The following is a 57,026-nucleotide window of genomic DNA, read 5'->3' as shown; positions in this document are numbered from 1 at the left end:
AGCAGGGCCGGGGTGGCCGCCTGGGACGGCACCATGGTGGCGATCGGGGTCAGGAACAGCGCCACGGCGAACAGGGCACCGGTGACGACGTTGGCGAAGCCGGTCCTGGCGCCCTCGCCGACGCCCGCCGTCGACTCCACGAAGCAGGTGGTGGCGGAGGAGGAGCTGGCGCCACCGGCGGCGACCGCGATGCCGTCGACGAAGAGGACCTTGTTGATGCCGGGCATCTGCCCCTGGGCGTCGGTCAGCTTCGCCTCGTCGCTGATGCCCATGATCGTGCCCATGGCGTCGAAGAAGGTCGACAGCAGCACGGTGAAGACGAAGAGGACGCCGGTGAGCACGCCGACCTTCTCGAAGCCGCCGAACAGGCTGACCTTGCCGAGCAGGCCGAAGTCGGGGGTGGAGACCGGGCTGCCCGGCCACTTCGGGGTGGTCAGACCCCAGGACGGCACCTTGGCGACGGAGTTGATCACGACCGCCAGGACGGTCATCGCGACGATCGAGATCAGGATCGCGCCGGGCACCTTGCGCAGGATCAGCGCCAGCGTGAGCAGCGCGCCCAGGATGAAGACGAGAACGGGCCAGCCGTTGAGGTGACCGTCGCCGCCGAGCTGGAGCGGGACGGTGGTGTGGGCGGCGTCCGGGATGCGGGAGACGAAACCGGAGTCGACGAGCCCGATCAGCATGATGAACAGGCCGATACCGATGGCGATGCCCTTGCGCAGGCCGAGCGGCACGGCGTTCATCACGCGCTCGCGCAGGCCGGTGGCGACCAGCAGCATCACCACGAAGCCGGCGAGGACGACCATGCCCATGGCGTCCGGCCACGACATGCGCGGCGCCAGCTGGAGCGCGACGACCGTGTTGACGCCGAGGCCGGCGGCGAGCGCGATCGGCACATTGCCGATGACACCCATGAGGAGAGTGGTGAACGCGGCGGTCACGACGGTGGCGGTGACCAGCTGGCCGTTGTTGAGCTGGTGCCCGTACATGTCCTTCGCGCTGCCCAGGATGATCGGGTTCAGCACGATGATGTAGGCCATCGCGAAGAAGGTGGCGAAACCGCCGCGGATCTCCCGGGACAGGGTGCTGCCCCGCTCGGAGATCTTGAAGTAGCGGTCGAGAGCGCCGTACGGGGGTGGCGTTCCCGGCTGCTCGGGGGCGGAAGCCTTGGCGGTGGCCGAGGTGGACATGCGGGTGACCTCAAAGGTGCGGGTGGGTACGGGGTTCCGGGCCGGACCGAGGATCAAACCAAACCGACAACCGACAGGTTCCCCCAGGTCCCTGTCGCGACTCTGTTGGTGATTCCTACGAAGAGAAGTGGCCAGACTCGGACCGTTTCAGTATGAACATATGAAGCCGAAAAGACCATCTCCGCGCGTAGACCACGGCCCTGCCAGGGGCGGGACGCTTCTCACCCGGGCCCCGTAAGCTGATCCCCATGGCGAAGTGGACCCCCAAGCACGAGGCGCCGGAGCCCCTGGAGGGCCCCGTGGTCGCCACCATCACCGGCGGCACGATCGTGTGGTTCGTCCTCTTCCTGGTCCAGCTCCCCTTCTACGGCTGGTTCCACGACCACGGCCACACCTGGTGGCTGTGGACCTGCCTGGCCGGCGGGGGCCTCGGCCTGATCGGCATCTGGTACGTCCGCAAGCGGGACGCCGCCATCAAGCGGGCGGAGCGGGCGGGGCTGCCGCAGCAGTCGACGTCCGCGGAATAGGCGGGCCCGCGCACCCGACATGAGGGGGCGGGCCGGGGCAGGGTGCGCCTGCCCCGGCCGAGGGCCCCCGGACCGGGGCGCCGCCTGCGTCAACGGACGACGTCGGTGTCGAGGGCGGCGTCGTCGATCTCGGCCGCGAACGGAGCGCCCTCCCAGTCACCGGCGACGGTGACGGCACGGGCTCCGCACAGACCGGCGATCCGGAGGCGCTCGGCCGCGTCCTCTCCGGCGAGCAGCGCGCTGAGGTAGCCGGCGGCGAACGCGTCTCCGGCGCCCACCGGGTCGACCACGGCGACCGGCCGGGGCCGCTGCCGGTGGACGACCCCGTCGACGCACGCGACGCTGCCGGCGGAGCCGAGCTTGATCACGACCTGGCCGGGACCGAGTGCGGCGATGGCCCTCGCCTGCGCCTCGGGGTCCTTCTCCTCGGTGAACAGCAGGGCTTCCTCGGTGGTCGCGAAGAAGATGTCGGCCTTGCCGAGCAGATGGCCGAGGATCGGGCGGGCCCGGTCCTGCGGCCACAGCCGGGAGCGGAAGTTGACGTCGAAGGAGACGGTGACACCGTGCTCCTCGGCGAGGGTGACGGCCCTGCGCACCGCGTCGGACGCGGACGCGCTCAAGGCCGGCGTGATGCCGGTGACATGCAGGATCCTCGCGCCGGCGATCACGGCCTCGTCGAGATCGGCGGGCGCGAGCCGGGAACCGGCGCTGTGCGTGCGGTAGTAGCTGACCTGCACCCGGCCCGAGGCCTGGCGGGTCTTCAGCATCAGGCCGGTCGGCGCCGGATCGCGCACGATCGAGGTCGAGACGGCCTCGGCACGCAGTTCCCGGGCGATGAGCTCGCCGACCTCGTCCGTGCCCAGCCGGCCGATCCAGTGCGCGGCGCGGCCGAGCCGGGCCAGTCCGATGGCCACGTTGCTCTCGGCGCCGCCGAAGCCGAGCCGCAGGGTCGGCTGCCGGATCAGCGGCACGTTCGCCGACTGGGTGAGCAGCCCGATGGACTCGCCCAGGGTGACGACTTCGGGACCCATCGCGCTCACACCGCTTCCTCGATCGACTTGAACAGGGTGGCCGCGCGCCGGGCGATCACCGATACGTCGCCGTCGCGCAGCGCGCTGCCGGTGAGCGCGCCGCCCAGGCTGACCGCGACCGCCCCGGCGGCCACATAGGAGCCGGCGGTCTCCACGGTGATCCCTCCCGACGGGACGAACGGGATGCCGGGGAACGGTTCGCGCAGGCTGCGCAGGTGGGCGGGGCCGCCGGTCGCGGCGGGGAAGATCTTCACGGCGTCCGAGCCGAGGGCGTGGGCCCGCATCACCTCCGACGGCGTCCAGGCGCCGACGATGCTCGGCACCCCGTGTGCGGACGCGATCCGGGGCAGCTCGTCCACCAGGCCGGGAGACACGGCGAACCCGGCTCCGGCGTCGATCGCGGCGCGGGTGAGGGCCTCGTCGGTGAGGGTGCCGGCGCCGATCACCGCGTCGGCCGAGAACTGCCGGACGGTCCGTTCCAGGACCGCCGGGAAATCCGGGGTGGTGGCGGTCAGTTCGATCGTTCGCACTCCGGCGCGTATGAGCGCGGCCGCGGTGGTGGCGAGGTGCTCGGTCGTCGCGGGACGCAGGACGGCCACGACACGGGTCTCGGTCAGGGCCACGGGCAGGGGCAGGGGCAGGGGGGCCGCCGATTGGGCCACGGAACAGCTCCTTCTCACGACAGGGTGCTGGGGCGGACTGCCTGATCGCCTTCGACGAGGCAGGACACGCCGTTGGTCGGGTGCGGTCAGCGGGACCTGGTCGAGCTTCGGCCGTGCCGCGCGAGCGCGCTCCGGCCGGGTCCGTCATCGGGGCGCCGTGGTCATCCGCGGCCTCCCCACCGCTGCGAGATGTCGCGGGCCGCCGCTCTCACCAGGGGCACCACCTGCGAGACCCGCTCCGGTGGCATGCGTTCCTCGGGCGCCGACACGCTGATCGCATGGGTCGCGGCTCCGGTCACGTCGAAGACCGGGGCGGCGACGCAGCGCACCCCCGCCTCGTTCTCGACGTCGTCGATCGCCCAGCCGCGGGCACGGGACCTGGCGAGCTCGGCGCGCAGCGCGTCGCCGTCGGTGATGGTGTTCTCGGTGCGCGGGGCCATGCCCGCCGCGATCACCGCGTCGACCACGGCGTCGTCGGCGTACGCCAGCATGGCCTTGCCGACGCTGGTGCAGTACGCCGACTGGGTGCTGCCGACCCGCGAGGCCATCCGCACGGGAAGCGGGCTGTCGACCTTGTCGACGTAGACCACGTGCGGGAAGTCCGCCGTGACCAGGTGAACGGTCTCGCTCGTCGCCTCCGACAGGCCCTTCAGCACGTCGCGGGTGTCGCGGTGCGGGTCGTTCCCGGCGAGATACACCTGGCCGAGCTGGGCGTTGCGCCAGCCGAGCCGGTACGCGCCGCTCGGCAGGACCTGGACGAAGCGTGCGTCGACGAGCGGTTGGAGCAGACGCAGCGCCGTGGACTTGCTCAGGCCCTGCTGCGCGGCCAGCTCGGTGAGCGTGCAGCCGCGGCCCTCGACGTCGTCGCCGAGCCTGATGAGGATCCCGAGCGCCCGGCGCAGCGAGGCCGAGTTGTTGCGTGCGCCGGGGGTGGGGGCGAGCCGGTCGGTCAAGACGAGCCTCCTCGTCGAATCGCGCCCGTCCCGCCGCAAAGGACCAGGTCGGGGGGTGGTTCTGAGGTCGTGTCAGTCATCGTCACCTCAGAAGGCCGGCCATCGGCTCATGGGTGCCTTCCCCTTTCGCTCGGCCTGCAGGGTCTCGCGCCGATTACGCCAGGCATTGTATTCATGCCTCGTGCACTGCAAGACAATGTTCTGCACTGCACAACATAATCGGCATCATGGTCGCGGCCGCCGCCACGACATCGGACTGGCCCGGCACCTCGGCGAGACCGGCGGCCGTCCGGCCATGTCGCACAGCGGCCCGACCATCGGGTACGCCTCACGGCTCGTGCTCGTACCGTCCACCGGACTGGCGTACGCCGTCCTGACCAATTCGCTGCACGGCGAAGAGTTCATCCGCGACCTGGAGAAGGTGATCCTGGACGCGGCGGGCGTCGACACCACGGCCGCGAGCACCCGGCCGGTGCCCTCCGGCCTCGCCGAGGCGCTCCAGGGCACGTACGACTGCGGCTTCTACGGGACCGTCTCGATCGTCCCGGGCGCCCGCCCCGGAGAGCCGGCGATCACCGCCAACGGCGCGCGGGCCGAGGAGGACCAGTACGTCATCGAGCTGGAAGGCGCCGACCGGGCCGTGTTCGCCGGCCCCGACTCGCTCGTCACGCTGTCCGAGGACGGTGCGCAGGGCTCGCTCGTCGGCTTCGTCCGCGAGGAGGACGGGACCGTCTCCGCCATCCGCTACCAGGGCCGGCTGGACCGCCGCATCGCCTGACCCCACGTCGGGGTGGGACAGCCGTCCTCGGAGCCCGCGCCCCGGGGACGGCCGTCCCGTCGTGCACCGCCCGTACGACCGACGCACGAGGCCCCTCCTCCCCAGGTCGGATCTTCCACCCCCTCGACGAGTAAAGCCGCACAACCGCACGTACCGTCGAATGCATGACGCATATCGACGCGGGCGCGGAGCTCGACCCGGTGCACCCCGTGCCCGTCCCGGTCGTCCGGACGACCGGACTCACCTCCGCCGAGGTCGCGGAGCGCATCGCCCGCGGCGAGATCAACGACGTGCCGGTGCGCAGCAGCCGCTCCCTCCCCGAGATCGTCCGCGCCAACGTCTTCACCCGGTTCAACGCGATCATCGGCGTCCTGTGGGTGATCACCCTCTTCGTCGCCCCGATCCAGGACGGCCTGTTCGGCTTCGTGATCATCGCCAACACGGGCATCGGCATCATCCAGGAGTGGCGGGCGAAGAAGACCCTCGACTCGCTCGCCGTCATAGGCGAGTCCCGCCCCACGGTGCGCCGCGACGGCACCGCCGTCGAGATCATCACCTCCGAGATCGTGCTCGGCGACCTCATCGAGATCGGCCCCGGCGACAAGGTCGTCGTCGACGGAACCTGTGTCGAGACCGACGGGCTGGAGATCGACGAGTCCCTGCTCACCGGCGAGGCCGACCCCGTCGTCAAGCGGCCCGGCGACCGTGTGATGTCCGGCAGCTTCGTCGTCGCCGGAGGCGGCGCCTTCCAGGCGACCAGGGTCGGCCGCGGCGCCTACGCCGCCCAGCTCGCCGAGGAGGCCTCCCGCTTCACGCTCGTCCACTCCGAGCTGCGCACCGGCATCTCCACCATCCTCAAGTACGTGACCTGGATGATGGTCCCGACCGCGATCGGCCTGGTCATCAGCCAGCTCGTGGTGAAGAACAACGACCTCAAGGAGTCCGTCGCCCGCACCATCGGCGGCATCGTCCCCATGGTCCCCGAGGGACTGGTCCTGCTCACCTCCGTCGCCTTCGCCATCGGCGTGATCCGGCTGGGCCGCAAGCAGTGCCTCGTGCAGGAGCTGCCCGCCATCGAGGGCCTCGCCCGTGTCGACACGGTGTGCCTGGACAAGACCGGCACCCTCACCGAGGGCGGCATGGACGTCACCGAGCTGAGGTCGCTGGACGGCTACGACGAGTCGTACGTGCGCAAGGTGCTCGGAGCGCTCGGCGAGTCCGACCCGCGCCCCAACGCCTCCCTCCAGGCGATCATCGCCTCCTACCCGGACAGCGAGGAGTGGCGCTGCGTGGAGTCGCTGCCCTTCTCCTCGGCCCGCAAGTACAGCGGCGCCAGCTTCAGCGAGGGCGACGGCGATTCCAGTACGTGGCTGCTGGGCGCCCCGGACGTGCTGCTGCCCGCCGAGGCCCCCGCGCTCGCCGAGACCGGGCGGCTGAACGAGCAGGGCCTGCGCGTGCTGCTGCTCGCCCGCGCCGCCCGCGACCTGGACGACCCGGAGGTGGCCAGGACCGTCCGGCCGGCCGCGCTCGTCGTGCTGGAGCAGCGGCTGCGGCCCGACGCCGCCGAGACCCTGCGCTACTTCGCCGAGCAGGACGTCCGCGCCAAGGTCATCTCCGGCGACAACGCGGTGTCCGTGGGCGCGGTCGCCGCGAAGGTCGGCCTCGACGGAACCGCCGTCGACGCCCGCCGGCTGCCCGCCGGGCGGGACGAGATGGCCCCGGTGGTGGACGAGGGCACGGTGTTCGGGCGGGTCACCCCGCAGCAGAAGCGGGACATGGTGGGCGCCCTCCAGTCGCGCGGGCACACGGTCGCGATGACCGGCGACGGCGTGAACGACGTGCTGGCGCTGAAAGACGCGGACATCGGCGTGGCGATGGGCTCGGGTTCGGAGGCCACCCGGGCGGTCGCGCAGATCGTGTTGCTGAACAACAGCTTCGCCGTCCTGCCGTCCGTGGTCGCCGAGGGGCGTCGGGTGATCGGGAACATCACCCGGGTCGCGACCCTGTTCCTGGTGAAGACGGTCTACTCGGTGCTGCTGGCGGTGCTGGTGGTCTGCTCGCAGGTGGAGTATCCGTTCCTGCCCCGCCATCTGACCCTGCTGTCCACGCTGACCATCGGCGTCCCGGCCTTCTTCCTGGCCCTCGCCCCGAACACGGAACGGGCCCGGCCCCACTTCGTACGACGGGTCATGCGCCACGCGGTACCGGGCGGGGCGGTGGCCGCCGTGGCGACCTTCGTGACGTATCTGGTCGCCCGCCACCACTACACCGGCCCGGGCGCCCTGGACGCGGAGACCAGCGCGGCCACGCTCACGCTGTTCCTGGTCTCGATGTGGGTCCTGGCGATCGTCGCCCGCCCCTACACCTGGTGGCGGATCGCGCTGGTGGCCTCGATGGGCGCGGCGTTCCTCGTCGTCCTGGCCGTGCCCGCGTTCCAGGACTTCTTCGCCCTGAAACTGGAGGGCACGGCCATGCCGTGGCTCGCGGTGGGCATCGCGGTGGTGGCGGCGGCCGTCCTGGAGTTCCTGTGGAAATGGACCGGCCGCCGCTTTCCCGTCTAGCGGATTACTTCTTCACGCGGACCAGGTCACCCGCGGCGTTGACCGCCGGGGTGGTGGTGGTGCCCACGAAGATGAAGCGGTAGTAGCCGTCGACGGTGGCCTTCGTGGTGGTCTTGAGCGCGCCCGTGGAGTTCGTCTTGACGGTCTTCAGCGTCTTGTAGGTGGTGGTGCCCTTCTTACGGAACTGAAGCTTCACCGCCTGACCGCTGTAGCCCGAGTACTTGCCGCTGTCCCAGTTGGCCCGGGACAGCTTGCCGGTGACGGTGACGGTCTTGCCCTTCTTCACCGGCTTGGGCTTGGCGCTGGTGGTCAGCTTGGAGTTGCGCTGTACCAGCGTGGTGCCGAGGCCGCCCTTCTCGGCAACACCGACCTTGCTCCAGTCGAAGTCGGGGGACTCGGGGTCCTGGCCGTTCCACGCGATGGCCAGGGCGCCCGCGCGCCAGGTACCGGCCTCGGCATTCGCCAGTTCCCCGAAGTCCGGGTAGATGTCGATCTTGCCCTTGCAGTTGGCCGTGGTCTCCGAGGTGACGGAGCACGTGGCCGGGAGGTCACCGAAGAGCACGTTCTGCGGCCTGTCGAAGGAGCCCCTGTAGAGGATCGGGCCGGTGACGAAGTCCTTGGCGGTCACGTCCACGTCCGCGCCGAACTTCATGGTGTAGGTGACTGCGGTGGACACGTGGCTGGTGGTGCCGACCTTGACCGCCTTGGCGACCTTGAGGTTGGAGAAGGTGACGTCCAGGTCGTACGGCATCTCGTCGCCCGCGACGCGCGCGCTGATCCCGGCCGTGGCGGCGGAGGGAGCGTGGGCGGCCTGGAAGACCTTCGCGACGTCCGCGCGGTAGCTGGAGGGACCGGCGGCGTGCGCGGCGGGCACGGCAAGGGCGGAAAGGGCCAGGGCGCCGGAGACGGCGGCAACAGTGGCTCGTATACGCATGCATTCCCCAAGTGGAGAAAGGGGGCCGGCGCCGGCCGTTCCTCGCGGTTCGTCCTCGGCGCCGGGCCCGATGATTGTGGAGTCCGTCTGACTCACACGATCAGATCCCTGATCCGTGAAGAAGGTTGCACGGAAAGCTGGACTTCCTGTGCTGGCCGCCCTCCCGTGCCGGAGCAGGGCCGGTGGCTTACTTCGTCACGCGGACCAGGTCACCCGCGGCGTTGACCGCCGGGGTGGTGGTGTTGCCCACGAAGATGAAGCGGTAGTAGCCCTCGACGGTGGCCTTCGTGGTGGTCTTGAGCGCGCCCGTGGAGTTCGTCTTGACGGTCTTCAGCGTCTTGTAGGTGGTGGTGCCCTTCTTACGGAACTGAAGCTGCACCGCCTGACCGCTGTAGCCCGAGTACTTGCCGCTGTCCCAGTTGGCCCGGGACAGCTTGCCGGTGACGGTGACGAGCTTGCCCTTCTTCACCGGCTTGGGCTTGGCGCTGGTGGTCAGCTTGGACAGCCGCTGGACGCTGAAGCTCTTGGCGTTGTCCTTCTGCACGTAATCGCCGTCCTTGGCGGCGGCCACGGCCCACACCTTCCAGGTGCCGGCGACCTTGTTGATGAGGTTGTACTGCGGCTCGAGAGTGAAGGTGGAAGTGCACTTCGACGTCTGCGCGTCGACCTTGGTGCACTTGGCTCTGCCGTCGCTGCTGTTGGCCACCGCCCCACTGTCGGCCTTGTCGATGTTCGGGCCGTGGAACAGGATCAGCTGCGCCCAGTCGATGCCGGAGTCGTCCGTGGCCGTGAAGGTGACGGTGACGTTCTTGGCAGCCGCAGCACCGACCACGACCGGCTTGCCGCCATTCACCACGACGTTGGAGATCTTGGTGTCTCCGGACACGTCGTCGGCCTGGGCGACCGGGACGGCGAGGGCGGTCAGGGCGAGTGCGCCGGTCACGACGGCGGCAGAAGCACGAATGCGCATGTGGTGTCCCCACGTTCGAGAGGGGAGTGCGGCTGCGACTCGGCACCACACACCCCGATCCACGTCTGAGGAGTCTGCTGACTCCACTGACATGACCGGGGGCGGCGGTGAAAGGTTGTACGACCGATGAGGGATATGCGGGTGATACGTGGAGCCGGTCGAATCAGCGGTCCCGTGCCGCTCAACTCCGCGGGAACACCGGCGGAAAGAGTTCGTCCACCGTGCGCCGGCGGTGGTCGCGCTCCGGGTAAGCCGCGCGCATCGTGTCGAACAACTGCTGGCCGGTTCGCCTCAGTTCGGTGAGATCGACGCCGGGGATCGAGCCGTCGCGCATGACCACCCTGCCCGCGACCATCGTCAGGACCGCGTCGCGGGCGGTGCCGTTGAGCACCAGGGTGCGCAGCGGATCCTCGGTGACGCCCATACGGAAGTCGTCCAGAGCGAACGCCGACAGGTCGGCGGTGGCCCCCGCGGCCAGCCGGCCGAGATCCGGTCGGTGCAGCGCGGTCGCCCCACCGGTCCACAGCGCGTCGAAGTAGCCGGTGAGGTGTCCCTGGCCCAGGTCGCCGGCCTGGAGCCTGGCCACCTGGGTGCCCACGTCGATTCCCCGGATCAGGTCCGGCGGGAAGGAGTCGGTGCCCAGGCACAGGTTCACTCCCCGCGCCCGGTAGTCGCCGAACGTGTGCAGGTTGTGGGCGTATCGGGCGTTCGTCAGCGGGCAGTGCACGATCGAGACGCCGGCGTCGGCCAGCACCGCGACATCTCCGGTGTCCCTGCCGAGCACCTCGGGGTGCACATCCAGCACCACCCCATGCGGAACGATCAGCCGGTCGGACAACAGCCCTGAATCGGCGATCAGTTGCAGCGGGGTGCGGCCATAGGCGCGCTGGATGTAGTCACGCTCCGACACGCCTTGCAGAGCGTGCAGGCGCACCAGTGCGCCGCGCTCGTCCGCGGCCCGGGCGACGTCGCCGAGCAACTCCGGGAGCAGGGTCTCGATCCGGCACGGCAGCAGTACCCCGGTCACCAGGGGATCGGCGAGCCGAGCGGTGTGGTCCAGGAAGCGCAGCGCGTCGGCCAGACCACGCCGGCCGGCCTCCTCGTCGAACATCACGGTGCGCTTGCCGTCGGCGCCGATCACGTTCACCCCGGACCGGAACGACGGCCCGAGGAAGCCGCGCAGTCCCAGCCGCGACGACACCTCGGCCATCGCCACGAAGTCCTCGTAGGTCTCCGCCCAGTCGCTGTGCACCTCCGAGGCGATCGGCATGTAACTGGTGATGCCGTGCAGGGCGAGCTGGACCAGCGCGTACTCGCGTACCGCGCGGCGTTGCGCGGCGTCGAACACCGCCCGGGGCGCGGCGAAGTAGTCGGCCGACCAGGTGAAGCCGGACGCCAGATCCGGGGACGCCCACGAGTCCAGGATCAGGTGGTCGATGTCGGTGAGGGCGTCCAGATCGATGAGGCCGGGGGTGACCACCGCGTCACCGAGGTCGATGCGGACGTCGACCTGCCGCCGGTCGAGTTCGGCGCGATCGCCCACATCGACGATCGTGTCGCCGTCGATCAGCACGGCGCCGTCCGGCACCTCCACGTGCGAGCGTCCGTCGTGGGCGATCACCCAGGAAGCAGTGACCAGGGTCTTCATCGACGCGCCTTCCAGATTTGGTACACCAACTGGCTGAAACGGTCGTTCCGCCCCCGGGAGCAGTCCATGCTTCCCCGGGCCCAGTAACAACCGGCTATGGCCCGCGCAAACTTTTGCACAAGCCGGAAATCGCGCCCCACAAGGGCTGATGCCCCAGCGACAACTATGCGCCGGGTCACCAAAGAACCCTAGTAGAAATCGCGATTGTTGGTATACCGTTTCCGCCACCTCCCCTCCCCTCGAGCACCGAAGGATCGGACGTGCCGGATCCGCATGAGCCGCCGAGTCCGCCGCGCCACGCCGCCGCGCCGGAGCCCACTGATGGGCAGGTGGCCACTCTGTCTCCACCAGAACCCGCAACCGCAACCGCCGAGCGCAGGCCCGCAGCGGAGATCGCCACCGCGCGGTCGCTGCTGGGCACGGCGTGGCTTCGGATACGGCACAGCCGGATCGCCATCGCCGCCCTGATCGTGGTGGTCCTCATGGTGCTGTTCGCGATCCTGGCGCCGGTGTTGGTGGCCATCGAAGGATCGGACCCGTTCACCTCCCGGACGGGGCCGGACTTCCTGGACTCCTTCTACGCGCCGGGCCTGCCGCTGCCGTACTACCGCTTCCCGTCGAGCGAGCACTGGCTCGGCCTCGAACCGGGGCTCGGGCGCGACATCTTCGCCCGGATGGCCTACGGCGCGAGGATCTCCCTGACCATCGCGCTGCTGTCCACGGTGGTCTCGGTGGTCCTGGGCACCGTGCTCGGTGCCGCCGCCGGATACTTCGGCGGCAAGATCGACATGGTGATCAGCCGGGTGATGGACCTGTTCCTGGCCTTCCCCCACCTGCTGCTGGTGCTGTCGCTGACCCCGATCATGCAGTCCCGGCTGCGTGGCACCGCCCTCGACTCGGGGAGCCTGGTGCCGATCGCCTCACTGGTGATCATCCTCGGCTTCTTCGGCTGGGCCTACCTGGCCCGAGTCGTGCGCGGCCAGGTGCTCTCGATCCGGGAGCAGGAATTCGTCGAGGCCGCCCAGGCCTACGGGGCCTCGCACCGGAGCATCATCCTGCGGCAGATCATCCCGAACGTCATGGGCGTCGTGCTGGTCTACGCGACCATGATGATCCCGACCAACATCACCGCAGAGGCGGCTCTGTCCTTCCTCGGGGTCGGGGTCAAGGACCCCACACCCTCCTGGGGCCAGATGCTCAACGCGGCCCAGGCAGGCAACTGGTACCTGTCCGACCCGTGGTTCCTCGCCGTCCCGGCCGGAGCACTGGTGATCACCGTGCTCGCGTTCAACCTGCTCGGCGACGCGGTCCGGGACGCGCTGGACCCCAAGTCCTCCCGAAGCTGACCTCCCTCGAGCGCCGTCCTCCCCCGACGCGCCGTTCCTTTCCTTACCCTCAAGGAGACGCAGTGAAACGAAGCACCATGGCGGCGATCGCCCTGACGGTGAGTGCCGGGCTGACCCTGACCGCCTGCGGCGGGTCCAAGCCCACCCCCGGTTCCGGCTCCGGTCCCAGAGCCGACGCCTACGCGCCGGTGGTGATCGGGAAGGACTACACCACCAAGGGCGGGAACATCAACGTCCTGATGTCCTCGGACTTCCAGACGCTGGACCCCGGCAACAGCAACTACGTGCAGACCGCCAACGTGGGGCAGCTGTACTACCGCACCCTGACGATGGCCAAGGAGACCGCCGGCAAGCCGCCGACCATCGTGCCGGACCTCGCCACCGATCTGGGCAAGCAGTCCGCCGACGGCCTCACCTGGACCTACACCCTGAAGAAGGGGCTGAAGTTCGAGGACGGCACGCCGATCACCAGCAAGGACATCAAGTACGGGGTCGAGCGCACCTACGCCCGCGACGTCTACACCCAGGCACCGCAGGAACTGAACGCCGCCCTGTCCGACGACAGTTACAAGGGCCCGTACACCGGTGGCGACTTCAAGGCCATCGACACCCCGGACGACAGCACCGTCGTCTTCCACCTCAAGCAGCCGTTCGCCGAGTTCCCCGCCCTGGTCTCCCGGTCGAACACGGCGCCGGTGCCGAAGGCCAAGGACACCAAGCTCGACTACACCAACCACCCGGTCTCGTCGGGCCCGTACAAGATCCAGTCGTACGACCGCGGCCGCTCGATGAAGCTCGTCCGCAACGACCAGTGGAACCCGGCCACCGACCCGAACCGGACCGCCCTGCCGGACTCGTTCACCTTCACCCTGTCCACGGCCCAGGCGACCATCAGCCAGCAGCTGCTCGCCGACTCGGACCCGACGGCGGTCACCCTGGACAGCAACGGCGGTCTGCAGGCGTCCGACGCCGCCAAGCTCAACGAGGCCGACGTCAAGAAGCGCACCGCGGGCGGCCTGCTGGGCTGCACGGACGTGCTGGACTTCAACACCGAGACGATCAAGGACCCGCAGGTCCGCAAGGCACTCGCGCTGTCCATCGACCGGAGCGCCATCCAGGTGCAGTACGGCGGCGAACGGTTCGGCAAGCTGACCCAGTCGTACATCAACTCGGCCCAGCGCGGATACGTCGAGCAGCACACAGACCTCGACCCGACGGGCAAGGCCAAGCTGGACGAGGCCAAGAAGCTCCTGGCGGGCAAGACCTTCCCCAAGAAGCTGGTGTACGGCTACGCCGACGCCAACCCCCGGTACAAGAACGTCGGCACCGTGCTGCAGCAGAACTTCAAGCAGCTCGGCATAGACCTTCAGCTGCGCCCGATCCCGACCGCCAACTACTACACGGTGCTGGCCGGTGACCAGATGCCGGACATCGCCCGCAGCGGCTGGTGCGGTGGCGCGGACAGCGGTTCGGTGCGCACCACCGTCGACCCGAACCTGGGCCCGAGCGTGGACGGCAAGACCTACGGCTTCTCCAACATCCCGCGCTACTACGACCCGAAGATCTCCCACGCGATGTACGAGCTGCGCGGCACCAACGGGTCCAGCGAGGAACTCGGCAAGAAGTGGGCGACCCTGTTCGACCAGGCCATGCAGGGCTACCCCCTGGTTCCGCTGATCCGCAGCTACACCAACAGCGTGGTCGGCTCCAAGGTCCGTAACGCCCAGGTGGGTTACTTCTTCGGCGGCATCGACCTGTCCATCCTCGGCGTCCAGCACTGAGACTCCGTCACAAAAGAGGTAGAAACGGTGAGTCCATCCCGAGCCGACGGGTCGCGCCCATGACCAGATTTCTGACGCGGCGATTCGTCGCGATGATCCTCCTGTTGTTCGTCATCAGCTTCGTGACGTTCAGCCTGTTCCAACTGGGCCCGGCGGACCCGGCCGCGGCGGCCTGCGGTCAGGAGTGCACTCCTCAGCGAATCGCCGAGGCCCGGGTCGCGCTCGGGATGGACAAGCCCTTCCTCACCCAGTACTTCGACTACATGTCGGGCCTGATCGGCAGCCGCCACGTCGGCGCGCCGGGCAGCCAGACGCTGTGCTCCTGGCCGTGTCTCGGCAAGTCGTTCCAGACCAACGAGGACGTCACCGCGATCATCGGGCGGGCCCTGCCCTACACCCTGTCGGTGGCCAGCGGCGCGATCGTGCTGTGGAGCGTCGTCGGCGTCGGTCTCGGCCTGCTGGCGGCACTGCGCAAGGGCCGGTTCACCGACAAGCTCATCGTCGGCGCCGCCTCGGTCGGGGTGTCCCTGCCCATTCCGGTGACCGGTCTGCTGCTGCTGCTGTTCTTCGTCAGCACGATGCACCTGCTGCCGTTCACCACCAACGCGATCACCTCACCGTTCGGCGACGCCGGTCCGGGCGGCTGGTTCCTGAACTACCTGCTGCCCTGGGTGGCGCTCGCGGTGCTGTTCAGCGCGCAGTACATCAGGGTCACCCGCGGCAACATGCTGGAGACCTTCGGAGAGGACTTCATGCGCACCGCGCGCTCGAAGGGCCTGTCCCGGCGGAGCATCGTGTTCAAGCACGGTGCGCGGGCCGGCATCACCCCGGTGGTCACCATGCTCGGTCTCGACATCGGCACCCTGCTGGGCGGCGCGGTGCTCACCGAGCAGATCTTCTCGGTGCCGGGCGTCGGATTCACCGCGGTGCACGCCGCCCAGTCCGGCGACCTTCCGGTCACCATGGCCATCACCATGATGGCCGCGTTCTTCATCATCGTCGCCAACGTCGTGGTCGACGCCACCTACGCCGTGATCGACCCGCGAGTGAGGGTTGCCTGATGACCACGCCCAAAGCCGCGCCCATGCTGGACATCCGCGATCTGCGGGTGAGCTTTCCGACCGACGACGGCGTGGTGCACGCGGTCAACGGAATGGACCTGACCCTGGCGCGCGGGGAAACCGTCGGCATCGTCGGCGAATCCGGCTCCGGCAAGACCGTCACGAGCCAGGCGCTGATGGGCCTGCTCAAGGACACCTCCGCCACCGTCACCGGGCAGATCCTCCTGGACGGGAAGGACCTCAACCCGCTGAGCGAGGCGCAGATGCGCGCCTACCGCGGCAAGAAGATCGCGATGATCTTCCAGGACCCGCTGTCGGCGATGCACCCGTTCTATCCCGTCGGGGTGCAGATCGCCGAGGCCTACCGGGTGCACAACGCCGTGTCCAAGAAGGGCGCGGCGGCGGTCGCCGTCGACATGCTCGGCCGGGTCGGGATTCCCGACCCCAAGCGCCGCTACTCGGCCTACCCGCACGAGTTCTCCGGCGGTATGCGGCAGCGCGCGATGATCGCCATGGCGCTGGTCTGCGAACCCGAACTGCTGATCGCCGACGAGCCCACCACCGCGCTCGACGTCACCGTGCAGGCCCAGATCCTCGATCTGCTGGGCGAGCTGCAGGCCGAGACCGGGTCCTCGGTGATCCTGGTGACCCACGACCTCGGCGTGGTCGCCGAGGTCTGCCACCAGGTGATCGTGATGTACGGCGGGGTGTGCGTGGAACAGGCGACCGTCGCCGACCTGTTCAGCGACCCGCGGCACCCCTACACCCAGGGGCTGCTGGCTTCGATGCCGTCGCTGGCGGGGAGGTCCGAGCGGCTCAACCCGATCCCGGGCTTCCCGCCGTCGCTGCTGGCCCTGCCCGAGGGCTGCCTGTTCGCGGACCGCTGCCCGAAGACGCACCTGGTGCCCGACGGTGCCTGCGGCACCCACAGGCCGACGCTGACGGGCCCCGTCGGGCACCCGTCGCGGTGCCACCTGCAGACCCTGGAACCAGCCGGAGAGGTGGTCCGATGACGCCGCTGCTGGAGGTCACCGACCTCACCAAACACTTCCCGATCCGCTCCGGCGCCTTCCGGTCCGCCGGCGGTGTGATCAAGGCCGTCGACGGGGTCAGCTTCTCGGTCGAGGCCGGACAGACCCTCGGACTGGTGGGAGAGTCCGGTTGCGGCAAGTCGACCACCGGCCGACTGCTCATGCGGCTGCTGGAGCCCTCGTCCGGGAGCGTCAGGCTCGACGGTCAGGAGATCTCCGAACTGCGCCGGTCGAACCTGCAGGAGTACCGGCGCCGGGTGCAGATGGTGTTCCAGAACCCGTCGTCCTCGCTCAACCCGCGCCAGTCCGTGGGCAGTGCGATCGCCGCACCGCTGCTGGCCCAGCGGATCACGCCGCCCGGCGGCGTCAAGGCCAAGGTGCGGGACCTCATGGACCGGGTGGGGCTGCGCCCCGACCACTACAACCGCTTCCCGCACGAGTTCTCCGGCGGCCAGAAGCAGCGCGTGGGCATCGCCCGCGCGCTCGCCCTGGACCCGCAGCTGATCATCTGCGACGAACCGGTGTCCGCGCTGGACGTCTCGGTGCAGGCCCAGGTGATCAATCTGCTGGAGGACATCCAGCGGGACACCGGCGTGGCGTACCTCTTCATCGCCCACGACCTGTCCGTGGTCAAGCACTTCGCCGACCGCATCGCGGTCATGTACCTGGGCCGGATCATGGAACAGGGCGACACCGAAGAGGTGTTCGACGCTCCGCGGCACCCCTACACCCGGGCGCTGCTGTCCGCCGTCCCGCAACCGGACCCGACGGCCGACCGCAGCGGGCGGATCCGACTGTCCGGCGATCTGCCCAGCCCGGCCGACCCGCCGCGCGGGTGCGTCTTCCAGTCCCGGTGCCCGGTGCATCCGCGGCTGGACCCGCAACGCCGGGAGCTGTGCACCGGCAGCGTGCCGAGCGGCGACATCGCCTGCCATCACACCGACGTCGCCGCCGAGACCCTGGCCACGACGCCCGGGTGAGCCGCGCCGCGTCCCGTGAACCGCCGTACCGCGCAACAGAACCGCGCAACAGAGAGGTGACAACCGTGTTGATCCGTGACGTCCGCCCGTGGGGTGGCGAGCGCAGCGACGTCGAGCTGTCCGGCGATCGCATCGCGGCGATCCGCCCGCACGACCCGGCCGCGCAACCGGCCGGTGAGGTGGTGGAGGGTCGCGGCCGGCTGTTGCTGCCGTCGTTCAGCGACGTGCACGTGCACCTGGACTCCACCCGGATCGGCCTGCCGTTCCGGCCGCACACGGGCGGCCCGGGAGTCTGGACGATGATGCTCAACGACCGTGAGAACTGGCGCACCGCGGAGGTTCCCCTCAAGGAGCGGGTGGCCGGCACGCTGGAGCGGATGATCGCCCGCGGAACCACCCGGGTGCGGTCGTACGCCCAGGTGGACGTGGACTGCCAGCTCGAGAAGTTCGACGCCGTGGTGGCCGCGAAGGAGAAGTTCGCCGGGCAGGCCGACGTCCAGATCATGACGTTCCCGCAGGCGGGCATCCTCCGCGAGAAGGGCACCGTCGACTACCTGGAGGCCTCGCTGAAGGCGGGCGCCGAGGTGATCGGCGGCATCGATCCCTGTTCCCTCGACCGGGATCCCAAGGGGCACCTGGACGTCGTGTTCGGGCTGGCCGAGAAGTACCAGGTCGAGGTGGACATCCACCTGCACGAGCCGGGTCATCTCGGGGTGTTCTCCACCGATCTGGTGCTCGAGCGCACCCGGGCGCTGGGCATGCAGGGCAAGGTCACGATGTCCCACGCCTACGAGCTGGGTTCGATCTCCGAATCGGTGAGCCGCCGCATCATCGACGACTTCGCCGAGCTGGACGTCGCGATGGCCACCGTGGCGCCGCCGGACCGCGGACAGCTGTCGCTGGTGGCGCTGACGGAGGCGGGCGTCCGGGTGGGCCTGGGCGAGGACGGCCAGCGCGACTACTGGAGCCCCTACGGCAACTGCGACATGCTCGACCGCACCTGGCAGCTCGCCTTCACCAACAACTTCCGCCGCGACGAGCTGATCGAGATGTCGCTGGCGGTCGCGACCGTCGGCGGCGCCTCGATCATGAGCCACGACGTCGCCCGGCCTGCCGGGGTCGCCGACCGGCCCGGTCTGGCCGTCGGCGACCGTGCCGACCTGCTGCTGGTCGACGGCGAGACGCCGGCCAGCGCGGTGATGGACCGCGGCACCGACCGCACCGTCCTGCACGACGGCCTCGTCGTCGCCGACCAGTTGGCCCTGGTACGCCACTGAGCCCGCGAACGTCATTGCCCTGAGAGGTGGGAACCTCTCAGGGCAATACGTCATCTAGACAAGCAACTCGCCGCTCTGGACCACCACTCGCCCGCCGGACATCACGAGTTCACGGCGAGGTGCCCGCATCAGAGCGTCCTGCACGTTCTCGGCATCGACCAGCACGACGTCCGCGGGTGCGCCCGCCGCGAGGTCGTGGCTGCCCCGGTGCACGAAGCCCGCCGCGCGGGTGGTGGCGAGTTCCACCGCGTAGGCGAGGTCCTCGTCGGTCCGCATGCCGTGCAGCCGCGCGAAATCCAGGGCCACGCGCAGCAGATCACCGTCGCCGAACGGCGACCACAGGTCGCGGATCCCGTCGGTGCCCAGCCCCACCGGCATCCCCCGGTCCCGCATCCCGCGCCAGGGCAGTGGCGCCATGCGCACCGGGGCGACCGTCGACCAGGAGACACCGGCCTCGGCCAGCTCGTCGAGCAGATCGGCCTGCCGCTCCGGCGGCAGCTCCCCGAGGGCGAAGCCATGGGAGACGTTGACCTTCCCCCGCAGCCCCGCGCGGCGCGTGCGGTCGGCGATGAGCTCGAACTGGAAGGCGCCCAGCGCGCCCGCGTCGTGCAGGTGGATGTCGATACCGACGCCGCGCCGCTCGGCGATGTCGAACAGCCCGTCGAGCTGCTTCACCGGATCGCGGTCGATCGCCGCCGGGTCGAGTCCGCCGATACTGGTCGCACCGTTCGCCGCCGCCTGGTCCAGCAGGTCCAGGACGCCGGGCCGGCGCACCACCCCGTCCTGCGGGAACGCGACGATCTCCACCTCGATCGCGCCGCCGAGTGCGTCCACCGCCTCGCGGACGGCGTCGATGCCCCGCAGGCCGACTCCGAGGTCGACGTCGACGTGGCTGCGCACCGCGGTGACGCCGTGCCGCAGGAACTCCCTCAGCACCGTGAGGCTGTTGGCCGCGCTGGGAATGCCGAGCGCGTCCCGCTCGGCTCGCTCGTGCGCGATCCGTCCCAGCGTGGTGGGCTCGCCGCCGTAGGGCACCCAGGGCCGGCCCCACCAGCTCTTGTCCACATGGGCGTGTGCGTTGATGAAGCCGGGCAGGGCGAGCAGTCCGCCGCCGTCCGCCCGCTCGCCGGGTCCGCTCGCGACACCGGCGGGTACCAGATCGCGGATCTCCCCACCGGAGACGACGATGTCGACAGCCTTCATGCCCCAGGGTCGGACATTGGTCAGAATCAGATCAGCCATTCAAAAATGGTATACCGAAGCGCGGGGGCTGGACCCTGACCACCCGGCCGCGGGGATCAGTGGTGATGGGCGTCGATCGCGAGCCGGCTGTTCTCCAGGTGCTTGGCGACCAGTTCGTCGACGAGCGCGACGTTCCGGTCCGCGATCGCGGCATAAAGGGCCTCGTGCTCCCGCGCGATCGCCATGAGGTCGTCGTGCTGTCCCAGCAGCCACCGCAACCGGCTGCGGAAGGTGCTCTCCAACTCGCTCAGCAGCTCGTTGGCGGCCATCGACGTGACGGTCTCATGAAAGTCCGCCGCCGCACGCCGGGCGCGAACGCCATCCCCCGCACAGGCGGCTTTCAGCTCTTCTTCCAGGTTGGAGCGGAGCCGGTCGAGGCCTGCGCGGTGGCGCCGTTGAGCGGCGAGCCGGAAGGTCAGCGCCTCCAGGGCCCCGCGGACCTCGTTCAGATCCGCGATGTCGGATGACGTGAACTCCCGGACGACCGCCCATGTCCGCGGCCTCGGCGTGACCAGACCCTCGGCGACGAGCACGCGCAGAGCATCGCGAACGGGCACTCTGCTCACGCCCATCTGCGCCGCCAGCTCGCGCTCGACGAGCTTGCTCCCGGGCTTGCGAACACCAACGAGAATGTCGTCCCGGAGCTGCCGCGTGACCCGCTCGGACTCCGGCTGGAACTCCCCAGACCCTGCCATGCCCACCAGTGTCCCACGGGGAGCGCGACTATTTGGTATACGGGTCTGGGTTCGACGTGGCGCAGTCCGCCGCGGCGCGTCGGCCACTTTGCCACGGCGGACTACGCGGCGGAGGCTACTCAGTCGAACCAGCGGTCCCGGGCCAGTTCCTCCGTTCGGGACGGGTCCTCCAGAAGTGCCGCGACCTCGAAGCGGCGCGGCCACTGGCCCGACGCCCAGGCGAGGCCCGCGGCCACGCCCTCCAGGGTGGCGGCGTGCAGGACGCCGTCGGACGTCAGCCGCCAGTCCAGCTCGGTTCCGTCGACGACCAGTTCCTCGTGCTCGACGTAGGTGCGCGGGGTGCGCGGGCCGAGCAGCACCCGCACCGGCTCCGGTACGTCGTGCTCGGTGCCCTCGGAGTCGATCCCGCCGGTGACGGACTCGCTCAGCCGTCGCACCTGGAACAGTTCGGCCAGCTCGGCGGCCAGCGCGGGCCGTACGGGCAGCAGCGGGACACCCCCGGTGAACGGCAGCAGGTCCGGGGAGTCGCACACCACGGCGTCGGCGGCGTCCACGACCTCCACCCGGCCGTCGATCACGGCCCGCACCTCGTCCGGCAGGGTCACCTGGTCCGGATCGAGTTCGGCCAGCGCGCCGTACAGGGCGTGCAGTTGGGCGGAGGTCACGGGACGCTCGGGGTCGGCGAGCCGTTCCAGCAGCTCCGCGGCGCCGCCCGGTTCCTCCAGCAGGGCGGCGACGCTCGTGCGCACGCCGAGTGCCCGCAGCACCTGCTCGTCGTCGAAGCCGGCGGCGTCGGCCTCCTCGTACAGGCCGCGCAGCAGCGGATCGGACCCGGCGGCGCGCAGACCGGCCGGGCGGCGCCCGCCGAGCACCGGGTGCCCGCGCAGCCACCAGGCGGTGTACGGCCGGACGATCTCGTGGGTGCCGTCGGGCAGCAGGATCCGCACCGGCTGGGTGAGCGCGTCCCGCAGCGGCGGCCGGGCGAGCAGCGCGAGGGCCTGGGGCCACTGGTCGTCGTCGACGAGGTCCAGATCACGCACGGCGACGATCTCGGTGGCGACCGGCGGCACGGGGGTGTCCGGGAACCGGTCGAGCAGGTCCTCGCACCACACGTCGACCGCGTCGAGCAGCCCGGGGTCGTCCGGCTCGAGGAAGTCCCCTTCACGCGGATCGAGTTCGTCCGGGTCGAGGACGACGTCCGTGGCCCGCACCAGGGCGAAGTTCGCGAGCACACCGCACGCGGCGAGCGGCTGCTCACCCCACTTCCCGGCCAGCTCGGCGTCCACGGCCGGGAGTTCGCCCTCGCGCATGAGACGGGCGAACGGGCCGCCGGGGAGGACGAGTTCGCCGGCCGGGGCGAGTTCGCCGTCCTCGTCGGGCAGAGCGAGCGCGCCGAGCCAGGGCTCGTCGCCGGGGTCGAGTCCGGCGTCCCTGACCAGGGCGAGGACGGTGTCGGCGAGTTCCTCGGCGTCCGGGGTGTCCTCGTCCCATCCGCCGGTGTCCTCGTCGAGGGAGGCGGCTACGGCGGCCCGCACCTGCGGGGTGGTGAGCACGGCACGCGGCGTCGCGGGCAGAGACCCGAGCTTCTCCAGGAGGGGATGCACGGCGTCCGGGTGCGCGACCTTCAGACCGAGCCGGGCCAGCACCTCCGGGTCGGTGAGGGCGGCGCCGGCCACGGGCAGCAGGACCTGCCGGGGCCCGATGGTCGTACGGCTGTCGGCCAGCGGCACGGGCAGCCCGGAGAGCCGGTCGGGGTCGACGCCCGCGAGGCTGTCGTAAAGCCGCCGCCACCAGTCGGGCTCCTTCTCGAGGCCGGCCAGCCGGTCGACGGCGTCGGTCAGCGGAAGGCGGGCCACGCCCAGCGTGCGCAGCTCCACGCGCCGTTCGAGTCCGGCGGGCAGCAGGGTGGGCAGCACCTCGGCGAGGACGCGCACGGTGTCGGCGCCCGCGCCCTCGATCACCTCGGCGTCCCGGGGGCGGAGGGATTCGGGCAGGTCGGAGTCGTGGTCCTGGTGGCCGGCGGCTACGGCCGCGGGGGGCAGGAAGGAGGTGCGCGGCAGCCGGTCGAGGATGGCCTGCCGCAGCGCGCCGTCCAGTTCGCCCTTGCCCAGCGGGCCGGGCACGAGGCCGATGATGCCCTCGGTCACCGGCCGCCAGTCGGCGAGGAGTTCGGCGTAGGCGTCGGCCGCGCGCTGCACGAGGAAGTCGGTGAGCGGGCCGGGCGCGGCGTGGCGGCGGGTGCTGTCCAGCGGGAACGAGGCGATGAGCAGGGCCGGCACGCCGAGGGGTTCGTCGCTGGGGGTGGGGGCGTGGACGACGGGGCTGGTGCGGGGGCCGGCCGGGGTGCCGTCGGCGTCCACGGGGACGGCCCAGGTGACCGACCAGTGCGGGCGAAGGCGTTCCTCCACCGGGCGGTCGGCGAGGAGTTCCGGGGTGAGCGGGCCGTGCGCGCCCGCGGTACGCCAGCGGGTCGTGCCCTCGCGGGTGTCCTCCACGACCGTCAGGGCGCCCTCGGTGCGGCGGCGCAGAGTGCGCGGCGCGGTGTCGCCGATCTCGACCACGACCTCCTCGAGCCCGGGCAGGGCGAGGAGCAGGGCGTCGTCCACGGCGTGCAGGAGGCGTTCGGCGAGGTCGGCGGCGGCCGCGTCGCGCAGGCGCAGGATGACGACCGTGTCGTAGGGGTCGGGCGCGGTGCCCTCGGCGGCGAACGGCAGCCGCAGCAGCGGTACGTGTCCTTCGCGGCGGCGGATCTCGTCGCCGAGGCCGGGGCTGTGCCGGGCGGTGTCCTCCGCCAGCGCGCGGGCCTCGGCCAGCGACCACCGGACACCGCCGTGCCGGCCGACGACGGCGGGCTCGTCGGTGACGGCGAGGACGGCGGCGAAGCCGACGCCGAAGCGGCCGACGGCGCTGTCGCGGGCGTCGCGCTTGGCGGAGGCCCGGAGCGTGGACAGCGACTCCACGCCGGCCGCGTCGAGCGGGGCGCCGGTGTTGGCGGCGAGCAGCACGTCGTCGCGCAGGGTGAGCCGCAGCCGGCCGGGCACGCCGGCGCGGGCGGCGGCGTCGGCGGCGTTCTGCGCCAGCTCGACGACGAGCCGGTCCCGGTAGCCGCCGAGGACGAGGTCCTCCTCCGCGTTGGCGTCCTCGCGGAACCGGGCCGGGCTGGTGGCCCAGGCGTCCAGCACACCGCGCCGCAGGCGCGCGGTCCCGAACGGATCGCCTCCGGCGGACGGCTGCACCAACATGCTCACGTTCACTCTCCTCATCGGCGTGACGACGAAGGTACCGCGCGTGGGAGAGGTCATTCGCCCGACGGACGGACCGGACCGGACCGGACCGGTCGCGGGGCGGGTCCTGGTCGCGGGGCAGGTCCTAGGAGTGCCCCAGCTCGGCGGTCTCGTCGTCCCCGGTCACCGGCACCGAGCCGGAGTCCTGTGCCGGACGCAGCGGGAAGGGGTCCACGCGCGTCTCGTCGATCACCGGCGGGGGCGGCTGCGGGGGCTTGGGCATCACCGCGGCCTCGGAGTGGCCGCCGCAGCCGTACGTCAGGGAGACCACACGGCCGTCGGCCGGGGAGAACTCGTTGGCGCACACGCCGAAGGCCTGGCCCAGCGAGCCGCCGAGCGGCACCAGGAAGCCGCAGCTCACGCAGGCCGCCGGGGCTGCTTGGGCCATGGGCGTCTTCGCGCCGTAGCCCTCCTCCCAGCGGTCGGCGGCGACGTGCAGGCCGTAGCGGGACAGGACGCGGGCGCGGCGCATGCCCAGCTCCTGGGCGAGCGCGGAGATCGAGCCGCGGGACGGGACGGTGGACAGGGTCCTCGGCGGGCCCGCCGTGACCTCGGCGTCCTCCGCCTCCGCCAGCTCGGCCATCTCCTGGGAGACCGCGGCGTTCGGCGCGGGCTCGTCCTCGCCGGAGTAGCCGGGCTCCAGGCGGAGGTCCTCGGCGTCGGTGGGCAGCAGGTCGCCGGGGCCCATGTCGCCCGGGCGCAGGCGCTCGCTCCACGGCACCCACTCGGGCGCGAGCAGCGCGTCCGGGCCGGGCAGCAGGACGACCTCGTCCAGGGTGACGATCTTGGCGCGCGAGGCGCGGGCCACGGTGACGGCCCAGCGCCAGCCCCGGTATCCGAACTCCTTGCACTCGAAGAAGTGCGTGACGACCCGGTCGCCCTCGGAGAGCACTCCCGCGTGCTCGCCGACGACGCCGGGCGCGGCCGCCTCCTCGGCTGCGCCCCGGGCGAGGTCGACGGCCTCGGCGCACAGGCGGTCGGGGGTGCGGCTTCGCGTGGTCGCTGCGCTCACAGGTATCGCTTCTCTCCTACGCCGTCTTTCGGGTGCGCCGGCCTGAAGGCGGCGGGGCGGACGGAGCGGACCCTGGGACCGCGTCGACGTCCGCGCCCGATCGCGCTCGGGCGCACCTACGTCATCCATTCTGCGGTATGCCCGTAAGGCGCGCGGTCGAGAACGTTCGCCACGGCGCGCTACGCACGCTACCTTCTCGTCGCCGCTCGACCTACACCGACGTTGTCTTCACCGCGCCGCGCCCGAACTTTCCCACCCCACCAACACCGCCCCACCCGCAACAAACCCACCACCAAAGCCACGAGCCCGTTCCCGAGCAGGTCCCGCGGGGCTGGGGGCAGCCGCGGCCGGGCTCAGCACCGAGCACGCCCCGCCGGGCCGGAGGGCGCCGTGGCCGGGCCCACGGCGCCCCGCACCGAGCACGCCAGGGGGCAGCCGCACCGTCCACTGAGACGTCCGGCCCACGCCGGAGGCGAACCACCGGCCCAGGCCGCCGCAGCCGGCCTGGCAGAGCCGCCAGGGGCCAACCGGCCCGAGCCGCCGTAGCCGGCGTGGCAGAGCCACCGGGCCCCGGCCGAACCGGGCCACCGAGGCCCGCGACCGAGCAGGCAATTCGCGGCGCCGGCCGAACGTGCCCGGCAAACGACGCAACGATGCCCGCCACCGCGAACCCGGCCGAGTCGGGTGCGAGGACGGCCCCACCATCGCGAGCACGGCCGAGCCGGGAGTCGGCGACTGCCCCGCCGCCAGGAGCGCCGGACCGCGAGCTCCGCACCGAGTACGCCCGAAGGGCAGCCATGGCCGGCACCGCCCCGCCGCCGCGAGCACGGCCGAGCGGGCCAGGGAGCACTTCGCCGTCAGGAGCACAACGTGTTCCGGGGCCGAGACCGCCCCGCCATCAGGAGCGATGCCGAGCCCAGAGGCACGGGACCGACCGCCACCGCAAGCGCGACCGAGGCCGGGGCTCGAAAACACCCCGCCACCGCAGGCGCGACCAAGTCCCGGACCCGAAAAAACCCCGCCCCCGCAAGCGCGACCGCGTCAAGGTGTCGTGGGTGGGGACTGTCGGGGCCGGGTGGGTGCCTTAGGGGTGTCTGGTTGGTCGCATCCGGGCCGCCAGGGCGCTACCGGTGCCGTTTCCGGGGCAGTATGACGGGGTGGCAGCCGCGAGAACGCCCCCGGGAACCACCGGCGTCGGTGGGGACAAGGGGGTCAAGGGGAGCATCCGGGGCAGCGGTTCGGGCCGGTTCGGCGGGTCCGTCCGCGCGGTCGGGCGTGCCCTGCATCTGCCCGTGACCGGAGCGGTCCGCGGCATCCGCAGGGCGACCAACGCCCACGGCGCCGGCGAGTCCGGGCTCGGCCGGCTGATCGAACTGCACGCGGTGAACGGCGCCGGCGACGTCATGATCACGGTGGCGCTCGCCTCCACCGTCTTCTTCTCCGTGCCCACCGACGAGGCCCGCGGCCGGGTCGCGCTGTACCTCGCGATCACCATGGCGCCGTTCACGGTCCTCGCGCCCGTGATCGGCCCGCTCCTCGACCGCCTCCCGCACGGCCGCCGCGCCGCGATGGCCGCCGCGATGCTGGCCCGCGCCCTGCTCGCGCTGATCATCGCGGGCGCCGCCGCCAGCGGCAGCCTGGAGCTGTACCCGGCGGCCCTCGGCGTGCTGGTCGCCTCGAAGGCGTACGGCGTGGTCAGGAGCGCCGTCGTACCCCGGCTGCTGCCGCCCCGGTTCTCCCTGGTGAAGGCGAACTCGCGGGTGACCCTCGGCGGGCTGCTCGCCACCGGCGTGGCCGCCCCCATCGGCGCGGGCCTTCAGGCCCTCGACTCGCACTGGCCGCTCTACGGCGCCTTCGTGATCTTCGTCGCGGGAACGTTCCTGTCGTTCGCCCTGCCGCCGAAGGTCGACTCGGCCAAGGGCGAGGACCGGGCGCTGCTCGCCGCGGACGAGCAGCACCTGCGCGGTCCGCGCCGCAAACTGCTGAAGCGTCCCGGCCTGCGTACCGTCGGCACGGCCGTCACGCACGCCCTCGCCGCGAACGCCGCGCTGCGCTGCCTGTCCGGGTTCCTGATCTTCTTCCTCGCCTTCCTGCTCCGGGAGCACCCGCTGACCGGCGAGAGCGCGGCGGTCTCGCTGGGCATCGTGGGCGTCGCGGCGGGCGCGGGCAACGCGCTGGGCACGGCGGTCGGCGCCTGGCTGCGATCGCGGGCACCGGAGATCATCATCGTCACCGTCGTCGCGATCGTGCTGGGCGCGGCGGTCACGGCCGCGGTCTTCTTCGGCGCGTTCCTGGTGGCCTGCCTGGCCGCGATCGCCGGATTCGGGCAGGCGCTGGCCAAGCTGTCCCTGGACGCGCTGATCCAGCGGGACGTGCCCGAGCCGGTGCGGACCTCGGCGTTCGCCCGCTCCGAGACTCTGCTGCAGGTGGCCTGGGTGCTCGGCGGCGCGATCGGCATCGTGCTGCCGCTCAACGGCGTGCTGGGCCTGTCGGTGGGCGCCGGGCTCGTGGCGGCCGGCTGGCTGCCCACCGTCCGCGGTCTGCTGGCCTCGGCCCGGCACGGCGGCGCCGCGCGCCCCCGGGTGGCGTGAGGCCCGCGCCTCACGGCCATCTGCCACGCCCGCACCCCCGCGTGGGCGGGCAGGCGGGCGCGCCCGATAGCCTTCGGCCATGACCACGCTGCATTCCGCCGTGCGACGCCGCCGCGCCGTCGCCGCTGCCGGTGCCGTTTCCGCCGGACTGCTCGTCCTGTCGGCCTGTTCCAAGCCGACCCCTCTGTCCACGATCACCGTCGGCAGCTCTTCCGTGAGCTCGGAAGCCAACTGCTACAACGACGGCAACGCGATCAAGACCGCGGACCTGGCCAGGTGCCTCAAGTCCAAGGACATCAAGACGATCAAGGTCGACCCGGACGAGACCGTGCGCTTCGGGGTCGACCCGAAGATCGCGGACACGGGCTGGACCATCCTGATGAACGGTCAGCCGCTGACCGACTCCAGCACCAAGACCTACCGCACGATCCCGGGCAGCGTCTTCTTCAACGCCCAGTACGGCGCCAGCGGCAACTCGACGCTGGTCTCCATCAAGGAGGGCGAGAAGGACGTACGAGGTCTGTGGTCCTTCAAGCTGACGAAGAACTCCTGACCACGTCCGCGCCACGCGTCCTGGTCGCCACCGCGGTCCCCGTCGAACGGGACGCGGTGGCACGGGCGTTCGCCGGGTCCGCGGGTGAGGAGCCGCTGCGGCCACTGCCCGGGGCGGCCGTGCGCCGGATCCCCGGGCCGCCCGCCGTCGACCTGATCGCCGCCGGGGTCGGCCCCGCCCTCGCCGCCGCGACCACCGCCTCCGCCCTGACCGCCGCCGCGCTCGCCGGCGCCCCCTACGACCTCGTCGTCTCGGCCGGTATCGCCGGCGGCTTCGCGCCCCACGCGCCCGTCGGCTCGCTCGTCGTCGCCGACGAGATCACCGCCGCCGACCTGGGCGCCGAGACCGGCGACGGATTCCTGCCGGTGACCGAACTCGGCTTCGGCACCGTCACCCACCGTCCGCCCGAAGCGCTCGTACGGGCGATCGCGGCCGCCGCCTCGGCCCGTACCGGCACGGTGCTGACCGTCTCCACGGTGACCGGCACCGCCGCCCGCGCCGACGCCCTGCGCGCCCGCCACCCCCGCGCCCTCGCCGAGGCCATGGAGGGCTTCGGCGTCGCCGAGGCGGCCGCCGCGCACCGCGTCCCGGTGCTGGAGGTGCGCGCGGTCTCCAACCCGGTCGGCCCGCGCGACCGGGCCGCCTGGCGCATCGGCGACGCCCTGACCACCCTGACCGAGGGCTTCGGGAAGCTCGCGCCCGTCCTCACGAGTTGGAAGATTGCATGAGCCCTGACAGCAGCCGACTGCGGATCGCCTACTCCCCCTGCCCCAACGACACCTTCGTCTTCGACGCGCTCGCCCACGGCCGCGTCCCGGACGCGCCCGACCTCGACGTCACCTTCGCGGACATCGACGTCACCAACGGCATGGCCGAGCGCGGCGAGTTGGACGTGCTGAAGGTGTCCTACGCGGTGCTGCCGTACGTCCTCGGCGAGTACGCGCTGCTGCCGTGCGGCGGCGCGCTGGGCCGGGGCTGCGGGCCCCTGGTGCTCACCAAGGAGCCGGACGCCGACCTGACGGGCCGCACGGTCGCGGTGCCGAGCGAGAAGTCGACGGCGTACCTGCTGTTCCGCCTGTGGGCCGCGGACGTCGTCCCCGGCGGGGTGGGCGAGATCGTGGTCATGCCGTTCCACGAGATCATGCCGGCCGTGCGGGACGGGAAGGTCGACGCCGGTCTGGTGATCCACGAGGCGCGTTTCACCTACCGGAACTACGGCCTGCACAAGCTCGCCGACATGGGCGAGCACTGGGAGCGCACCACCGGGCTGCCGATCCCGCTCGGCGCGATCATCGCCAGGCGCTCGCTGGGCGAGCGGACGCTGACGCGGCTCGCCGACTCGATCCGTACGTCGGTGCGCGCGGCCTGGGACGACCCGGAGGCCTCCCGGCCGTACGTCATGGAGCACGCCCAGGAGATGGACCCGGCCGTCGCCGACCAGCACATCGGGCTGTACGTCAACGAGTTCACCGCCGGCCTCGGCGAGGACGGCTACGCGGCGGTCCGCGGGCTGCTCACGCGTGCGGCGGCCGAGGGGCTCGTACCGCCCCTCGGCCCGGACGCGCTCGCTTTTCCCTGACTCCCTGACCTTGTCAGCCCCGTCGGGTCATACGTCCAGTTGGTCGGCGACCGCGCGCAGCAGTCCGGCGACGTTCTTGCCGGACGTCTTGTCGGGGTAGCGGCCGCGCTCCAGGGTCTGCGCGACGCCCTCCAGGAGGGTGGTCAGGTCCTGCACGATGGAAGCCAGTTCGTCCGGCTTCTTGCGCTGGGCGGCGGCGACCGAGGGGGTCGGATCCAGGAGCGTCACGGAGAGGGCCTGGTCGCCGCGCTGGCCGGCGACCACCCCGAACTCCACCCGCTGCCCCGGCTTGAGCGCGTCCACTCCGGCAGGGAGCACCGAGGAATGGACGAACACGTCGCCGCCGTCGTCGCGGGAGAGAAAGCCGAAGCCCTTCTCAGCGTTGAACCATTTGACCTTGCCGGTAGGCAAAGCACGCACCCCATCTCACCGGTCAGCCGAACCACAGTTGCCGCAGGTCAGGCTATCTAGCGCTCGCTCGTGCCTGCCGTTGTCCCGAAGCCTCCCCAGCTCTTTACCCGCCGTCAAGCCCGCCCACTCCAGTCGGCCGAACCTGGCCGATCGGCGTGCGCGCGCTCGCTCGGGGGCGAGGGAGACAGGGGATATCTCAGCACATGAGGGGGCGGCTCCGGCAACCCGTATTCGCGGGCGGTGACGGCACCCGCACGGCGCACGCGGCGGCGCCCTGCGCCGCCGGCCCGCGGTCCCCGGACACCTCGATGCCCGCCCTGCGCAGGGTGTCCTGACAGTGCGGCAGCGAGAAGGGCGTCCTCCGGTGTCCGAAACGGTTCGTCGCCCGCGAGATCCACCGGCACCGGTGGCCGGCCGCGAGTGCGCGGGCCGGCCACCGCGGGCGTCGCCCGGATGCGCTACGACAGCGCGGAACCGTGGCCCGCGGGGCCGTCCGCTCGCCGTTGTCGGCGACCAGCGTGCGGGCCGCCACCAGGCGGAGGGCGTCCTCGCTGTTCCAGCTGAGGGCCGCCGCCCGCATCGCCTCGACGTTGGGCGGCAGGTCGAGGCCCAGGTCCTCGGCGAACAGGGTCTGGCAGCGCTTGATCGCGCTGAGGGCGCTGGCGGCGTCGCCGTCGATGCAGTGCACCGCGGCCAGGAGCTCCCACAGCCGCTGGCGGTAGGGCGCTTCGGCGATGATGCTCTCGATCCGGTAGGAGAGCGTCTCGGTGCGGCGGGCGAGTATGCAGCTGGTGAACAGGTCCTGGTAGGCGTCGAAGCGCGCGTTGTTGACGCCCGCGACGTGGGCGTTGAACCACCGCGTCGGCGGCAGGTCCTGCCCGAACGGGCCGCGTCACCAGGCCAGGGCTCCCTCCAGGACCCCGGCCGCCGGCTCCGCCTCACCGCGCAGCAGCAGATTCCGGCCACGCCGTGCGGCCAGCGTGAACTGCGCCAGGTCGAACTCGTCGGGCGTGACCTCCAGCCCGTAGCCGCTCCGGCCGCCCCGGTAGGTCCGCACCCGGCAGCTCGGGCCCGGCCGTGCCTCGTCGAGGTCCCGGCGCAGGGCGGTGAGATGGCTCCGAATGTTCGCCGCGGCCGAAGTCGGCGGGTCGTCCCATAATCTTTCGGCCAGTTCGGTGATCCCTATGGGCTGCCCGGGCCGAAGCAGGAAGGCGGTCAGAATCGCACGCCGCACCGGCGATGCCATCTCGACGTTTCCCTGGACCCGCAGTGGGCCGAGAATCCTATTTGTTTAATTGTTAACCATATCGGGGAGGCATTCTCAAGACCGCGGCCAACGGCCTTCCCCCTTCACGTCGGCGCGAGGTCGACACTCCCTCGTCATTACCCCACCGAGACTGGCCGAATTTCGCAGCGCAACGCGCGCCACTACGGCAGGTGAGCGTCCGGCCATCAATGGAACTGCCGGGTAATTTTCCACCAAGGCAAGCAGACGTTCAGCATGCGCGTATCACGAAAGAGAGCTATGTCCGGAGCGATTGCGAAATCATTCCCTCTTGCGACAAAACTCCGGTCCGGTTCGAATATGCCGGGGTCGTCCACCGCTGCCGACCGCCCCGCTGACGCCCGCTCCATGGTCATCCGGGGCTCTCGGCGCCCGCGCACCAGGAACTATCCTTGGTGGCGTGCGTGACAATACCCGAACGAATTCCGCCGCAGCCGGCGACCGGCTGGTCCGTGCAGGTGCCATCGTCTTCTTCGTCGGTGCGCTGGCCACCGCGGTGACGGTGGCGCCGCTGTTCCTCGGCGCGAAGCCCTTCCCGACCTACATGTTCGGCCTGAGCATGCTCATGGGCGTCGGCTTCCTGATCGCCGGTGCGGGTGTGCTCCGGTCGATCGCGGCGGGCCGCCGTCAGGCGCGCGGCGACTCACGGTAGCGGCTGAAAAGCGTGCGGTTGGCCGCGAGCCAGTCCGGGAACGCGGTCAGATCCGCGAGCACGACATCCGCGCCCGCCGCCCGCAGTTCCCCCTCGTCGCACGGTCCGGTGGCCACCGCCACCGACAGCGCGCCGGCCGCGCGGGCGCCCCGTACGTCCCCGACGTGGTCGCCGACGTACACCCGGGCGCCGTACTCGCGCAGCGCCTCGGCCTTCCGCTCGGCCCACAGGTCGCCGATCACCGCGTCCGGCTCGATGCCCAGGTGCTCCAGGTGCAGCTTGGCGTTCGGCTCGTACTTGGCGGTGACGACGATCGCCCGGCCGCCGCCCTGCCGCACGGCCTCGATCGCCTCGCGGGCGCCGGTCAGCGCGGGCGTGGCGGAGACGGCGATCGCCGGGTACAGCTCCCGGTACAGATCCCCCGCCGCCTCCACCCGCTCGGCCGGGAACCAGTTGACCAGCTCCTCCGCGAGGGGCGGACCGAGCCGCGTGACCGCCAGGTCGGCGTCGATGTACGTCCCCGTCCGCTCGGAAAGCTCCAGGTAGCAGGCGCGGATGCCCGGGCGGGAGTCGACGAGGGTCATGTCGAGGTCGAAGCCGACGGTCAGCGGGCGAGAGGTCATACGGGCCATTGTGCCCAGGGGCCGGAGTCGCAAGACCTCCGGCCCGTGTGACGTACAACTACCTCCGGCGCCTCCGGCACCGCGAGCGCGGCTACGTCCGCCGCTGCGAGCGCCACGCCAGGAACAGGGCCGACAGCACGGCCGCGGCCCGCACCACCCACGGCCAGGTCTGGGAGACCGCGTCGTTCATGTGGCCCTCGGCGATGGGGGTGCCCCAGCGGTCGTCGGTACGGCCCCACAGCCAGACCACCCCGGCGGCGAGCGCCAGGCCGGGCATGCCGACGACGGCCCACTTGGACTCCGCGCGGGTCAGCCGGCGGGAGGCGTAGGCGATGATCCAGCCGAGCAGCAGCGCGTACCAGTTGCCCAGGACCGCGCCGACCACCAGCAGTCCGGCCGCGAGCAGCAGCAGCGGATTGCTCCGGCCCGCCATCAACGGGGGCAGCGCGAAACGGCGGCGCCCGGCGGGCGCCTCCGGCTCGGCCGCCTCCACCGGCTTCGCAGTGCCGGCCGCCTCGGGCGCGGGCTCCGCGTTGGCGGATTCCTTCGACGGCGGGGGCTTGAGCAGCTCCGGGATCTCCACCCCGCCCATGAAGCCGGGCACGTCGTCACCTGTCCCCAACGGGCTCTGCTCCACGCGCCACCACTCGGAGGCGGCCGCCGCGCCGCCGAGCTCGTCGGCGCTCGCCAGGTGCGGCGGGGCCGGGCCGTCGGACGCCACGGGCCCCGCCGGCGGCTGCGACGGACGCGGCCGCGGTACCACCTTGCGCAGCCCCTTCGGGCGCGCCGGCTCCACCTCCGGTTCACGCTGCGCGGGCACGGCCGGGGCCGCTGCCCGCGATCCGCCCCCGCCGGAGCCGCCCGCGGCCGCGGCCGCGACGACGGCGGCGGGACTGCCGAGCCCGTCGATGATGCGGCGGACGGCGGCGGGACTGTCCACGGCGGCCTTGGCGCGGCGCCGGTCGATCTCGTTGCGCAGCTCCGCGACCAGACGCATCCGCGTGGCCGAGGACAGCTGGCGTTGCTGAGCGACGTCCCCGACGCGGCTCAGATACTCGTAGACGACCTGATCGCTCTCGATCCCCACGAAGCCCCTCCGGGGTGGCTGGCCGATGACCCCGTTGGACGACGGTACCGTCTTCGGCGCGGTGCCCGGTGCCCTGTACGGGGCCGGGCGCGACACTCACCCGGTACCGTGAATCGGATGAGCAGCGATGAGAAACCGGCGGCCCCGCGTTCGCTCGCGGAAGCGCTCCGCGCGCGCGACGACGCCTCCCTGGCCGCGCTCCTGCGCAGCCGCCCCGACCTCATCACCCCGGTCCCGACCGACCTCACCCAGCTCGCCACCCGCGCCGGAACCCGCGCCTCGGTGGTCCGCGCCCTGGAGCGGCTGGACCGGTTCGCCCAGCAGACGGCCCAGGCCCTCGCGGTGGCCGGCGACCCGGCCACGTACGGCGAACTGCTCGGCCTGATGGCGTCCGACGCCCGCGATCCCGTCGTCGCCGCCGCGCTGCCCCGCGCCCTGGGCACCCTGCGCGAACAGGCCCTCGTCTGGGGCGGCGACGACCGGCTGCGCCTGGTGCGCACGGCACGCGAGCTGCTCGCGCCGTCGCCCCAGCACCCGTCCCCGACCGGGCTCGGACCGACGGTGCGGGAGGCCACGGCGGGCATGTCGCCGGGGCGTATCCAGGAGATCGTGGCGACCACCGGACTGCCCTCGACCCACGACTCCGTCTCGGCCGTCGCCTCGCTCACCGAGCTGTTCACCGACCGCCGGCGGATGTCCGCGCTGCTCGCCGGGCTGCCCGCCGAATCCCTCGAGGTGCTGGAGCGCCTGGTGTGGGGTCCGCCCTACGGCCAGGTCACCCCCGACCCGGCGCCGCGTCTGCGCCGGCTGCTGGACCGCGGACTGCTGCTGCCCACGGCGCCCGGAACCGTCGTCCTCCCCCGCGAGGCGGCCCTGCACCTGCGCGCGGGCCGCGCCCACCGCGCGCCCGAGCCGGTGCCGCCGGCCGTGGCGGCCGCCGCGACCCACGGTCCACAGGTTGTGGACGCCACAGCGGCCGGGCAGGCGTACACCGCCCTGGCCACCGTCGAGGAACTGCTGCGGGACTGGGACGAGGGCGGCCCGAACGTGCTGCGCGCGGGCGGACTGAGCGTGCGCGACCTCAAGCGCACCGCCGTCGCCCTCGACGTGCCCGAACCGGTGGCCGCCTTCTGGGTCGAACTCGCCTACGCGGCCGGTCTGCTCGCCTCCGACGGCGAGGCCGACGAGCGGTACGCGGCGACCCCGGCCTACGACGAGTGGCTGGAGCGGCCCGCCGCCGAACGCTGGGCCCACCTCGCGGCGGCCTGGCTGGCGGCCACGCGGACGGCGGGTCTGATCGGCGGGCGGGACGCCAAGGACCGGACCCTGTCCACGCTCGGCCCCGGCCTCGACCGCTCGGCGGCACCGGAGGTACGGCACCGGGTGCTCACCCTGCTCGCGGGGCTGCCGCAGGGCGCCGCACCGGCCGGTGAGTCGGTGCCGGCCCGGCTGCGCTGGGAGCACCCGCCGCGCGAACCGCGGCAGGAGGACGACCTGCGCGGCCGCCTCGCCAGGTGGACGCTGTCCGAGGCGGAACTGCTCGGCGTCACCGGCCGGGGCGCGCTGTCCGCACACGGGCGCGCGCTGCTCGGCGCGTCCGCACCGGCTCCCGCGGAGGCGGAGCCCGAGCCCGGGACGAACCCCGCGGGCGAGGGCGGGCACGGTCCCGCCGCACGCGCGATGGCGGCCACGGGCGCGGCCGGGGCCGCGCCCGCGAGCCCCGGGGACAAGCTGCCCGTCCACAAGCACCACCGGCCGGAAGGAACCCCCGGAACCCCGGAACCCCGGGCCCCTTCCACGCCTATCTCCCCCCTCTCTCCCATCACCCCCGTCGCCCTCGCCTCCGCCGCCGAACAAGCCGCCGCGGCCCGCGTCCTCGCCCCGCTCCTGCCCGAGCCCCTGGACCACGTCCTGCTCCAGGCGGACCTGACCGCGGTCGCGCCCGGACCCCTGCGGCGTCCGCTCGCCGAGACGCTGGGCGTGCTCGCGGACGTGGAGTCCAAGGGCGGCGCGACCGTCTACCGGTTCACCCCCGCCTCCGTACGCCGCGCCCTCGACGCCGGCCGCACCGCCTCCGACCTGCACGCCTTCCTCACCGCGCACTCCCGTACGCCGGTGCCGCAACCGCTGGCGTACCTGATCGACGACGTGGCCCGCCGGCACGGCCATCTGCGGGTCGGCGCGGCCTCGGCGTACCTGCGCTGCGACGACGACGCGCTGCTGAACGAGATCCTCGCCGACAAGCGGTCCGCCGCGCTGCGCCTGCGCCGCCTCGCGCCGACCGTGCTGGCCGCGCAGGCCGACCCGGCCACGCTCCTGGAGGGCCTGCGCGCGATGGGCTACGCCCCGGCCGCCGAATCCGCGGCGGGCGACGTCCTCATCACCCGCGCGCACTCCCACCGCACCCCGCCGCGCACCGCCCCCGAACCGGTCCCGGAGGGCCCGCCGGCCCCGGACGCCACGCTGCTGTCCGCAGCGATCCGCGCGATCCGGGCGGGCGACCTGGCCTCCACCGCCCCGCGCAAGCCGACCGCGGCCACGCGGGAGGACGGCGACCTGCCCCGCACCGGCTCCGCCGAGACCCTCGCCACCATGCAGGCCGCCGTCCTCACCGGCGAAGCCCTGTGGATCGGCTACGTCAACGCCGAGGGCGCCGCCAGCCAGCGCGTCATCGCGCCGATCCGCGTAGAGGGCGGCTTCGTCACCGCGTACGACCACACCGCGGACGAGGTCCGCACCTACCCCCTGCACCGGGTCACGGGGGTCGCCGAGCTCGCGGACGACCAGCCGTGATCCGCCTCGGATAGGGCACACTGGACGTTTGACCACACGGAAAGGGCGCTGCGCGTGAATGGTCCCCTGATCGTCCAGTCGGACAAGACCCTGCTTCTCGAAGTCGACCACGAGCAGGCCGACGACTGCCGCCGGGCCATCGCGCCGTTCGCCGAGCTGGAGCGGGCACCCGAGCACATCCACACCTACCGGGTCACCCCGCTCGGCCTGTGGAACGCGCGCGCCGCCGGGCACGACGCCGAGCAGGTCGTCGACGCCCTCGTGCAGTACAGCCGCTACCCCGTGCCGCACGCGCTGCTCGTCGACATCGCCGAGACGATGGACCGCTACGGACGGCTGACCCTCAGCAAGCACCCGGCTCACGGCCTGGTCCTGACCACCACCGACCGGCCGGTCCTGGAGGAGGTGCTGAAGTCCAAGCGGATCGCCCCGCTGGTCGGCGCCCGCATCGACCCGGACACGGTGGCCGTGCACCCCTCCGAGCGCGGGCAGATCAAGCAGACCCTGCTGAAGCTGGGCTGGCCCGCCGAGGACCTCGCCGGGTACGTCGACGGCGAGGCGCACCCGATCGAGCTGCGCGAGGACGGCTGGGCGCTGCGGCCCTACCAGAAGCAGGCCGTGGAGAACTTCTGGCACGGCGGGAGCGGTGTCGTCGTCCTGCCCTGCGGGGCCGGCAAGACGCTGGTCGGCGCAGGCTCGATGGCGCAGGCGAAGTCCACGACGCTGATCCTCGTCACGAACACCGTCTCGGCCCGGCAGTGGAAGCACGAGCTGGTGAAGCGGACCTCGCTGACCGAGGACGAGATCGGGGAGTACAGCGGGACCAGGAAGGAGGTCCGCCCGGTCACCATCGCCACCTACCAGGTGCTGACGACCCGGCGGAAGGGGATCTACCCCCACCTGGAGCTGTTCGACTCCCGGGACTGGGGACTGATCGTCTACGACGAGGTGCACCTGCTGCCCGCGCCGGTCTTCAAGTTCACCGCGGACCTCCAGGCCCGGCGGCGGCTGGGACTGACCGCGACCCTGGTGCGCGAGGACGGCCGCGAGTCGGACGTGTTCTCCCTGATCGGCCCCAAGCGGTTCGACGCGCCCTGGAAGGAGATCGAGGCGCAGGGCCACATCGCGCCCGCGGACTGCGTCGAGGTCCGGGTGAACCTGACCGAGTCCGAACGGCTGGCGTACGCGACGGCCGAGACGGAGGAGAAGTACCGCTTCTGCGCGACCACCGCCACCAAGCGGAAGGTCACGGAGGCGATCGTCCGCCGCTTCGCCGGGCAGCAGATCCTCGTCATCGGCCAGTACATCGACCAGCTCGACGAGCTGGGCGAGCACCTGAACGCGCCGGTGATCAAGGGCGAGACGTCCAACGCGCAGCGCGAGAAGCTCTTCGACGCCTTCCGTGAGGGCGAGATCAGCGTGCTGGTGGTCTCCAAGGTGGCGAACTTCTCCATCGACCTGCCGGAGGCCACGGTCGCCATCCAGGTCTCGGGCACCTTCGGCTCCCGCCAGGAGGAGGCCCAGCGCCTCGGACGGGTGCTGCGCCCGAAGGCCGACGGCCACCAGGCCCACTTCTACTCGGTGGTCGCCCGCGACACCATCGACCAGGACTTCGCCGCCCACCGCCAGCGCTTCCTGGCCGAACAGGGCTACGCCTACCGGATCATGGACGCCGACGAACTGCTGGCGGAGGAGGCCTGACCCTCCCGGGTCCGGCCGGACCGCCGTCTGCGGAACTCCAGCGCCACCGCCATGAGCAGGACCAGCCCCAGCAGGGGGTAGGGCGAGGCCAGGGGCTGCTGCCACCAGGACAGGTGCAGTTCCATGCCCTTGTTGGGGACCATCCACAGGGTGCGGGCCGTGAACAGGACCACGGTGACCGCCGCCCAGACGCGGCGGCCCTCGGCCAGGAGTACGGCGATCAGCGGGACGCACCACACCCAGTGGTGGGACCAGCTGATCGGTGAGACGAGCAGGGCGGTCAGGCCGGTCAGCAGCACGCCCCACCGCTCCTGCCGCACCCGGCACGCGAGCCACAGTCCGGCGGCGGCCACCGCGACGGCGGGCAGCATCCAGGCGAGTCCGGGCGACGGCTCCCCCAGCAGCCGGGCGACCAGGCCCTGAAGCGACTGGTTGGCGATGATCCACGGCTTGCCCACCCGGTTGGTCTCGAACAGGCGGCGCGTCCAGTAGTCGACGCCGGCCGCGGGCAGCACGAGTGCCCCGACGGCGACCGTCCCGGCGAACCCGGCCACCGCCGCTGCCGCCTCGCGGCGCCGCCCCCGCAGCAGCAGGTACACGATGAAGAGGCCCGGGGTGAGCTTGATGCCGGTCGCGACACCGATCAGGAGACCCTTGCCACGGGCTCCGGGCGGCCGGGTCAGGTCCCACAGGACCAGGCAGACGATCGCGAGGTTGATCTGCCCGTACACGAAGGTCTGGAAGACCGGTTCGAGCCAGACGGCGAGTGCCGTCGCGGCACACACCAGCGGGAGTCCGGCCCGGTGGCCGGAGAGCCGCGCGGAGAGGTGGACGAGCCAGGCGAGCAGAAGCGCGTTGCCCGCGAAGAACGCCGCTTTCAGGGCCACGGCGGGAAGCCACACCGTCGGCACGAACAGCAGGGCCGCGAACGGCGGGTACGTGGCCGGCAGCCGTCCCTGCGTGACCGTGAAGCCGTAGAGGTCGCGGCCGTGCACCACCGCCGAGCCCTCGGCCTGGTAGACCACCGCGTCGGGCATCTGCACCCGCTGCACCGCGAACAGGACCGCGAGGGCGGCGAGGGAGACGGCGAGGACGGCCAGGGCAAGTGCCGCTGGTGACCGGAGTATCACCTTCCGTGCTGTCACGGACCGACCCTAGTTGCTCACTTGTGGCGTACGCCCGCCTCCTCGCCGTACTCGCCGAGGACGACCACGTCGAACAGGGCGCCCGCCAACACCTTGACGGCGTGCAGGGCGTCGCCCAGAACGTGATGACGGGGGCTGTCCTGGACAGCCGTGGCACCGGCCGGCCGGGCGGCGGGAGCGGGGTGGATGGTTGCTGCGCTCATGTCTTCATGGTGGATCCGGGGGCAGAGGACTGGCATCGGTCTGCGGACCGGGCCTTCCTGGCCCCGGGTACCCCTCTGGAGGGACTTCCGACCCTGCGTCCGGCGGACGCGAACCCCTAGGGGTTGGCGATCACGGCACCCAGGCGGGCGCGGCGCAGGGAAAACCGGTTGGCTTCCGCGCCCAGCCGCGCCCTAGAATCCACCCTCTTGCCCGCCTCCCTTCACGGAGTGCCGCCGTCCGGACGGAAACCGGTCGGCAGATCCCGCCGCCGCGCGGCGCAGCCACACGGCACCACCCCACGGCACCCGCATGCCCCGAAGGCCTTCCGGAGGCACCCCCTTGTCGTCCCTGTCGTCCTCGTCGTCCCCGTCGCCTTCGTCGTCCCCGTCGCCTTCGTCGTCCCCGTCGCCTTCGTCTTCGTTCCTGCCCGCCGACCCCCTCGCCCGTGAGCGCGCCCACCTGTCCGCCTCCCGCGCCGCACTGCGCGCCATGCGCGAGGACGTCGAGTCGCTCGACATCCGGGACGTCACCGCGAACTGGGTCAACGCCGAGGTCCTCGCCCGCCAGATCGACGAGCGCATCAAGGCGCTGGCCGACCTCAGCGACACCCCGCTGTTCTTCGGCCGGCTCGACTACCTGGACGCCCCGGGCGCGGACCGGGCGGAGGGCGCCGAGGGCGAACGCTTCTACATCGGACGCCGGCACGTGCACGACGGCGAGGGCGACCCCATGGTCATCGACTGGCGCGCACCGGTCTCGCAGCCGTTCTACCGGGCCGCCAGGAAGGACCCGATGAACGTCGCCCTGCGCCGCCGCTTCGGCTACACCGGCGGCGACCTCACGGCGTACGAGGACGAGCGCCTGTCCGACCCGGCCGAGCCGTCGGGGGCGGCCACCACCAGCAAGCTGCTCCAACAGGAGATCGAACGTCCGCGTGTGGGCCCGATGCGCGACATCGTGGCGACCATCCAGCCCGAGCAGGACGAGATCGTGCGGTCCGGGCTGTCCGGCACCGTCTGCGTCCAGGGCGGCCCCGGCACCGGGAAGACCGCCGTGGGCCTGCACCGGGTCGCCTACCTCCTCTACGCCCACCGCGAGCGGCTCGCCCGCACCGGCACCCTCGTGATCGGACCCAACCGGTCCTTCCTGCACTACATCGAGCAAGTGCTGCCCGCCCTCGGCGAGTTGACCGTCCAGCAGGCCACCGTCGGCGATCTGGTGGCGCATGTGGAGGTGCGGGGCGCTGACGACGCGGCGACCGCGATCGTCAAGGGCGACGCACGGATGGCGGAGGTGCTCCGCAGGGCGCTGTACTCCCACGTGACCATGCCCACCGAACCGGTCGTGGTGGTCCGCGGCTCGCGGCGCTGGCGCGTACCGGCGTACGAACTGGAGGACATCGTCCGGGAGTTGCTGGACCGCGGCATCCGCTACGGCGCCGCCCGCGAGGCCCTGCCGCAGCGGATCGCGCACGCCGTGCTGGTGCAGATGGAGCGGGCGGGCGAGGCCCCCGACGACCGCGTGCAGGACGCGGTGGCCCGCAACGCGGCGGTCAAGGCCGCCGTCAAGGCGGTCTGGCCCCCGGTCGACCCGGCGAAACTGGTGCTGCGGCTGGTGACCGACGCGGACTTCCTCGCGGAGCACGCGGACGGGATCCTCACCGAGGAGGAGCGCAAGACACTCCTGTGGGCCAGGCCCGTGCGGTCGGTGAAGTCGGCCAAGTGGTCCGCCGCCGACGCCGTACTGGTTGACGAGGCCGCCGACCTGGTGGAGCGCACCCACTCCCTCGGGCATGTCGTCCTGGACGAGGCACAGGACCTCTCCCCCATGCAGTACCGGGCGGTCGGCCGGCGCTGCACCACCGGCTCCGCGACCGTCCTCGGCGACCTGGCCCAGGGCACCACGCCGTGGGCCACCCGCACCTGGGAGGAGGCCCTGGTCCACCTCGGCAAGTCCGACGGCCTGATCGAGGAGCTGACGGCGGGCTTCCGCGTGCCGACGGACGTCATCACGTACGCCTCCCGGCTGCTGCCGCACATCGCCCCCGGGCTCACCCCCGTCGCGTCGGTGCGCGAGAACCCCGGCTTCTTCGAGATCCGTACGGCCGCCGGGGACGCCGAAGTGGTCTCCGCCTGCGAGGAGTTGCTGCGCAACGAGGGCTCGGTCGGCCTGATCGCCGCCGACGCCCGCGTCCCGGCCGTGGCCGAGACGCTGACGGCGGCCGGCCTGCCGTACCTCGCCCCCGGCGAGGAGACGACGGCCGAGACCCGCCTCACCCTGGTCCCGGCCTCGCTCGCCAAGGGCCTGGAGTACGACTACGTCGTCCTCGACGAGCCGCAGGCCGTCGTCGACGGCGAACCCGACGAACGCACGGGCCTGCGCCGCCTGTACGTGGCTCTGACTCGAGCGGTCTCAGGCCTGATCGTCACCCACACGGCCCCGCTGCCGGGTCAGCTTTCCTGAGGCCCACTGGGCTGCCGGGAGGGCGGGTCGGCAGGGGCCGGGACGGCGCGGCTGGTCCCATCGGGGCTGGGTGCGTCACCGGGCGCGGCGGGGTGGGGCGCCGCGGGGCTGGGTTCGGCGGGCCTGGGTGCGTCGGGGCGCGGCGCGGCGGAACTGGGTTCGGCGGGACTGGGTGCGTCGCCGAGCGCGGCCGAACTGGGCGCGGCGGAGTCGGACACGGCGCCGGGCGCGGTAGGGCTGGACCCATCAGGGCCGGGTGCGTCGCCGGGCAAGACTGGGCTGGACGCGGTAGACCCGAGTCCGGCGGGACTGGGCCCATCGGGGTCGGACGGCGCGGCGGGACCCGGCTCATCGGCGCCGGATGCGGCAGATCCGGGCCCGTCAGGGCCGGACGGCGCGGCGGCCGGGCCGGGGACGGCCCCGTTCGAGGGCGGCGGCGCGTACGGCCCATGGCTGCCCTGCGGTGACGCGTACGGCCACACCGCGCCCGGCGGCGGAGCGTACGCCCCGTGTGCACCCGGCGGCGGGTACGCCCCATGCGGCCCGGGCGGCTGCGGGTACGGTCCATACGCACCCGGCGCCTGCTGCGGGTACGGCCCGTACGCACCCGGCGCCTGCTGCGGGTACGGCCCGTACGCACCCGGCGCCTGCGCGTACGGCCAATACGCGCCCTGCGGCGGTATGTACGGCAGGAGGTGGGGCGGGATCGGCTCGGGGACCGGGGCTGACAGGTGCTGCGGATGACGCCGCCGTGCCAGCCAGAGCACGATCGCGGCGAAGAGCAGCACCGAGGCCATGTCGACGAGGGCCAGTTGCCAGGGGGCGTCCGCCGCCGTCTCGTCGGACGCCAGTCCGTCCACGTACATGGCGGACACACCGAAGGCCAGCAGGTTGTTCAGCGCGTGCAGGGCGATGGACGCCTCGAGGCCGCCCGTGCGGATGGTCAGCAACCCCGCCACCGCACCGAAGACCAGGAGGTCGGCGAATCCCCAGGGCGTACCCCAGCCGTGCGCGGCCGCGAAGAGCACCGCCTGCGGCAGCACCGCGAGCCACGGGGATCGGAGGAAGGCCCCCGCCGCCTGGAGCAGCCAGCCGCGAAAGACGTACTCCTCCGCCGCCGACTGCAACGGCACGAGGACAACCAGCATGGCCAGGGAGAGGAGGAACGTCTGCCACCCGACCCACACGTCGGACCCGCCACCGTCGCCCTGGTCGTCCGGCAGGAAGATCGCGACCATCGGCAGCAGCACCATGGGGGGTACGGCGGCCAGCAGGCACCAGGCCAGCCATCGCCAACGCGGCCGCCCGGTCACGGAGGCCACCGTGCCGGCCGGACGCCGGCCCAGCCAGAGCACGGACAGCAGGACCAGCGGCAGGTCTACGGCTATGAACGCCAGGTCCAGGCCCGTGCCCAGAACCGGGCCGAAGTCGACGCCGCCGTCCGGCAGTTCCGGATAACCGGCGGCCGTGCCGATCCCGTCGGTGAGGATGTAGAGGAACACGGTGGCCAGGACCGACCCGAAGACCAGCACCACAGTGCCGAGCAGCGGCCGCCACCAGCGGTGGTGGGGTGAGTACCGGGCCATACGGTGATACGGAAGCCCGGTGGGGTCAGGGGACGTTGCTGTCATGAACGACATCGTGCCCGGTCGGAATGAACCAGGCGTACGAATTACCCGGGCCGGCCCGAACCCACCCCACTCCGGTCAGGCACCGTGCCTCAGCCCGCAGGCTGCCGAACCGCCACACCGTCCAGCACGGCGCGCCACTCCGCGACCGCCGCGACGGAGACCGGTCCGTCCCAGCCGCCGGGGCGAGCCGCACCGCCGATGTGGAAGGCGTCGATCCCCTCCGCGAGCAGCGCGGGCACATGAACCAGCCGCAGGCCGCCGCCGACCATGATCTGTTGCTCGTAACCGGGCTCGCCCCCGCGCGCGGCCTCCGCGATCAGCGTGGGCAGCCCCTCGTCCACGCCCGAGGCGGCGCCCGCCGTCAGATACGTGTCGAGCCCCGGCAGCCCGTCCAGCCGCTTGCGCAGCACGTCCCGGTCGGCGGCACGGTCGATCGCCCGGTGGAAGGTCCACGGGCAGCCGTCCAGTTCGGCGACCACCCGCTCGACAGCCCCCAGGTCCACCCCGCCCTCCTCGTCCAGGAACCCCAGTACGAACTCCTCGGCGCCGGCCGCCCGCATCTCGCCCGCGACCTCCGCCAGCCTGGCCAGCCCCCGGGCACCCCCCGCGCCGAACCCGTCCGCGAGCCGCAGCATCACGCGCAGCGGAATGTCCACGGCGGCACGGATCCCGGCGACGGTACGGGTCGGCGGGGTGAGCCCGTCGGCCGCGATGTCGGTGACCAGCTCGAGGCGGTCCGCGCCTCCGGCCTGAGCGGCGACCGCGTCCTCGACGTCGAGGGCGATCACCTCCAGGACTGCACGCATGCTCATAGGAGCCCTTCCCTCGGTTTCCCCTGAAGCGGACAGGTCTAGTCCAATATCAGGGTACGCCGGTCGGGGGACCCACGGCCGGGAACCGGTCACCCGGAGCACGTCCGGCACCCCGCCCGCCACCACGCCAGTGTCGCTCGGCGGCCCCGCGAGCGGAGCGGCCCGGGCGCGGTGGGGACAATGGCCGTATGGCCGATCTCGACGCCCTGCGCTCCCGCTGGACCCGCGCTCTCGAAGGTGCCCGTGGTCCCGGCGGCGGCCCCGACCCCGTGCCGTACGCCGACAATCTGCTCGCCCGCTGGCAGGAACCGCAGCGGCACTACCACACGCTCACGCACCTGACCGCGGTCCTCGATCACATCGATGTACTGGATGAATACGCCGCCGACCCGGACGTGGTGCGGCTGGCCGCCTGGTTTCACGATGCCGTCTACCTGCCCGAGCGCTCCGAGAACGAGGAGCGGTCCGCTCGTCTGGCCGAGCGCGCGCTCCCCGAGGCCGGGGTCGCCGACGCGAAGACCGCCGAGGTCGCACGGCTGGTCCGGCTCACCGTCACCCACGATCCGGCCGACGACGACCGCGACGGCCGGGTCCTGTGCGACGCCGACCTGGCGATCCTGGCCGCCTCCCCGTCGGCGTACGCCGCCTACGCGGCCGGCGTCCGCGAGGAGTACCACTTCGTCCCGAGCGACGCCTTCCGCGAGGGCCGAGCCGCCGTCCTGCGGCAGCTCCTCGCCCTGCCCCGGCTGTTCCGCACCCCGTACGGGGCGAAGCACTGGGAGGCGACCGCCCGCTACAACGTCACCTCGGAGCTGGAAATGCTGTCGCTCTGAGGCCCCGCCGCGCCTACCCTGCGCCGTATGCGTATATGGGGCGGGGAGCAGGTGGAGCAGGCCGTCGCGGGTGCCGTGGCACTGCTGCGGACGGCGACGGACCGGGACTGGGACGGGGTGAGGGCCGGGCGGCTGGAGTGGAGCTGCCGGCGGACGGCCGAGCACATCGCGGGCGATCTCATCGCGTACGCCGGGCAGTTGGCCGGGCGGGCGCAGAGCGCCTACGTGCCCTTCGAGATCACCCTCGACGAGGGCACCAAGAACGCGGACGTCCTGGACGTGATCGAGACGACCGGCGCCCTGCTCGCCGCCGCCGTCCGCACCACCCCGCCCGAGGTCCGTGCCTTCCACCCGTACCCCTTCCGCAGCGCGAACCGCGAGGGATTCGCCGCGATGGGCGTCGCCGAGGTACTGCTGCACACGCATGACATCGCGACCGGCCTGCACCTGGCCTACGAGCCGCCCGCCGAGCTGTGCGAGGACGTGCTGACCCGGCTCTTCCCGCACGTCCGACCGGGCTCCGCGCCCTGGCCGACGCTGCTGTGGGCCACCGGCCGCGGCGACCTCCCCGGTCGGCCGCCGGTCACCGAGTGGCGCTGGCGCAACCCGCCGGCCATACCCGCCGACCGGCTCACCCTGGCGGGTGTCACCCCCGCCGCCGCCCGCGATCTGAGCGACGGCGGTGACGGCGGGTTCCCGTGGGTCGAGGGCGGGCCCTACGAGGGCACGCAGGGTGCCGCCGGGGCAACCGTGAAGGCGTACGAGGGCGGGGTGTACCGGCCCGAGTGGGGGATGTTCGTGCTGGTGCGGCAGGAGGACGGGCGCGCGGTCGGCGGGATGGGCTTCCACGGTGTGCCCGACGAGGAGGGGCGCGCGGAGGTCGGTTACGACCTCGCCGTGTCCGCCCGCGGCCACGGCTACGCGACCGAGGCCCTGCGCGCGCTGTCGGGCTGGGCGCTGGCCCGGGACGACGTACGGCTGCTGGTCGCGACCGTGGACCGCGCCAACCTTCCCTCCCAACGCGTCGTCACCCGCGCCGGTTTCGTCGCCGTGCGGGAGGGCGAGGAGGAGATCTTCTACGAACTCCGGCCCTGAACACGGCGCTTGGGGCGGCGCAGCCCCGCCGCGTACAGCAGCCGCACCACCTCGCGGCTGCTGACCTCGACCGCGCCGGCCGCCACCGCGTCGGCGTACCGGTGGGAGGGCAGGTCGTAGTGGTCCCGCTCGAAGGCCCGGCGGGGCACGCCCAACCCCTCGGCGAAGGTATGGAGTTCGTCGTACGAGACATCGCTGACCAGGTGGGACCACATGCGGCCGTGACCCGGCCAGGACGGCGGGTCGATGTAGAGGGTCACGGTGCGACCGCCGGGCGCGGCGCCGTCACGACGTCGTGCTCCGGCCGGTGGCCTCCGCCAGCGCGCCCACCGGCGCCACCTTCACGCCCGCCTTGGAGCACACCCAGTGCGGGTCCGGCCCGAGTTCCGGCTCGACGTCCAGCGCGTGCGGGTCGCCGTAGCCGCACACCGGGCACAGCGGCCAGCGGCCGTACCGCTCCAGGAGCGCGTCCTGGACGTCCTGCGCGACCAGGCCCGCCACGTACTGCGCGCCTTCCGGCCACTGCTCCACCCACCAGCGGCGCTGGGCGACGGAGTCCTCCACGAGCGAGACCACGTCCGCGTCGGCGACCTCGCCGGCGACCAGATCGGCGAGCACCAGGGCGCGGGCGGCGTGCAGGGCCTGCTCCAGGGGGCTGATGGGTTCCATGCCCCCCATTGTCACCCGGAAGTCACGGACCGCACGCCGGTGACGGATCACGCACCGGCGGGTTCCGCGCCGCCGGGGGCCCGCTCTCTCCATCTCCCGTGCAGCGCTGGGCCGTTCACAGAAGCCCGGGCCGGAGCCGCCGGGGCTGTAAAGAGTTCCTTGACACACTCCGGGATGTAAAGGCACCCTTTACGTGTGACCGATTCCCTCCCCCTCGCTTCCCTGAGTGCCCGGCTCGCCGAGCACGCCGCGGCCCTGGCCTCGGCGGTGGGCAGCCCGTTGGCCCCACCGGCCTACCTCGACCTGATCCGACGCGCCCAGGACGTCGACGTCTTGGCGGAACAGGTGCTCAAGCTCTGCGTGCAGCAGTGCCGGGACGCGGGCCACACCTGGCAGGAGGTCGGGGACCTGCTCGGAGTCACCCGCCAGGCCGCCTTCCAGCGGTTCGGCAAGCCCATCGACCCCCGAACGGGAGAACCCATGGACAAGACAGTGCGCATGACCGACGCCCCGGAGCGCGCCCTCGAGATCGTCACGGCCGTCCTCGAAGGCCGCATGGACGACGCCAGGCCGTCCTTCAACGCCGAGGTCCTCGCGGCCTTCACCGACAAGGTGCGGGGCGACGCGCTGGCCGGCGTCGCCGGACTCGTCGGCGCGTTCGAGGGCTTCGGCGAGGGCGAGCCGTTCGTCCGGCGCATCGGCGATCACACCGTGGTGGACATCCCGCTGCGCTACGAGGCCGGTGAGATGAAGGCCCGGGTCGCGTTCGACACGGACGAGAAGGTCGCCGGATTCTTCGTCCTCCCGCCCGAGACGCCGTGATCCGGCCGATCCGACACCCCCACAGAGAGTCCGTCCCGTGATTGCCTCCACCCTCAACGCCTCGGCGGTCCCCTGGGCCGCGATCGCGCCTCTGCTGGTCGCCGAGCTCGCTCTGCTCGTCTACTGCCTCGTCGACGTCGTGCGGCACCGGAGCACCCGTCACCTGCCCCGCTGGGCCTGGGTGCTGGTATGCCTGTTCGTGAACCCCCTGGGTCCGATCGCCTACCTGGTGGCGGGGCGGAGCGAGGACCGGTGAGCGGGGGGCCGGCCGTGGTGACCGCGGGCCTGGTGCGCGACTACGGACACGGCGCGGGGCTGCACGGTGTGGACCTGGAGGTGCCGCGCGGCGGTGTCTACGGTCTGGTGGGACCGAACGGCGCCGGGAAGACCACGCTTCTGTCCATCGTGGCCGGTCTGCGCCGCTTCGACGCGGGCGAGGTCCGGTTGTCGGTCGACGCGGGACGGATCGGGGTCTGCCCCGACACTCCCGAGTTCGAACCCTGGCTCACCGCGGCGGAGGTGGTGCGCCAGTCCCGTGGCCTGGCCGCTCGCGGGGGGCACCGGCGCCGTGGCGGCACGGCGCCCGACACCGGCGGGTCCCCCGCCGACCCGGTCGCGGCCGTACTCGCCGAGGTCGGCCTGACCGAGGCGGCCGGCCGGCGCACGGGCGGCTTCTCCCGTGGCATGAAGCAACGGCTGGGCCTCGCCGTGGCGTTGGCGCTGGACCCCGAGCTGCTCATCCTCGACGAACCGTCCAGCGCGCTCGACCCGTCCGGGCGTGCGGAGGTGCTGTCCCTGGTCGCCGGGCTCGGCCGGACCCGCACCGTGATCTTCTCCAGCCATGTCCTGGCGGACGTCCAGCGGGTCGCCGACACGGTGGGCGTCCTCGACCGGGGCAGGCTCCTGTTCCAGGGGCCGGTACGCGAACTGATCGACCGTTTCCTCCAGCCGGCCTGGGAGGTGCGCCTGCGTGCGGGCGGCGAGCAGCGGCTGGCCGAACTGCTGCGGCAACAGGAATGGGTCACCTCGGTGGTGGTGGACTCCGACGGGTCCGTGCGTGTCGAAGCCTCGAGCACGGAGGTCGGTGAACGCCGGCTGCCGCAGGCGATCGCCGCGGCGGACGCCGCTCTGATCAGCCTTCACCCGGTCGACGCCGACCTGGAGGCCGCGTTCCTGGCACTGACCGGCGGACGCCACGGACGGGACGGACAGCAGGTACAGCAGGAACAGCAGGAACAGCACGGACAGCGGGAAGCGGATCGGACGGGTGCGGCGTGAACGAGCTTTCGCTGTGGCGGGTGGAGTGGCTTCGGCTGCTGCGCACCAAGAGGCTGATCGCGCTGCTGGGTGTTTTCGTGCTCTTCGGGTTCACCGGGCCGCTGCTCGCCCGGTACTCCGGGCAGTTGCTCGACCACGCCGGCGGCTCGGCCCAGCGGGTGAAGATCGTCTTTCCACCCCCGGTCCCGGCGGACGGGGTCGCCCAGTACGTGAACAACGCGTTCGGGATAGGCCTCATCGTGGCGGTCGTCGTGGCGGCGTACGCGTGCTCGATCGACGCCAGGCCCGCGCTCGCGATCTTCTATCGGACTCGCGCCCGGCGCTTCGGCGATCTACTGGTGCCGAGGTTCGCGGCCAGCGCCGCCGGGGCCGTGGGCGGCTACCTGGCCGGGCTGCTCGCCGCCTGGTACGAGACGGCCGTCCTGCTGGGGAATCCCGGTACGGCGGCCTTGGGCTGGACCGCGCTCACCGGCTCGGTGTTCCTGGTGTTCGCCGCGGCGGTCACGGCGCTGGCCGCGACACTGGCCCGCAGCACGCTCGGCACCGTCGGGTACGCGCTGCTCGCGCTGTTCACGCTCCCGCTGCTCGGAGCGCTGCCGCGGGTGTCGCGCTGGCTCCCGACCGAGCTGACGAAGGCGCCGGACGCGTTCCTGCGGCACACGGCGGCCGACCACGCGCAGCGGGCCCTGGCCGTCGCCGTGGTGCTCGCGCTCGGCTGCGTGGCGGCAGCGATCCTGCGGGGCGCGCGCAAGGAGGTACGTTGACGCCTACGTTGACGCCCGCGCGGCCTTGACCACGTGACCGTACGAAAATACCTTTCACAGTGTGACCCAGGACGTGAAGGAAATTTTCGCAGGCGTGGGCGCCCCGGGCCTCACGCCCCCCGCACCCGCCGCCCTCGCGGCCAAGGTACGTACGCTCGCGCCCTCGATGACCCGCTCCATGCAGCGGGTCGCCGAGGCCGTCGCCGGCGACCCGGCCGGCTGCGCGGCCCTCACGGTCACCGGCCTCGCCGAGCTCACCGGCACCAGCGAGGCGACCGTCGTACGCACCGCCCGCCTGCTGGGCTATCCGGGTTACCGGGACCTGCGCCTGGCCCTCGCGGGCCTGGCCGCCCAGCAGCAGTCGGGGCGCGCGCCCGCCATCACGACCGACATCGCGGTGGACGACCCCATCGCCGACGTCGTCGCCAAACTCGCCTACGACGAGCAGCAGACCCTGGCCGACACCGCCGCCGGCCTCGACACCATCCAGCTCGGCGCGGCCGTCACCGCGCTGGCCGCCGCCCGCCGCACCGACGTCTACGGCATCGGCGCCTCCGGTCTGGTCGCCCAGGACCTCACGCAGAAGCTGCTGCGCATAGGTCTGGTGGCGCACGCGCACAGCGACCCGCACCTCGCCGTCACCAACGCGGTGCAGCTGCGCGCGGGGGACGTGGCGATCGCCATCACCCACTCGGGTTCGACCGGGGACGTGATCGAGCCGCTGCGGGTGGCCTTCGAGCGCGGCGCGACCACCGTGGCCATCACCGGCCGGCCCGCCGCGCCCGTCACGCAGTACGCCGACCACGTCCTGACCACCTCCACGGCCCGCGAGAGCGAGCTGCGCCCGGCGGCGATGTCCTCCCGGACCAGCCAACTGCTCGTGGTGGACTGCCTGTTCGTCGGGGTGGCACAGCGGACGTACGAGACGGCGGCGCCCGCGCTCGCGGCGTCCTACGAGGCGCTCGCCCACCGGCACAGCCCGCGGGGCGGGACCCACCGCTCGTAGCACTCGCAGCGCTCGCAGTACTCGTAGCCGAGAACCGAACAAGCCCGGATCCGCACGGTCAGCCGTACCGCCACGCACGAAGAGAGCCGCCCCCTCATGACCTCCACGCCCCACTACCGCGAGCTGCGCACCGAGTTGGATTCGCTGACGACCGAGGCGTTCCGCCCCGAGCTGGCGGAGATCGACCGGCTGCCGACGCTGGAGATCGCCCGGCTGATGAACGCCGAGGACAGCACCGTGCCCGCCGCCGTGACCGAGCGGCTGCCGCAGATCGCCGCCGCGATCGACGCGGTGGCCGAGCGGATGGCGCGCGGCGGCCGGCTGGTCTACGCCGGCGCGGGCACGGCCGGACGGCTGGGGGTCCTGGACGCCTCGGAGTGCCCGCCGACCTTCAACACGCGCCCCTCCCAGGTCGTCGGGCTGATCGCGGGTGGCCCGCCGGCCATGGTGACCTCGGTCGAGGGCGCGGAGGACTCGAAGGAGCTGGCGGCCGAAGCGCTCGACGCCCTCGGGCTCACGCCGGACGACACGGTGGTGGGCGTCTCCGCCTCCGGCCGCACCCCCTACGCCATCGGCGCGGTGGAGCACGCCCGCGCCCTGGGTGCCCTGACCATCGGCCTGTCCTGCAACGCGAACAGCGCGCTGGCGGCCGCCGCCGAGCACGGCATCGAGGTCGTCGTCGGCCCCGAGCTGCTGACCGGCTCCACCCGCCTGAAAGCCGGCACGGCGCAGAAACTGGTCCTCAACATGCTCTCGACGATCACGATGATCCGCCTGGGCAAGACCTACGGAAACCTGATGGTCGACGTACGGGCCTCCAACGACAAGCTCCGCGCCCGCTCCCGCCGTATCGTCGCCCTGGCCACGGGCGCGGCGGACGACGAGATCGAACGGGCCCTGACGGCCGCGGACGGCGAGGTGAAGACCGCCATCCTCACCCTCCTCGCCGACACCGACGCCCCCACGGCAACCCGCCTCCTGAAACAGTCCGACGGCCACCTGCGCACGGCACTGGAGCGGGCGGGGGACTGAGGCAGGCGGGCCCGGGACCGGTGGCAGGAGCGAGCGGGCAGGCCGGGGGCTCCCTTACCGGCCGGGGCGTCGCAGTGCTGTGACCGGGAAGGTTTGCCGGAAAGCTCGCGGCGTCCGGTGCGGTACATCGCAAGGCGGAGCAACGCCCGCGTACTGGACGTACTCGGGTGATGCGACAACGCGGCTGGGGGTCCCCCCTGCTCGAAGAGCTTGGGGGAGCCGTGCCGGGCGTCGCGAGCCGGTGAACCTCTCCGGTCGCAGCACTAGGCTGGAGGGCACCATGAACCACGCCCAGCTCACCGCCCTAGGACGGGCTCTGCGTCTGCTCGGCGAGCATGGCGAGGCGCTGTCCGCGGAGACGCCCGACGCCAGGCTGCACGAGATGAAGGCGGATCTCCGGCGGGCTCTCGACCTGCTGGACGAGACCGTCACGACGGCCGCGCCCGCCACCCGCTGCCCCGAGCATCCGAACGGGCCCGTCGATGAGAGCGCCCCCGATCTGTGCCTCCTGTGCGAGACCCGGCGCCGGGCCGCCCGCCGCTCCGAGGTCGACGGGGCGTACGCCTCGTACGCGCGCCACGCCGCCGAGCCCGCCGCCCCCGCCCCGTCCCGCTACGGCGTCCGCGAGGACCGGCCGCAGCCCCAGCAGCGATGGCTGCCGGAGCTGTGGAACGGGCGGGAGTGGCAGTTGTGCGGGTCCCCGCGCCGGGACCGGCGCGAGGCCGAGCTGTTCATCGCCGCCCAGCGCCGGGCACCGCGCGCCGCGCCCGCCTACCGGCTCGTGCACGAGTTCACCGACTACGAGGTGGTCCGGGTCTGGGGCCATCCCGCGCGGACCGACATCGAGCCCATGGGCAACCCGTAGGGCCTACGACACCTTCGCCCCGGTGGGCGCGGGCTCACCGGCCGCCGACGGCTCCCCCGGGGCCGCGCTGCGCGGGCGCGGGATGAAGGACGCGACCAGGAAGCCGAGCAGGGCGGCGCCGGCGCCGACGGCGAGGACCGTGCGGAAGCCGTTCTCGGAGGGCAGCTGGTAGGGGCCGAACGCGGTGGTCATATGGGCCAGGACCACGCCCGCCACCGCGCTGGCGACCGACGTGCCGATCGAGCGCATCAGGGTGTTGAGGCTGTTCGCCGCGCCCGTCTCGGACGCGGGGACGGCGCTCATGATGAGCGCGGGCATCGAGCCGTAGGTGAAGCCGATGCCGGCGCCGATCACGCAGGACGTCAGGACGAAGTGCCAGACCTGGCTCATCAGGACGATGTTGAGGCCGTAGCCGGCGGCGACGATCAGCGCGCCGATCATCAGCGTCACCTTGGGTCCCCTGGTCCGCGAGACGATCGCCGACACCGGGGCGACGGCCATCATCACCAGACCCGAGGGGGCCATGACCAGGCCGGAGGCCAGCAGCGACTTGCCGAGGCCGTAGCCGGTCTGCGCGGGCAGTTGCAGCAGCTGCGGGATGACCAGGGACATCGAGAACATCGCGAAGCCGATCGCCACCGAGGCGAGGTTGGTCACCAGCACCTGGCGGCGGGCCGTGGTGCGCAGGTCCACCAGGGGCGCCTCGACGCGCAGTTCGAACAGGCCCCAGGCGACCAGGACCACGACCGCCGCCGCGAACAGGCCCAGGGTCGTGCCGCTGCCCCAGCCCCAGTCGGCGCCCTTGGAGATCGCCAGCAGCAGGCAGACCAGGCCCACCGCCATACCGACCGCGCCGGGCAGGTCGAAGCGGCCGCCGGTGCGCACCGCCGACTCGGGCACGAAGCCCAGCACCAGCACCGCCGCCACGACGCCCAGGCCGGCCGAGACCCAGAACAGCATGTGCCAGTTGAGGTTCTCGGCGATCAGCGCGGCGGCGGGCAGCCCGAGGGCACCGCCGACGCCGAGCGAGGCGCTGATCATCGCGGTCGCCGAACCGAGCCGTTCGGCGGGCAGTTCGTCGCGCATGATGCTGATGCCGAGCGGGATGACACCGGAGGCGAGGCCCTGCAGGGCGCGGCCGACGATCATCGGCGTGAGGGAGTCGCTCAGCGCGGCCGTGACCGAGCCGACCACCAGCATGGCGAGGCTCAGCAGGAGCATGCGGCGCTTGCCGTACATGTCGCCGAGGCGGCCCATGACCGGGGTGGCCACGGCCGCGGCGAGCAGCGTGGCGGTGACGGCCCAGACGGTGTCCGACGCCGAGGCGTGCAGGAGCTTGGGCAGCTCGGGAATGATCGGGATCACGAGGGTCTGCATCAGCGAGACCACGATGCCGCCGAAGGCGAGTACGGCCACGACGGCGTTGGGCCGGGGCGCGGATTGCCCGGCCGTGGCGGGCCGGGCGAGTGCGTCGGACATGAAGGAAGGTCTCCGTCGGAGAGGGGGTGTACTTGACTCAGGCAACTTTAATTGGAATTGTTTGACTCAAGCAAGCGAAATCCCGCCGGGCGAGGACCCGGCAGGCGAAGACCCCCCGGACGAAGATCCGGCAGGCAGAGGGGCGGCGCCCGCCCTCCGGCAGCCACCGCCCCCACATCCGGGCCCGAGCCCCCGGGCCCGGCCCGGTTCAGCTCAGCAGCTCAGCAGCTCAGCTCAGCGTCTTCAGCGCCGCCGCGTCGTACGGCTTCAACTCCTCGAAGCGGCCGCCGAGGACCTTCGCCGCCCACTCGGGGTCCTGGAGCAGCGCGCGGCCCACGGCCACCAGGTCGAACTCGTCGCGCTCCAGCCGGTCCAGCAGGTTGTCGAGGCTGCCGACCTCCGCGCCCTCGCCCTGGAACGCCTTGATGAAGTCGCCGTCCAGACCCACCGAGCCGACGCTGATGACCTGCTTGCCCGTCAGCTTCTTCGTCCAGCCCGCGAGGTTGAGGTCCGAGCCCTCGAACTCCGGCAGCCAGTAGCGGCGCGTGGAGGCGTGGAAGACGTCCACTCCGGCCGCCGCCAGCGGCGACAGGATCGCCTCCAGCTCCTCGGGGGTCTCGGCCAGGCGGGCGTCGTAGGCCTCCTGCTTCCACTGCGAGTACCGGAAGAGGACCGGGAAGCCGGGCGAGACGGACTCCCGCACCGCCGCCACGATCTCGGCCGCGAACTTCGTACGGGCCACCGGATCGCCGCCGTAGGCGTCGGTACGGCGGTTGGTGCCCGTCCAGAGGAACTGGTCGAGCAGGTAGCCGTGGGCGCCGTGCAGCTCCACGCCGTCGAAGCCGATGCGCTCCGCGGCGGCGGCCGCCTCGGCGAACGCGCCGATGACGTCGTCCAGGTCCGTCCGCGTCATCGCCCTGCCGGTGACCTCGGACTCGCCGATGCGCAGCCCGGAGGGGCCCACCGCGGGCGCGTCCGGGAACGGCTGCTGGCCCGGCCGGCGCACCATGCCGATGTGCCACAGCTGCGGCACGATCGTGCCGCCCGCCACGTGCACGGCCTCGGCCACCTTGGCCCAGCCCGCGAGCTGCTCCTCGCCGTGGAAGCGGGGCACGCGGTCGCTCTGCCCGGCCGAGTCGTGCCCCACGTAGGTGCCCTCGGTGACGATCAGGCCGACGCCCGCGGCGGCGCGGCGGGCGTAGTACGTCAGCACGTCCTCGCCGGGGACGCCGCCCGGCGAGAACATCCGGGTCATCGGCGCCATCACGATCCGGTTGGGGACGGTGAGGCCGTTCAGCGTGAGGGGGCGGGAGAGGATCTCGGCCGCGCGGGACGCGGACCCGGAAGCGGACTCGGAGGCGGTGACGGTCACGTGGGGGGCTCCTCGGAATCGTGGTCGGTACCGGCCGGCGTGCACGCGCGTCAGCCGGGCACCGGCGTCAACTGCCCTGCCTGCCACGGCATTCCACCGAGCCACTCCTGTGACCCGGAACACGCCCGAGGGCGGCACCCCCTGTCTCCAGGGAGTGCCGCCCTCGGTACGTGAAGGACGGATCCGATCCTCGAGGGGATCAGAAGTCCATGTCACCGCCCGGCATGCCGCCGCCGGCCGGCGCGGCGGCCTTCTCCGGCTTGTCGGCGATGACGGCCTCGGTGGTGAGGAACAGCGCGGCGATGGAGGCGGCGTTCTGCAGCGCGGAACGGGTCACCTTCGCCGGGTCGATGATGCCCTCGGCGACCAGGTCGACGTACTCACCGGTCGCGGCGTTCAGGCCGTGGCCCGGGGTGAGGTTGCGGACCTTCTCCACCACGACGCCGCCCTCGAGGCCGGCGTTGACGGCGATCTGCTTGAGCGGGGCCTCCAGGGCGAGCTTCACGGCCTGCGCGCCGGTCGCCTCGTCACCCTCGAGCTCCAGCTTCTCGAAGACGTTGGTGGTCTGGAGCAGGGCCACGCCACCACCGGCGACGATGCCCTCCTCGACGGCCGCCTTGGCGTTGCGCACGGCGTCCTCGATGCGGTGCTTGCGCTCCTTGAGCTCCACCTCGGTGGCGGCACCGGCCTTGATGACCGCGACACCGCCGGCGAGCTTCGCCAGGCGCTCCTGGAGCTTCTCGCGGTCGTAGTCGGAGTCGCTGTTCTCGATCTCGGCGCGGATCTGGTTGACCCGGCCGTTGACCTGGTCGGAGGAGCCGGCACCGTCGACGATGGTGGTCTCGTCCTTGGTGATGACGACCTTGCGGGCGCGGCCCAGGAGGTCCAGGGTCGCGTTCTCCAGCTTGAGGCCGACCTCCTCGGAGATGACCTCGCCGCCCGTGAGGATGGCGATGTCGCCGAGCATGGCCTTGCGGCGGTCGCCGAAGCCCGGGGCCTTGACGGCGACGGACTTGAAGGTGCCGCGGATCTTGTTGACGACCAGGGTCGACAGGGCCTCGCCCTCGACGTCCTCGGCGATGATCAGCAGCGGCTTGCCCGACTGCATGACCTTCTCCAGGAGCGGGAGCAGGTCCTTGACCGAGGAGATCTTGGAGTTGGCGATGAGGATGTACGGGTCCTCGAGCGACGCCTCCATGCGCTCCATGTCGGTCGCGAAGTAGGCGGAGATGTAGCCCTTGTCGAAGCGCATGCCCTCGGTGAGCTCGAGCTCCAGACCGAAGGTCTGCGACTCCTCGACGGTGATGACGCCTTC

General features: G+C 72.2%; 50 protein-coding genes and 1 pseudogene (2 of these 51 cut by a window edge). 26 read left to right on the top strand and 25 right to left on the bottom strand.

The features are described 5' to 3' along the window. On the bottom strand, window positions 1–1,193 hold the 5' portion of the coding sequence (locus ACIQFZ_RS13885) for an NCS2 family permease (protein ID WP_365416713.1). The gene continues 259 nt to the left of window position 1, outside the view; 1,193 of the gene's 1,452 nt are visible here — the first part of the coding sequence; the start codon lies at window positions 1,191–1,193; its stop codon lies off the left edge, out of view. Window positions 1,194–1,441: 248 nt separating this feature from the next. On the opposite strand from ACIQFZ_RS13885, the gene ACIQFZ_RS13880 reads away from it, so the two are divergent. Further along, on the top strand, window positions 1,442–1,720 hold the full coding sequence (locus ACIQFZ_RS13880) for a DUF2530 domain-containing protein (RefSeq protein ID WP_365416715.1): 279 nt from the start codon (window positions 1,442–1,444) through the stop codon (window positions 1,718–1,720). Between the two features lie 89 nt (window positions 1,721–1,809). Here ACIQFZ_RS13880 and ACIQFZ_RS13875 read toward each other — a convergent pair whose 3' ends face one another. The 3 genes from ACIQFZ_RS13875 to ACIQFZ_RS13865 form a co-directional block, all read right to left on the bottom strand. Continuing rightward, window positions 1,810–2,751, bottom strand: a complete 942-nt coding sequence (locus tag ACIQFZ_RS13875; RefSeq protein WP_365775030.1) for a sugar kinase — start codon at window positions 2,749–2,751, stop codon at window positions 1,810–1,812. A 5-nt stretch (window positions 2,752–2,756) separates the two neighbouring features. Then, window positions 2,757–3,413: a bifunctional 4-hydroxy-2-oxoglutarate aldolase/2-dehydro-3-deoxy-phosphogluconate aldolase gene (locus tag ACIQFZ_RS13870; protein ID WP_365416717.1), complete on the bottom strand. Its 657-nt coding sequence runs from the start codon at window positions 3,411–3,413 to the stop codon at window positions 2,757–2,759. A gap of 161 nt (window positions 3,414–3,574) precedes the next feature. Next, window positions 3,575–4,366, bottom strand: coding sequence for an IclR family transcriptional regulator (locus ACIQFZ_RS13865; protein ID WP_402691281.1), 792 nt, complete (start codon window positions 4,364–4,366; stop codon window positions 3,575–3,577). A gap of 181 nt (window positions 4,367–4,547) precedes the next feature. On the opposite strand from ACIQFZ_RS13865, the gene ACIQFZ_RS13860 reads away from it, so the two are divergent. Together ACIQFZ_RS13860 and ACIQFZ_RS13855 are read left to right on the top strand one after the other, a co-directional pair. After that, window positions 4,548–5,144, top strand: a complete 597-nt coding sequence (locus ACIQFZ_RS13860; protein ID WP_402691280.1) for a hypothetical protein — start codon at window positions 4,548–4,550, stop codon at window positions 5,142–5,144. Between the two features lie 164 nt (window positions 5,145–5,308). After that, entirely contained in the window at window positions 5,309–7,705 is a 2,397-nt protein-coding gene (locus tag ACIQFZ_RS13855; protein WP_402691279.1) for an HAD-IC family P-type ATPase, read from the top strand. A gap of 4 nt (window positions 7,706–7,709) precedes the next feature. Here ACIQFZ_RS13855 and ACIQFZ_RS13850 read toward each other — a convergent pair whose 3' ends face one another. The 3 genes from ACIQFZ_RS13850 to ACIQFZ_RS13840 form a co-directional block, all read right to left on the bottom strand. Further along, entirely contained in the window at window positions 7,710–8,639 is a 930-nt protein-coding gene (locus ACIQFZ_RS13850; RefSeq protein ID WP_365774957.1) for a hypothetical protein, read from the bottom strand. A gap of 187 nt (window positions 8,640–8,826) precedes the next feature. Next, window positions 8,827–9,609, bottom strand: a complete 783-nt coding sequence (locus tag ACIQFZ_RS13845) for a DUF5707 domain-containing protein (protein WP_402691278.1) — start codon at window positions 9,607–9,609, stop codon at window positions 8,827–8,829. A 181-nt stretch (window positions 9,610–9,790) separates the two neighbouring features. Then, a complete protein-coding gene (locus ACIQFZ_RS13840) occupies window positions 9,791–11,257 on the bottom strand; it encodes a chlorohydrolase family protein (protein ID WP_402691277.1) in 1,467 nt (488 codons plus the stop codon). A 329-nt stretch (window positions 11,258–11,586) separates the two neighbouring features. Between ACIQFZ_RS13840 and ACIQFZ_RS13835 the strand changes: the two genes are divergently transcribed. The 6 genes from ACIQFZ_RS13835 to ACIQFZ_RS13810 all read left to right on the top strand — a co-directional run bounded on the left by ACIQFZ_RS13835 (window position 11,587) and on the right by ACIQFZ_RS13810 (window position 18,733). Then, the gene (locus tag ACIQFZ_RS13835) at window positions 11,587–12,603 is read left to right on the top strand and encodes an ABC transporter permease (RefSeq protein WP_402691276.1); all 1,017 of its coding nucleotides are present in this window, start codon (window positions 11,587–11,589) and stop codon (window positions 12,601–12,603) included. Window positions 12,604–12,665: 62 nt separating this feature from the next. Continuing rightward, window positions 12,666–14,384: an ABC transporter substrate-binding protein gene (locus ACIQFZ_RS13830; RefSeq protein WP_365416730.1), complete on the top strand. Its 1,719-nt coding sequence runs from the start codon at window positions 12,666–12,668 to the stop codon at window positions 14,382–14,384. Between the two features lie 59 nt (window positions 14,385–14,443). Then, window positions 14,444–15,445, top strand: coding sequence for an ABC transporter permease (locus ACIQFZ_RS13825; RefSeq protein WP_365416732.1), 1,002 nt, complete (start codon window positions 14,444–14,446; stop codon window positions 15,443–15,445). Further along, a complete protein-coding gene (locus tag ACIQFZ_RS13820) occupies window positions 15,445–16,458 on the top strand; it encodes an ABC transporter ATP-binding protein (RefSeq protein WP_402691275.1) in 1,014 nt (337 codons plus the stop codon). Before ACIQFZ_RS13825 ends, ACIQFZ_RS13820 begins: the two co-directional genes overlap by 1 nt. Continuing rightward, entirely contained in the window at window positions 16,455–17,456 is a 1,002-nt protein-coding gene (locus ACIQFZ_RS13815) for an oligopeptide/dipeptide ABC transporter ATP-binding protein (RefSeq protein ID WP_361412642.1), read from the top strand. The genes ACIQFZ_RS13820 and ACIQFZ_RS13815 overlap by 4 nt, the downstream gene beginning before the upstream one ends. Before the next feature lie 65 nt (window positions 17,457–17,521). Beyond that, a complete protein-coding gene (locus ACIQFZ_RS13810; RefSeq protein ID WP_383056347.1) occupies window positions 17,522–18,733 on the top strand; it encodes an amidohydrolase in 1,212 nt (403 codons plus the stop codon). Window positions 18,734–18,787: 54 nt separating this feature from the next. On the opposite strand, the gene ACIQFZ_RS13805 is transcribed toward ACIQFZ_RS13810, so the two are convergent. From ACIQFZ_RS13805 to ACIQFZ_RS13790, 4 genes are all read right to left on the bottom strand, one after another. Next, the gene (locus tag ACIQFZ_RS13805; protein WP_402691274.1) at window positions 18,788–19,975 is read right to left on the bottom strand and encodes an amidohydrolase; all 1,188 of its coding nucleotides are present in this window, start codon (window positions 19,973–19,975) and stop codon (window positions 18,788–18,790) included. A 56-nt stretch (window positions 19,976–20,031) separates the two neighbouring features. Beyond that, window positions 20,032–20,670: a GntR family transcriptional regulator gene (locus ACIQFZ_RS13800; RefSeq protein ID WP_365416742.1), complete on the bottom strand. Its 639-nt coding sequence runs from the start codon at window positions 20,668–20,670 to the stop codon at window positions 20,032–20,034. 119 nt (window positions 20,671–20,789) lie between these two features. Next, window positions 20,790–23,918 (bottom strand): sacsin N-terminal ATP-binding-like domain-containing protein, encoded by a 3,129-nt coding sequence (locus ACIQFZ_RS13795; RefSeq protein ID WP_402691273.1) that lies wholly within the window; start codon window positions 23,916–23,918, stop codon window positions 20,790–20,792. A gap of 121 nt (window positions 23,919–24,039) precedes the next feature. Beyond that, window positions 24,040–24,966: a DUF3027 domain-containing protein gene (locus ACIQFZ_RS13790; protein WP_383056354.1), complete on the bottom strand. Its 927-nt coding sequence runs from the start codon at window positions 24,964–24,966 to the stop codon at window positions 24,040–24,042. A 1,157-nt stretch (window positions 24,967–26,123) separates the two neighbouring features. On the opposite strand from ACIQFZ_RS13790, the gene ACIQFZ_RS13785 reads away from it, so the two are divergent. The 4 genes from ACIQFZ_RS13785 to ACIQFZ_RS13770 all read left to right on the top strand — a co-directional run bounded on the left by ACIQFZ_RS13785 (window position 26,124) and on the right by ACIQFZ_RS13770 (window position 29,689). After that, window positions 26,124–27,557, top strand: coding sequence for an MFS transporter (locus ACIQFZ_RS13785; protein ID WP_365774969.1), 1,434 nt, complete (start codon window positions 26,124–26,126; stop codon window positions 27,555–27,557). 79 nt (window positions 27,558–27,636) lie between these two features. Continuing rightward, entirely contained in the window at window positions 27,637–28,110 is a 474-nt protein-coding gene (locus ACIQFZ_RS13780) for a DUF2771 domain-containing protein (protein ID WP_383056357.1), read from the top strand. Continuing rightward, complete coding sequence (locus ACIQFZ_RS13775) at window positions 28,080–28,838, top strand: futalosine hydrolase (protein ID WP_402691272.1); 759 nt, start codon at window positions 28,080–28,082, stop codon at window positions 28,836–28,838. Before ACIQFZ_RS13780 ends, ACIQFZ_RS13775 begins: the two co-directional genes overlap by 31 nt. After that, window positions 28,835–29,689 carry a 1,4-dihydroxy-6-naphthoate synthase gene (locus ACIQFZ_RS13770; protein ID WP_383056361.1) on the top strand — a complete coding sequence of 285 codons (855 nt, stop codon included), beginning with the start codon at window positions 28,835–28,837 and terminating at the stop codon, window positions 29,687–29,689. Before ACIQFZ_RS13775 ends, ACIQFZ_RS13770 begins: the two co-directional genes overlap by 4 nt. A 27-nt stretch (window positions 29,690–29,716) precedes the next feature. On the opposite strand, the gene ACIQFZ_RS13765 is transcribed toward ACIQFZ_RS13770, so the two are convergent. The 3 genes and pseudogenes from ACIQFZ_RS13765 to ACIQFZ_RS13755 all read right to left on the bottom strand — a co-directional run bounded on the left by ACIQFZ_RS13765 (window position 29,717) and on the right by ACIQFZ_RS13755 (window position 31,346). After that, window positions 29,717–30,100: a cold-shock protein gene (locus ACIQFZ_RS13765; RefSeq protein WP_361412651.1), complete on the bottom strand. Its 384-nt coding sequence runs from the start codon at window positions 30,098–30,100 to the stop codon at window positions 29,717–29,719. 196 nt (window positions 30,101–30,296) lie between these two features. Next, window positions 30,297–30,980, bottom strand: a pseudogene (locus ACIQFZ_RS13760) (BTAD domain-containing putative transcriptional regulator); the annotation flags it as partial. 12 nt (window positions 30,981–30,992) lie between these two features. Beyond that, window positions 30,993–31,346, bottom strand: coding sequence for a winged helix-turn-helix domain-containing protein (locus ACIQFZ_RS13755; protein WP_402691271.1), 354 nt, complete (start codon window positions 31,344–31,346; stop codon window positions 30,993–30,995). A gap of 439 nt (window positions 31,347–31,785) precedes the next feature. Here ACIQFZ_RS13755 and ACIQFZ_RS13750 point away from each other — a divergent pair, with 439 nt between their 5' ends. Further along, on the top strand, window positions 31,786–32,037 hold the full coding sequence (locus ACIQFZ_RS13750) for a hypothetical protein (protein ID WP_365416756.1): 252 nt from the start codon (window positions 31,786–31,788) through the stop codon (window positions 32,035–32,037). On the opposite strand, the gene ACIQFZ_RS13745 is transcribed toward ACIQFZ_RS13750, so the two are convergent. Next, a complete protein-coding gene (locus ACIQFZ_RS13745; protein WP_365416758.1) occupies window positions 32,013–32,660 on the bottom strand; it encodes an HAD family hydrolase in 648 nt (215 codons plus the stop codon). The genes ACIQFZ_RS13750 and ACIQFZ_RS13745 overlap by 25 nt on opposite strands. A 91-nt stretch (window positions 32,661–32,751) precedes the next feature. Then, the gene (locus ACIQFZ_RS13740) at window positions 32,752–33,747 is read right to left on the bottom strand and encodes a hypothetical protein (protein ID WP_376652078.1); all 996 of its coding nucleotides are present in this window, start codon (window positions 33,745–33,747) and stop codon (window positions 32,752–32,754) included. Between the two features lie 117 nt (window positions 33,748–33,864). Here ACIQFZ_RS13740 and ACIQFZ_RS13735 point away from each other — a divergent pair, with 117 nt between their 5' ends. Together ACIQFZ_RS13735 and ACIQFZ_RS13730 are read left to right on the top strand one after the other, a co-directional pair. Next, on the top strand, window positions 33,865–36,540 hold the full coding sequence (locus tag ACIQFZ_RS13735) for a helicase-associated domain-containing protein (protein WP_402691270.1): 2,676 nt from the start codon (window positions 33,865–33,867) through the stop codon (window positions 36,538–36,540). Between the two features lie 54 nt (window positions 36,541–36,594). Then, entirely contained in the window at window positions 36,595–38,241 is a 1,647-nt protein-coding gene (locus tag ACIQFZ_RS13730) for a DNA repair helicase XPB (RefSeq protein WP_365416763.1), read from the top strand. On the opposite strand, the gene ACIQFZ_RS13725 is transcribed toward ACIQFZ_RS13730, so the two are convergent. Both ACIQFZ_RS13725 and ACIQFZ_RS13720 read right to left on the bottom strand, forming a co-directional pair. After that, a complete protein-coding gene (locus ACIQFZ_RS13725; protein ID WP_402691269.1) occupies window positions 38,196–39,386 on the bottom strand; it encodes a glycosyltransferase 87 family protein in 1,191 nt (396 codons plus the stop codon). The two genes, ACIQFZ_RS13730 and ACIQFZ_RS13725, sit on opposite strands and share 46 nt — an antisense overlap. Before the next feature lie 17 nt (window positions 39,387–39,403). Next, on the bottom strand, window positions 39,404–39,589 hold the full coding sequence (locus ACIQFZ_RS13720; RefSeq protein WP_402691268.1) for a hypothetical protein: 186 nt from the start codon (window positions 39,587–39,589) through the stop codon (window positions 39,404–39,406). Window positions 39,590–40,079: 490 nt separating this feature from the next. On the opposite strand from ACIQFZ_RS13720, the gene ACIQFZ_RS13715 reads away from it, so the two are divergent. Continuing rightward, complete coding sequence (locus ACIQFZ_RS13715) at window positions 40,080–42,053, top strand: HelD family protein (RefSeq protein WP_402691267.1); 1,974 nt, start codon at window positions 40,080–40,082, stop codon at window positions 42,051–42,053. Here ACIQFZ_RS13715 and ACIQFZ_RS13710 read toward each other — a convergent pair. After that, entirely contained in the window at window positions 42,041–43,684 is a 1,644-nt protein-coding gene (locus ACIQFZ_RS13710) for a type II CAAX prenyl endopeptidase Rce1 family protein (RefSeq protein WP_402691266.1), read from the bottom strand. The genes ACIQFZ_RS13715 and ACIQFZ_RS13710 overlap by 13 nt on opposite strands. An 89-nt stretch (window positions 43,685–43,773) precedes the next feature. Continuing rightward, complete coding sequence (locus ACIQFZ_RS13705; RefSeq protein ID WP_365416771.1) at window positions 43,774–44,496, bottom strand: copper homeostasis protein CutC; 723 nt, start codon at window positions 44,494–44,496, stop codon at window positions 43,774–43,776. A 188-nt stretch (window positions 44,497–44,684) separates the two neighbouring features. On the opposite strand from ACIQFZ_RS13705, the gene ACIQFZ_RS13700 reads away from it, so the two are divergent. Continuing rightward, on the top strand, window positions 44,685–45,329 hold the full coding sequence (locus ACIQFZ_RS13700; RefSeq protein WP_402691265.1) for a hypothetical protein: 645 nt from the start codon (window positions 44,685–44,687) through the stop codon (window positions 45,327–45,329). 51 nt (window positions 45,330–45,380) lie between these two features. Beyond that, window positions 45,381–46,424 (top strand): GNAT family N-acetyltransferase, encoded by a 1,044-nt coding sequence (locus ACIQFZ_RS13695; RefSeq protein WP_383056421.1) that lies wholly within the window; start codon window positions 45,381–45,383, stop codon window positions 46,422–46,424. Here the strand turns inward: ACIQFZ_RS13695 and ACIQFZ_RS13690 are convergent. Both ACIQFZ_RS13690 and ACIQFZ_RS13685 read right to left on the bottom strand, forming a co-directional pair. Then, window positions 46,406–46,684 carry a DUF4031 domain-containing protein gene (locus ACIQFZ_RS13690; protein WP_225074587.1) on the bottom strand — a complete coding sequence of 93 codons (279 nt, stop codon included), beginning with the start codon at window positions 46,682–46,684 and terminating at the stop codon, window positions 46,406–46,408. The genes ACIQFZ_RS13695 and ACIQFZ_RS13690 overlap by 19 nt on opposite strands. Window positions 46,685–46,709: 25 nt before the next feature. Further along, on the bottom strand, window positions 46,710–47,093 hold the full coding sequence (locus ACIQFZ_RS13685) for a hypothetical protein (protein ID WP_365416774.1): 384 nt from the start codon (window positions 47,091–47,093) through the stop codon (window positions 46,710–46,712). Window positions 47,094–47,288: 195 nt separating this feature from the next. Here ACIQFZ_RS13685 and ACIQFZ_RS13680 point away from each other — a divergent pair, with 195 nt between their 5' ends. From ACIQFZ_RS13680 to ACIQFZ_RS13650, 7 genes are all read left to right on the top strand, one after another. Then, a complete protein-coding gene (locus ACIQFZ_RS13680) occupies window positions 47,289–47,915 on the top strand; it encodes a DUF3887 domain-containing protein (protein WP_365774981.1) in 627 nt (208 codons plus the stop codon). A gap of 37 nt (window positions 47,916–47,952) precedes the next feature. Then, the gene (locus tag ACIQFZ_RS13675) at window positions 47,953–48,171 is read left to right on the top strand and encodes a PLD nuclease N-terminal domain-containing protein (RefSeq protein WP_376652084.1); all 219 of its coding nucleotides are present in this window, start codon (window positions 47,953–47,955) and stop codon (window positions 48,169–48,171) included. Next, a complete protein-coding gene (locus tag ACIQFZ_RS13670) occupies window positions 48,168–49,193 on the top strand; it encodes an ABC transporter ATP-binding protein (protein ID WP_402691264.1) in 1,026 nt (341 codons plus the stop codon). Before ACIQFZ_RS13675 ends, ACIQFZ_RS13670 begins: the two co-directional genes overlap by 4 nt. Continuing rightward, window positions 49,190–49,957: a hypothetical protein gene (locus ACIQFZ_RS13665; protein WP_402691263.1), complete on the top strand. Its 768-nt coding sequence runs from the start codon at window positions 49,190–49,192 to the stop codon at window positions 49,955–49,957. Before ACIQFZ_RS13670 ends, ACIQFZ_RS13665 begins: the two co-directional genes overlap by 4 nt. 61 nt (window positions 49,958–50,018) lie before the next feature. Next, window positions 50,019–50,963 (top strand): MurR/RpiR family transcriptional regulator, encoded by a 945-nt coding sequence (locus ACIQFZ_RS13660; protein ID WP_365416784.1) that lies wholly within the window; start codon window positions 50,019–50,021, stop codon window positions 50,961–50,963. 96 nt (window positions 50,964–51,059) lie between these two features. Further along, on the top strand, window positions 51,060–51,995 hold the full coding sequence (gene murQ / locus ACIQFZ_RS13655) for an N-acetylmuramic acid 6-phosphate etherase (protein WP_402691262.1): 936 nt from the start codon (window positions 51,060–51,062) through the stop codon (window positions 51,993–51,995). 280 nt (window positions 51,996–52,275) lie between these two features. Beyond that, window positions 52,276–52,860, top strand: a complete 585-nt coding sequence (locus ACIQFZ_RS13650; RefSeq protein ID WP_365416788.1) for a hypothetical protein — start codon at window positions 52,276–52,278, stop codon at window positions 52,858–52,860. 3 nt (window positions 52,861–52,863) lie between these two features. Here the strand turns inward: ACIQFZ_RS13650 and ACIQFZ_RS13645 are convergent, their stop codons facing one another. The 3 genes from ACIQFZ_RS13645 to groL form a co-directional block, all read right to left on the bottom strand. Next, window positions 52,864–54,339, bottom strand: coding sequence for an MFS transporter (locus ACIQFZ_RS13645; protein WP_402691261.1), 1,476 nt, complete (start codon window positions 54,337–54,339; stop codon window positions 52,864–52,866). 229 nt (window positions 54,340–54,568) lie between these two features. Then, window positions 54,569–55,711 carry an NADH:flavin oxidoreductase gene (locus ACIQFZ_RS13640; protein WP_402691260.1) on the bottom strand — a complete coding sequence of 381 codons (1,143 nt, stop codon included), beginning with the start codon at window positions 55,709–55,711 and terminating at the stop codon, window positions 54,569–54,571. A 199-nt stretch (window positions 55,712–55,910) separates the two neighbouring features. After that, window positions 55,911–57,026: the 3' portion of a chaperonin GroEL gene (groL, locus tag ACIQFZ_RS13635; RefSeq protein ID WP_365436971.1), read on the bottom strand. It continues 507 nt past the right edge of the window; 1,116 of the gene's 1,623 nt are visible here — the last part of the coding sequence; the start codon falls outside the window, past its right edge — the gene reads right to left on this strand; the stop codon is at window positions 55,911–55,913.

Source organism: Streptomyces sp. NPDC093064 (assembly GCF_044754605.1).
In the GTDB taxonomy this organism is placed as follows: Bacteria; Actinomycetota; Actinomycetes; order Streptomycetales; family Streptomycetaceae; genus Streptomyces.
This window is presented reverse-complemented; position numbering and strand designations above follow the sequence as displayed.

Bases quoted from the DNA above. Each gene is read 5' to 3' on its own strand.
- ACIQFZ_RS13700 (WP_402691265.1), top strand. From the start codon at position 44,685: ATGGCCGATCTCGACGCCCTGCGCTCCCGCTGGACCCGCGCTCTCGAA.
- ACIQFZ_RS13745 (WP_365416758.1), bottom strand. From the start codon at position 32,660: ATGACCTCTCGCCCGCTGACCGTCGGCTTCGACCTCGACATGACCCTC.
- ACIQFZ_RS13735 (WP_402691270.1), top strand. From the start codon at position 33,865: ATGAGCAGCGATGAGAAACCGGCGGCCCCGCGTTCGCTCGCGGAAGCG.
- ACIQFZ_RS13780 (WP_383056357.1), top strand. From the start codon at position 27,637: ATGACCACGCTGCATTCCGCCGTGCGACGCCGCCGCGCCGTCGCCGCT.
- ACIQFZ_RS13820 (WP_402691275.1), top strand. From the start codon at position 15,445: ATGACCACGCCCAAAGCCGCGCCCATGCTGGACATCCGCGATCTGCGG.
- ACIQFZ_RS13845 (WP_402691278.1), bottom strand. From the start codon at position 9,609: ATGCGCATTCGTGCTTCTGCCGCCGTCGTGACCGGCGCACTCGCCCTG.
- ACIQFZ_RS13800 (WP_365416742.1), bottom strand. From the start codon at position 20,670: ATGGCAGGGTCTGGGGAGTTCCAGCCGGAGTCCGAGCGGGTCACGCGG.
- ACIQFZ_RS13805 (WP_402691274.1), bottom strand. From the start codon at position 19,975: ATGGCTGATCTGATTCTGACCAATGTCCGACCCTGGGGCATGAAGGCT.
- ACIQFZ_RS13825 (WP_365416732.1), top strand. From the start codon at position 14,444: ATGACCAGATTTCTGACGCGGCGATTCGTCGCGATGATCCTCCTGTTG.
- ACIQFZ_RS13755 (WP_402691271.1), bottom strand. From the start codon at position 31,346: ATGGCATCGCCGGTGCGGCGTGCGATTCTGACCGCCTTCCTGCTTCGG.
- ACIQFZ_RS13685 (WP_365416774.1), bottom strand. From the start codon at position 47,093: ATGGAACCCATCAGCCCCCTGGAGCAGGCCCTGCACGCCGCCCGCGCC.
- ACIQFZ_RS13645 (WP_402691261.1), bottom strand. From the start codon at position 54,339: ATGTCCGACGCACTCGCCCGGCCCGCCACGGCCGGGCAATCCGCGCCC.
- ACIQFZ_RS13705 (WP_365416771.1), bottom strand. From the start codon at position 44,496: ATGAGCATGCGTGCAGTCCTGGAGGTGATCGCCCTCGACGTCGAGGAC.
- ACIQFZ_RS13855 (WP_402691279.1), top strand. From the start codon at position 5,309: ATGACGCATATCGACGCGGGCGCGGAGCTCGACCCGGTGCACCCCGTG.
- ACIQFZ_RS13720 (WP_402691268.1), bottom strand. From the start codon at position 39,589: ATGAGCGCAGCAACCATCCACCCCGCTCCCGCCGCCCGGCCGGCCGGT.
- ACIQFZ_RS13715 (WP_402691267.1), top strand. From the start codon at position 40,080: ATGCGCGAGGACGTCGAGTCGCTCGACATCCGGGACGTCACCGCGAAC.
- ACIQFZ_RS13770 (WP_383056361.1), top strand. From the start codon at position 28,835: ATGAGCCCTGACAGCAGCCGACTGCGGATCGCCTACTCCCCCTGCCCC.
- ACIQFZ_RS13650 (WP_365416788.1), top strand. From the start codon at position 52,276: ATGAACCACGCCCAGCTCACCGCCCTAGGACGGGCTCTGCGTCTGCTC.
- murQ (WP_402691262.1), top strand. From the start codon at position 51,060: ATGACCTCCACGCCCCACTACCGCGAGCTGCGCACCGAGTTGGATTCG.
- ACIQFZ_RS13850 (WP_365774957.1), bottom strand. From the start codon at position 8,639: ATGCGTATACGAGCCACTGTTGCCGCCGTCTCCGGCGCCCTGGCCCTT.
- ACIQFZ_RS13710 (WP_402691266.1), bottom strand. From the start codon at position 43,684: ATGACAGCAACGTCCCCTGACCCCACCGGGCTTCCGTATCACCGTATG.
- ACIQFZ_RS13840 (WP_402691277.1), bottom strand. From the start codon at position 11,257: ATGAAGACCCTGGTCACTGCTTCCTGGGTGATCGCCCACGACGGACGC.
- ACIQFZ_RS13880 (WP_365416715.1), top strand. From the start codon at position 1,442: ATGGCGAAGTGGACCCCCAAGCACGAGGCGCCGGAGCCCCTGGAGGGC.
- ACIQFZ_RS13875 (WP_365775030.1), bottom strand. From the start codon at position 2,751: ATGGGTCCCGAAGTCGTCACCCTGGGCGAGTCCATCGGGCTGCTCACC.
- ACIQFZ_RS13815 (WP_361412642.1), top strand. From the start codon at position 16,455: ATGACGCCGCTGCTGGAGGTCACCGACCTCACCAAACACTTCCCGATC.